General features: G+C 34.0%; 56 protein-coding genes and 1 tRNA gene (1 of these 57 only partly in view). 21 read left to right on the top strand and 36 right to left on the bottom strand.

The annotated features are described in order from the left end of the window. A protein-coding gene (gene gldB / locus CHB81_RS19300; RefSeq protein WP_089353475.1) for a gliding motility lipoprotein GldB crosses the window boundary here: on the top strand, positions 1-18 show its final stretch. The gene continues 939 nt to the left of window position 1, outside the view; the window shows 18 of its 957 coding nt (coding positions 940-957); its start codon lies off the left edge, out of view; the stop codon is at positions 16-18. Beyond that, complete coding sequence (gene gldC / locus CHB81_RS19295) at positions 18-353, top strand: gliding motility protein GldC (RefSeq protein WP_165902275.1); 336 nt, start codon at positions 18-20, stop codon at positions 351-353. Before gldB ends, gldC begins: the two co-directional genes overlap by 1 nt. An 883-nt stretch (positions 354-1,236) precedes the next feature. On the opposite strand, the gene CHB81_RS19285 is transcribed toward gldC, so the two are convergent. From CHB81_RS19285 to CHB81_RS19275, 3 genes are all read right to left on the bottom strand, one after another. Beyond that, entirely contained in the window at positions 1,237-1,827 is a 591-nt protein-coding gene (locus tag CHB81_RS19285; RefSeq protein ID WP_089353473.1) for a hypothetical protein, read from the bottom strand. Between the two features lie 187 nt (positions 1,828-2,014). Then, entirely contained in the window at positions 2,015-2,635 is a 621-nt protein-coding gene (gene yihA / locus CHB81_RS19280; RefSeq protein WP_089353472.1) for a ribosome biogenesis GTP-binding protein YihA/YsxC, read from the bottom strand. A gap of 42 nt (positions 2,636-2,677) precedes the next feature. Next, entirely contained in the window at positions 2,678-3,442 is a 765-nt protein-coding gene (locus CHB81_RS19275) for an alpha/beta fold hydrolase (RefSeq protein ID WP_089353471.1), read from the bottom strand. Positions 3,443-3,820: 378 nt separating this feature from the next. Between CHB81_RS19275 and mraZ the strand changes: the two genes are divergently transcribed. The 15 genes from mraZ to CHB81_RS19200 all read left to right on the top strand — a co-directional run bounded on the left by mraZ (position 3,821) and on the right by CHB81_RS19200 (position 20,629). After that, a complete protein-coding gene (mraZ, locus tag CHB81_RS19270; RefSeq protein ID WP_089353470.1) occupies positions 3,821-4,294 on the top strand; it encodes a division/cell wall cluster transcriptional repressor MraZ in 474 nt (157 codons plus the stop codon). After that, a complete protein-coding gene (gene rsmH / locus CHB81_RS19265) occupies positions 4,269-5,177 on the top strand; it encodes a 16S rRNA (cytosine(1402)-N(4))-methyltransferase RsmH (RefSeq protein ID WP_176427551.1) in 909 nt (302 codons plus the stop codon). Before mraZ ends, rsmH begins: the two co-directional genes overlap by 26 nt. Positions 5,178-5,191: 14 nt before the next feature. Beyond that, complete coding sequence (locus tag CHB81_RS19260) at positions 5,192-5,539, top strand: FtsL-like putative cell division protein (RefSeq protein WP_089353469.1); 348 nt, start codon at positions 5,192-5,194, stop codon at positions 5,537-5,539. Further along, positions 5,530-7,536, top strand: a complete 2,007-nt coding sequence (locus tag CHB81_RS19255) for a penicillin-binding protein (protein ID WP_089353468.1) — start codon at positions 5,530-5,532, stop codon at positions 7,534-7,536. The genes CHB81_RS19260 and CHB81_RS19255 overlap by 10 nt, the downstream gene beginning before the upstream one ends. After that, positions 7,533-8,996, top strand: coding sequence for a UDP-N-acetylmuramoyl-L-alanyl-D-glutamate--2,6-diaminopimelate ligase (locus CHB81_RS19250; protein ID WP_089353467.1), 1,464 nt, complete (start codon positions 7,533-7,535; stop codon positions 8,994-8,996). Before CHB81_RS19255 ends, CHB81_RS19250 begins: the two co-directional genes overlap by 4 nt. 66 nt (positions 8,997-9,062) lie before the next feature. Next, positions 9,063-10,289 carry a phospho-N-acetylmuramoyl-pentapeptide-transferase gene (gene mraY / locus CHB81_RS19245; protein ID WP_089353466.1) on the top strand — a complete coding sequence of 409 codons (1,227 nt, stop codon included), beginning with the start codon at positions 9,063-9,065 and terminating at the stop codon, positions 10,287-10,289. Between the two features lies 1 nt (position 10,290). Next, positions 10,291-11,622: a UDP-N-acetylmuramoyl-L-alanine--D-glutamate ligase gene (gene murD / locus CHB81_RS19240; RefSeq protein ID WP_089353465.1), complete on the top strand. Its 1,332-nt coding sequence runs from the start codon at positions 10,291-10,293 to the stop codon at positions 11,620-11,622. An 81-nt stretch (positions 11,623-11,703) separates the two neighbouring features. Then, the gene (locus CHB81_RS19235) at positions 11,704-13,020 is read left to right on the top strand and encodes an FtsW/RodA/SpoVE family cell cycle protein (protein ID WP_089353464.1); all 1,317 of its coding nucleotides are present in this window, start codon (positions 11,704-11,706) and stop codon (positions 13,018-13,020) included. Between the two features lie 40 nt (positions 13,021-13,060). Beyond that, positions 13,061-14,149, top strand: a complete 1,089-nt coding sequence (gene murG / locus CHB81_RS19230) for an undecaprenyldiphospho-muramoylpentapeptide beta-N-acetylglucosaminyltransferase (RefSeq protein ID WP_089353463.1) — start codon at positions 13,061-13,063, stop codon at positions 14,147-14,149. 69 nt (positions 14,150-14,218) lie between these two features. Then, positions 14,219-15,568: a UDP-N-acetylmuramate--L-alanine ligase gene (murC, locus tag CHB81_RS19225; protein WP_089353462.1), complete on the top strand. Its 1,350-nt coding sequence runs from the start codon at positions 14,219-14,221 to the stop codon at positions 15,566-15,568. Further along, positions 15,555-16,277: a cell division protein FtsQ/DivIB gene (locus CHB81_RS19220; RefSeq protein WP_089353461.1), complete on the top strand. Its 723-nt coding sequence runs from the start codon at positions 15,555-15,557 to the stop codon at positions 16,275-16,277. The genes murC and CHB81_RS19220 overlap by 14 nt, the downstream gene beginning before the upstream one ends. Before the next feature lie 6 nt (positions 16,278-16,283). Further along, positions 16,284-17,705, top strand: a complete 1,422-nt coding sequence (gene ftsA / locus CHB81_RS19215; RefSeq protein ID WP_089353460.1) for a cell division protein FtsA — start codon at positions 16,284-16,286, stop codon at positions 17,703-17,705. Positions 17,706-17,788: 83 nt separating this feature from the next. Then, a complete protein-coding gene (ftsZ, locus tag CHB81_RS19210) occupies positions 17,789-19,798 on the top strand; it encodes a cell division protein FtsZ (protein WP_089353459.1) in 2,010 nt (669 codons plus the stop codon). A 229-nt stretch (positions 19,799-20,027) separates the two neighbouring features. Continuing rightward, positions 20,028-20,477 (top strand): GatB/YqeY domain-containing protein, encoded by a 450-nt coding sequence (locus CHB81_RS19205; RefSeq protein ID WP_074659845.1) that lies wholly within the window; start codon positions 20,028-20,030, stop codon positions 20,475-20,477. A 78-nt stretch (positions 20,478-20,555) separates the two neighbouring features. Continuing rightward, positions 20,556-20,629: transfer RNA gene (locus tag CHB81_RS19200), tRNA-Arg, on the top strand. Between the two features lie 368 nt (positions 20,630-20,997). Here CHB81_RS19200 and CHB81_RS19195 read toward each other — a convergent pair. The 21 genes from CHB81_RS19195 to CHB81_RS19095 form a co-directional block, all read right to left on the bottom strand. Beyond that, positions 20,998-21,492, bottom strand: coding sequence for a VOC family protein (locus tag CHB81_RS19195; RefSeq protein ID WP_089353458.1), 495 nt, complete (start codon positions 21,490-21,492; stop codon positions 20,998-21,000). Positions 21,493-21,565: 73 nt separating this feature from the next. After that, positions 21,566-22,381, bottom strand: coding sequence for a helix-turn-helix domain-containing protein (locus CHB81_RS19190; protein ID WP_089353457.1), 816 nt, complete (start codon positions 22,379-22,381; stop codon positions 21,566-21,568). Positions 22,382-22,545: 164 nt separating this feature from the next. Next, positions 22,546-23,520, bottom strand: a complete 975-nt coding sequence (locus CHB81_RS19185; RefSeq protein WP_176427550.1) for a DKNYY domain-containing protein — start codon at positions 23,518-23,520, stop codon at positions 22,546-22,548. Between the two features lie 230 nt (positions 23,521-23,750). Then, positions 23,751-24,623, bottom strand: a complete 873-nt coding sequence (locus CHB81_RS19180; protein WP_089353455.1) for an AraC family transcriptional regulator — start codon at positions 24,621-24,623, stop codon at positions 23,751-23,753. 47 nt (positions 24,624-24,670) lie between these two features. Further along, the gene (locus tag CHB81_RS19175; protein ID WP_089353454.1) at positions 24,671-26,926 is read right to left on the bottom strand and encodes a TonB-dependent receptor plug domain-containing protein; all 2,256 of its coding nucleotides are present in this window, start codon (positions 26,924-26,926) and stop codon (positions 24,671-24,673) included. Between the two features lie 102 nt (positions 26,927-27,028). Beyond that, positions 27,029-28,297: a hypothetical protein gene (locus CHB81_RS19170; protein ID WP_089353453.1), complete on the bottom strand. Its 1,269-nt coding sequence runs from the start codon at positions 28,295-28,297 to the stop codon at positions 27,029-27,031. Between the two features lie 223 nt (positions 28,298-28,520). Then, a complete protein-coding gene (locus tag CHB81_RS19165) occupies positions 28,521-29,798 on the bottom strand; it encodes a RidA family protein (RefSeq protein ID WP_089353452.1) in 1,278 nt (425 codons plus the stop codon). A gap of 107 nt (positions 29,799-29,905) precedes the next feature. Next, positions 29,906-30,796, bottom strand: coding sequence for an urea transporter (locus tag CHB81_RS19160; RefSeq protein ID WP_089353451.1), 891 nt, complete (start codon positions 30,794-30,796; stop codon positions 29,906-29,908). Between the two features lie 24 nt (positions 30,797-30,820). Next, positions 30,821-31,522: a hypothetical protein gene (locus tag CHB81_RS19155; RefSeq protein ID WP_089353450.1), complete on the bottom strand. Its 702-nt coding sequence runs from the start codon at positions 31,520-31,522 to the stop codon at positions 30,821-30,823. Positions 31,523-31,532: 10 nt separating this feature from the next. Beyond that, complete coding sequence (locus CHB81_RS19150) at positions 31,533-32,318, bottom strand: urease accessory protein UreD (protein ID WP_089353449.1); 786 nt, start codon at positions 32,316-32,318, stop codon at positions 31,533-31,535. After that, positions 32,318-32,956 (bottom strand): urease accessory protein UreG, encoded by a 639-nt coding sequence (gene ureG, locus CHB81_RS19145; protein WP_089353448.1) that lies wholly within the window; start codon positions 32,954-32,956, stop codon positions 32,318-32,320. Before ureG ends, CHB81_RS19150 begins: the two co-directional genes overlap by 1 nt. Before the next feature lie 28 nt (positions 32,957-32,984). Further along, positions 32,985-33,677 (bottom strand): urease accessory protein UreF, encoded by a 693-nt coding sequence (locus CHB81_RS19140; protein ID WP_089353447.1) that lies wholly within the window; start codon positions 33,675-33,677, stop codon positions 32,985-32,987. After that, positions 33,670-34,182 (bottom strand): urease accessory protein UreE, encoded by a 513-nt coding sequence (gene ureE / locus CHB81_RS19135; RefSeq protein ID WP_089353446.1) that lies wholly within the window; start codon positions 34,180-34,182, stop codon positions 33,670-33,672. Before ureE ends, CHB81_RS19140 begins: the two co-directional genes overlap by 8 nt. A 72-nt stretch (positions 34,183-34,254) precedes the next feature. After that, positions 34,255-35,976 (bottom strand): urease subunit alpha, encoded by a 1,722-nt coding sequence (ureC, locus tag CHB81_RS19130; RefSeq protein WP_089353445.1) that lies wholly within the window; start codon positions 35,974-35,976, stop codon positions 34,255-34,257. 1 nt (position 35,977) lies between these two features. Beyond that, complete coding sequence (gene ureB / locus CHB81_RS19125) at positions 35,978-36,346, bottom strand: urease subunit beta (RefSeq protein WP_089353444.1); 369 nt, start codon at positions 36,344-36,346, stop codon at positions 35,978-35,980. Positions 36,347-36,358: 12 nt separating this feature from the next. Continuing rightward, positions 36,359-36,661, bottom strand: a complete 303-nt coding sequence (gene ureA, locus CHB81_RS19120) for an urease subunit gamma (protein ID WP_089353443.1) — start codon at positions 36,659-36,661, stop codon at positions 36,359-36,361. A gap of 299 nt (positions 36,662-36,960) precedes the next feature. Next, complete coding sequence (locus CHB81_RS19115) at positions 36,961-37,335, bottom strand: hypothetical protein (RefSeq protein WP_089353442.1); 375 nt, start codon at positions 37,333-37,335, stop codon at positions 36,961-36,963. Between the two features lie 348 nt (positions 37,336-37,683). Further along, positions 37,684-38,430: a hypothetical protein gene (locus tag CHB81_RS19110; protein ID WP_089353441.1), complete on the bottom strand. Its 747-nt coding sequence runs from the start codon at positions 38,428-38,430 to the stop codon at positions 37,684-37,686. Between the two features lie 119 nt (positions 38,431-38,549). Further along, on the bottom strand, positions 38,550-39,014 hold the full coding sequence (locus tag CHB81_RS19105; RefSeq protein ID WP_089353440.1) for a DUF962 domain-containing protein: 465 nt from the start codon (positions 39,012-39,014) through the stop codon (positions 38,550-38,552). 360 nt (positions 39,015-39,374) lie between these two features. Further along, positions 39,375-40,637, bottom strand: coding sequence for a TMEM143 family protein (locus CHB81_RS19100; RefSeq protein ID WP_089353439.1), 1,263 nt, complete (start codon positions 40,635-40,637; stop codon positions 39,375-39,377). A 367-nt stretch (positions 40,638-41,004) separates the two neighbouring features. Further along, on the bottom strand, positions 41,005-41,466 hold the full coding sequence (locus CHB81_RS19095) for a hypothetical protein (protein ID WP_089353438.1): 462 nt from the start codon (positions 41,464-41,466) through the stop codon (positions 41,005-41,007). A 296-nt stretch (positions 41,467-41,762) separates the two neighbouring features. On the opposite strand from CHB81_RS19095, the gene CHB81_RS19090 reads away from it, so the two are divergent. Next, entirely contained in the window at positions 41,763-42,371 is a 609-nt protein-coding gene (locus CHB81_RS19090; protein ID WP_089353437.1) for a YkgJ family cysteine cluster protein, read from the top strand. Positions 42,372-42,433: 62 nt separating this feature from the next. Here CHB81_RS19090 and CHB81_RS19085 read toward each other — a convergent pair whose 3' ends face one another. Both CHB81_RS19085 and CHB81_RS19080 read right to left on the bottom strand, forming a co-directional pair. Next, positions 42,434-43,132: a LytTR family DNA-binding domain-containing protein gene (locus CHB81_RS19085; protein WP_089353436.1), complete on the bottom strand. Its 699-nt coding sequence runs from the start codon at positions 43,130-43,132 to the stop codon at positions 42,434-42,436. Beyond that, positions 43,108-43,977 carry a sensor histidine kinase gene (locus tag CHB81_RS19080; RefSeq protein WP_254921170.1) on the bottom strand — a complete coding sequence of 290 codons (870 nt, stop codon included), beginning with the start codon at positions 43,975-43,977 and terminating at the stop codon, positions 43,108-43,110. The genes CHB81_RS19085 and CHB81_RS19080 overlap by 25 nt, the downstream gene beginning before the upstream one ends. A 309-nt stretch (positions 43,978-44,286) precedes the next feature. On the opposite strand from CHB81_RS19080, the gene CHB81_RS19075 reads away from it, so the two are divergent. From CHB81_RS19075 to CHB81_RS19065, 3 genes are all read left to right on the top strand, one after another. Then, a complete protein-coding gene (locus CHB81_RS19075) occupies positions 44,287-45,270 on the top strand; it encodes a DUF6268 family outer membrane beta-barrel protein (RefSeq protein WP_089353434.1) in 984 nt (327 codons plus the stop codon). A gap of 40 nt (positions 45,271-45,310) precedes the next feature. Then, positions 45,311-45,523, top strand: coding sequence for a hypothetical protein (locus CHB81_RS19070; protein WP_089353433.1), 213 nt, complete (start codon positions 45,311-45,313; stop codon positions 45,521-45,523). A 145-nt stretch (positions 45,524-45,668) separates the two neighbouring features. Then, complete coding sequence (locus CHB81_RS19065; protein WP_089353432.1) at positions 45,669-47,198, top strand: SulP family inorganic anion transporter; 1,530 nt, start codon at positions 45,669-45,671, stop codon at positions 47,196-47,198. A gap of 82 nt (positions 47,199-47,280) precedes the next feature. Here CHB81_RS19065 and CHB81_RS19060 read toward each other — a convergent pair whose 3' ends face one another. The 10 genes from CHB81_RS19060 to miaB form a co-directional block, all read right to left on the bottom strand. Continuing rightward, positions 47,281-48,483, bottom strand: a complete 1,203-nt coding sequence (locus CHB81_RS19060) for an ectonucleotide pyrophosphatase/phosphodiesterase (RefSeq protein WP_089353431.1) — start codon at positions 48,481-48,483, stop codon at positions 47,281-47,283. 306 nt (positions 48,484-48,789) lie between these two features. Further along, entirely contained in the window at positions 48,790-50,418 is a 1,629-nt protein-coding gene (gene groL, locus CHB81_RS19055) for a chaperonin GroEL (RefSeq protein ID WP_089353430.1), read from the bottom strand. A gap of 133 nt (positions 50,419-50,551) precedes the next feature. Beyond that, entirely contained in the window at positions 50,552-50,908 is a 357-nt protein-coding gene (locus CHB81_RS19050; RefSeq protein ID WP_089353429.1) for a four helix bundle protein, read from the bottom strand. An 83-nt stretch (positions 50,909-50,991) separates the two neighbouring features. Further along, positions 50,992-51,267, bottom strand: a complete 276-nt coding sequence (gene groES, locus CHB81_RS19045; protein WP_012023920.1) for a co-chaperone GroES — start codon at positions 51,265-51,267, stop codon at positions 50,992-50,994. A 141-nt stretch (positions 51,268-51,408) separates the two neighbouring features. Next, positions 51,409-51,750: a preprotein translocase subunit SecG gene (gene secG, locus CHB81_RS19040; RefSeq protein ID WP_089353428.1), complete on the bottom strand. Its 342-nt coding sequence runs from the start codon at positions 51,748-51,750 to the stop codon at positions 51,409-51,411. Between the two features lie 3 nt (positions 51,751-51,753). Further along, positions 51,754-53,340, bottom strand: a complete 1,587-nt coding sequence (locus CHB81_RS26730; protein ID WP_141130426.1) for a tetratricopeptide repeat protein — start codon at positions 53,338-53,340, stop codon at positions 51,754-51,756. Between the two features lie 104 nt (positions 53,341-53,444). Further along, a complete protein-coding gene (locus CHB81_RS19030) occupies positions 53,445-53,963 on the bottom strand; it encodes an LptE family protein (RefSeq protein WP_089353427.1) in 519 nt (172 codons plus the stop codon). Between the two features lie 66 nt (positions 53,964-54,029). Next, a complete protein-coding gene (locus CHB81_RS19025) occupies positions 54,030-55,286 on the bottom strand; it encodes a sigma-54-dependent Fis family transcriptional regulator (RefSeq protein WP_089353426.1) in 1,257 nt (418 codons plus the stop codon). A 59-nt stretch (positions 55,287-55,345) separates the two neighbouring features. Continuing rightward, entirely contained in the window at positions 55,346-55,717 is a 372-nt protein-coding gene (locus tag CHB81_RS19020) for a GxxExxY protein (RefSeq protein WP_089353425.1), read from the bottom strand. Between the two features lie 85 nt (positions 55,718-55,802). Then, on the bottom strand, positions 55,803-57,248 hold the full coding sequence (gene miaB / locus CHB81_RS19015) for a tRNA (N6-isopentenyl adenosine(37)-C2)-methylthiotransferase MiaB (RefSeq protein WP_089353424.1): 1,446 nt from the start codon (positions 57,246-57,248) through the stop codon (positions 55,803-55,805). Positions 57,249-57,671: the final 423 nt, after the last annotated feature.

The raw sequence follows: 57,671 nt of genomic DNA, 5'->3' as shown, positions 1-57,671 counted from the left end.
TATAAACCGAAGAAATAATGTCAGATACAATAAACTCAGAAATTAAATTCAATATAGAATTGGACGAGAACCGCGTTCCGGAAAAATTAACATGGACTGCGCAAGATGGCGGAGTACAAGCTCAGGATGCAAAAGCAATTATGCTGTCGATTTGGGACAGTAAAGTAAAAGAAACCATGCGTATCGATTTGTGGACAAAAGATATGCCGGTTGATGAAATGAAGATTTTCTTTCATCAGACTTTAGTAGCAATGGCAGATACTTTTAAGCGTGCAACAGACGACGAAAAGATGTCAGATACAATGAAAGATTTCTGTGATTATTTTGCAGAAAAACTGGAACTTACAAAATAGTTAAAATTCCATTTTTTTTAAGTCCCAAATTCCAATCTTAAAGTTGGAGTTTGGGATTTTTTATTTGGAGGTTTTCAAAATTTGGGATTTTAATATTAACTTTAGAGAAGTAAAATTAATTTGTCGTTGACGTAGTTGATGGTCTAAGAAAAATTTAATAATATGTTATTTCCATTTTTTGTAAGCCTTGCTGGATTGTTTTTTTTACTGGTAAACAGTATTCGTTTTTATAAGACAAGAAAAAACAAAGATGTTCGATATGTCATTATTATGATCTATTTGATTTTTCTGTTTATAGAGGAATTATTGTGTAATATTATCGGATTCTGTTATCCTGGATCAAATTTTTTTCTGTCCCACTACTATTTCATTTTTCAATTCATTGCTTTAAGTATATTCTTTTATAGTTTGTTTTCGAGTATTGTTTTAAAAAGAGGGATACTTTTTTTTCTAATACTAGTTCTTATTTTATTAGCAATACAATATTATAAAGCGCCGGATCTTTATTGGAGATTTAATTTGTTTGAAATTGGGATAACTTCTACGTTGCTGATTTTATACCCGCTAATTTTTTTAATTCAGAATTTCAAAACAGCCAAGCATAGTTATCAGTATTTCTGTAATGGATTGATAGTTTATTTAGCCAGCAGTTTGAGTATTTTTTTGAGTGGGAATAGTGATTCCGTAATCTTTACTGAGCCATTTGTGCTTGATTTTTGGTTTTTTAATTCGCTGTTCTATATTCTATATCAATTTTTAATTTTTAAAGAATGGAAGGCTTTAAATCGCAAAGCAATAGTTAAAGAATCAGAATTAGAGGAAACTTTTGATAATCATGAAAAATTGTAAAGTGGTAAAAAATAAATTCCAATCTAATTAAAACTTATTTAGAGTTGGGTTTGATGGATTTCTTTTTGATGTCATTTATAATTTTGTTGTAGCAGCCTATAATAACAGTAGTTGTAGGTTTGCTTGTTAAACTATTTTCGTCTTCAATTGAACCTCCAGATGTCTGTGAATAAATTATTTCACCAAGATTTAAGTCATAAACTTCTATTGTAACTTCTGCAAAAGACATTTGCTTTTTATAATAAAAATGATCTGCAAATTCAAAATTACTTAAGTCGTTTTTAGCGTTTTTACTTTTTATGTTTACATAATAATCAAAATCGGCTCCTTTTTTTAAATCTAAAATCGTTGATTTACTAGGGTTAAGAGGGATTTGTCTCGGTAATAATAATGATTTTTCATTCAATGAATATTTTACTCTTTCATTAAGATATTCCGAAAAATCTTTTAAAGCTAAATTGGTTAATTTCTCCTTGGCATATGGGTTAACTTCAATTTCGCCAACTAGCCATTTTCCATTGGAGAAATCTATACCATGCGTATGACTTTTACTTATTACGAAATAATGAGTGGTGTTACAAGAAGCGAAGATTAGTAAGAATAGAAAGTAAAAATTTTTACTCATAATGATAAATAGATTTTGCTGCAAATATACTTTAAAAATGTATTTTTATTAAGAATTTACTTCGGGCAAAATAAAATAATTGAGTTTGCTTTTAAGTGATTGAAATTAAATAAAAAAAAATCCCAAATTCCAATCTGTAAAATTGGAATTTGGGATTTTTTTATTGATTATTTTCTAAAATTGGAATTTAAAACTGATTATTGTTTTTAAAAACCTCTTGATTTACTTCGTCAATATAATTTAAAACGTCATCTTTTCCGGTTTGTTCTGTAGCAGAAGTCACGAAATAGTGAGGCATCTCTTCCCAGTTGTTGGCAAACATTTGTTTTTTGTAAGCTGCAATATGAGAATCGATTTTTACTTTACTGATTTTATCTGCTTTAGTAAAAATAATGCAAAACGGAATTTCGCTTTCTCCCATATACGACATAAATTCAATATCGATATTTTGAGCTTCGTGGCGAATATCAATCAAAACAAAAGCGCAAACCAATTGTTCGCGAGTTTCAAAATAATCTGTAATGAATTGTTGAAAAACCGATTTTGTTTTTTTAGATACTTTGGCATAACCATAACCAGGTAAATCGACAAGGAACCAATTGTTATTAATCTTAAAGTGATTAATTAATTGTGTTTTTCCTGGTCTTCCTGAAGTTTTAGCTAAGTTTTTGTGGTTGGTAAGCATATTAATCAATGATGACTTACCTACGTTTGATCGGCCGATAAAAGCATATTCCGGCAAAAAATCCTGTGGACATTTTGCAACTTCAGAATTACTGATAATGAATTCGGCGGTATTAATTTTCATGTTTTTTGTTTTTAAAACCTCCTAAAAGTCGAAAGTTAGATGCTATAAATTCTTTTTAACGAGCCATTCTTCAAGAATTGTGTTGAATTCCTGAGGGTGTTCCATCATAGCAGCGTGTCCACATTTGTCTATCCAATACAAAGTTGAATTAGGCAATAATTTATCAAATTCTTCGGCAACATTTGGGGGTGTTACAGCGTCATTTTTACCCCAAATAATACAGGTTTCTACTGTCATTTTTGGTAAATCTTTTGCCATATTATGACGAATTGCACTTTTGGCAATCGTTAAAGTTTTGATTAGTTTGATACGGTCATTTACCGTTGCGTAAACTTCGTCAATAAGATCAGGAGTTGCAATTGCAGGATCATAAAATACATCTTCAGCTTTCTTTTTGATGTATTCATAGTCACCTCTTTTTGGATAACTGTCACCCATTGCGCTCTCGTAAAGCCCAGAGCTTCCGGTGATTACAAGTCCGGCTACTTTTTCTGGATACATTTTTGTGTGATAAAGAGCAATGTGTCCTCCAAGTGAATTTCCTAATAGAATAACCTGATCAAAACCTTTAAAAGTAATAAAGTCTTTTACGTATTTCGCAAAGCTTTTTACGTTTGTTTTTAAAATGCTTTGAGTATAGATTGGCAAATCCGGGATAACAACTTTGTATCCTTTCGTTGGAAAATATTCGGCTACAGCATCAAAGTTACTTAGGCCTCCCATTAAGCCATGTAAAATAACGATAGGAGTTCCTTCTCCAGCTTCATAATAGCTGTATCTGCCTTCTTTTTTGTAGTGTTTGTCCATTTAATTTAATGCCAATTTCAATTTGGACAAATATAGGGTTTAATAAATAAAAATGAATTTTTGCCACCGTTTTTTAACTACATAATTTTCAAGGATTCTATAAGTAATTAAAAATCAGCTTTTAGAGGTGTTTTTGCAAGAATGTTCAAATGTTAAGAAATCAGCATAATACTTATTTTTTTAAGAAAAATGATGGCTATTTTTTTTGATTGATCAGCGTTGTCAGGAATTGACTAATAATTAGTTAACGTATTGATTATTTACGTTTTAGGAGGAGTGGTAGTAAAGTGGTTAAACTTATTAACAAAGTGGTACATTGTGGTAAATTGTGGTAATATTTTTTATATTTTTGTCCTATAACATATTAATGAATTTTTCTTGAACACAATTGTCGGAACATATGAGTGTAAAGTCGATGCTAAAGGGAGGTTAATGATGCCTGCACCTTTGAAAAAGCAATTGACTTCTTCTCTTCAAAACGGATTCGTTTTGAAGCGCTCAGTTTTTCAACAGTGTTTAGAGTTATATCCAATGGACGAGTGGGACTTGATGATGCAAAAAATCAACAAGCTTAATCGCTTTGTAAAAAAGAACAATGATTTCATCCGAAGATTTACTGCTGGTGTTAAAGTGGTAGAAATTGATGCATTAGGGAGATTATTGGTGCCAAAGGATTTAGTGGCTTTTTCAGGTATTTCTAAAGATGTCGTTTTTTCATCTGCGGTTAATATTGTGGAAATTTGGGATAAGGATTTATATGAAAAATCAATAAGCGGCGAAGATATGGATTTTGCAGATTTAGCCGAAGAAGTAATGGGAAATATTAATGACGACGACAATGGAATATCATAATCCGGTTTTGCTTCATCCTACAGTTGATGGTTTAAATATTAAACCAGATGGCATATATGTAGATGTTACGTTTGGTGGCGGAGGGCATTCGAAAGAAATTTTGAGAAGATTAGGGCCAAACGGAAAATTATTTGCTTTTGATCAGGATGAAGATGCATTGGCAAATGCGTTACCAGATGAACGGTTTACCTTAATTAATGAGAACTTTAGATTTATAAAAAGGTTTTTGCGTTTTCATGGTGTTAAAGGAGTAGATGGAATTTTGGCTGATTTAGGAGTTTCTTCACATCAGTTTGATGTTCCGGAACGAGGTTTCTCAACAAGATTTGATGCCGAGCTTGATATGCGGATGAGTCAAAAAAATGATTTAAATGCTTATCGTGTGGTTAACGAATATGAAGAACAGGATTTACGTCGTGTTTTTTTTGATTATGGGGAGTTGAAGAATGCGCCGGTTTTGGCGAGAACAATTGTAGAGGCCAGAGAACATAGGCCAATAAAAACTACAGACGAATTGAAAGAAGTTCTGGCGAAATTTTTACCAGAAAGAGTTAAAAATAAAATATTGGCTCAAATCTATCAGGCGATTCGTATTGAGGTAAATCAGGAAATGGATGTTTTGAAAGAGTTTATTGAGCAATCATTAGAAATTCTTAATCCGGGTGGAAGATTCTCAGTAATCTCTTATCATTCTCTTGAAGACAGATTGGTAAAAAGATTTATTAAAAACGGAATGTTTGAAGGAGAGCCAGAGCGTGATTTTTATGGAAACTTTTCGGTTCCATTTAAAACTATAGGAAAACTGATTGTTCCGGATGATGCAGAAATTAAAATCAACAACAGAGCAAGAAGTGCAAAATTAAGAATTGCTGAGAAGATATAATATATAGGTAGAAAATGAAAAGTGGAGTATTTGACATATTAAAAGCAAGATTTCTGATTAACGATGATGCGGTGAAAAACTGGCGCTTCATTGTTTTTATCATTCTGCTGGCGATTTTAATGATTGCAAATACGCAACGATACGAACAGAAAGTTTTTGAGATTGCAAAGCTTAATAATGAAGTAAAAGAATTGAGATCTGAATTTGTAGATCGACGTTCAGAATTGATGAAATTAAAAATGGAATCAACTATATCGGATAAAATGCTTGAAAAACAGATTTTTCCATCAACGGTTCCTCCAGTAAAAATAGAAGTTAAAAAAGAAGAAGAAAAAAGTTTCTTTAAAAGAATATGGCAGTAGACGATAAACATATATCCTACAGAATTTACCTCGTAGCAGTTTTCATCTTTGTGATGGCAATTGCTATTGTCGTTAAGTTGACCAATATTCAATGGGTTGAAGGAGATTATTATAGAAAACTGGCGAAACAACGTACGGTTAGAAATTTTGTAATTCCGGCAAACAAAGGAAATATCTATTCTGCTGACGGAAGCTTATTGGCAACATCAATTCCTAATTATGAAATTAGATTTGATGCTAAAGCGCCAAAAACGGAAACATTTGAAAAATATGTTAAGGCATTATCAGATTCATTAGCAACTGTTCTGGATAGACCGGGAGGTTATTACGAACAGGAATTAAGAAAGGCAAGAGCTAATAAAAATCGTTATTATTTGATTGCTCGTAATTTGAGCTATACGGATTATGTAAAAATAAAAGGATTTCCATTATTTAAATTAGGTGCTTTTAAAGGTGGAATTATAATTGAACAAGAAACTGTTAGAAAACATCCGATAGGGAAAATTGCAGAAAGAACAATTGGTTACGATCGTATTGATCCTGCAACCGGAATCGAAGTTGGAAAAGGAATCGAATGGGCTTTTAAAAGTTATTTGAACGGGAAAGACGGGAAAATTCTAAAGCAAAAAATTGCAAAAGGACAATGGAAACCAATCCGTGATGTTAACGAAGTAGATCCTGTTGATGGGTACGATGTTATTTCGACTATTGATGTTTTTATTCAGGATATTGCACATCATGCTTTATTGAAACAATTAGAAGAATATGAGGCTGATCATGGTTGTGTAGTAGTTATGGAAACAGAAACTGGTCGTGTAAAAGCAATTTCTAACTTGGGAAGGGCAGAAGACGGATCGTATTACGAAACCACAAATTACGCTATTGCGGAATCTCACGAGCCGGGTTCGACTTTTAAATTAGTTGATTTAATGGCAATTTTAGAAGATAAAGTAGCTGATACAAGTACAGTTTATGATAGTCACGGCGGAGAAATAAGATATTATGGACGTGCTGTTCGTGATTCACACAAAGGGGGGTATGGTAAGGTTTCGTTAGCTCGTGGATTCGAACTTTCGTCAAATACGGTAATGGTTCAGGCGGTTTATAACAATTATAAAAGCAATCCATCAAAATTTGTAGATCACATTAATAGCTACGGATTAAATAAGACATTAGGGTTGCATTTTAAAGGAGAAGGAAGGCCGTATATTCCACAACCTGGAGACAAACATTGGTCAGGAACTACACTTCCGTGGATGGCTTTTGGATATAATGTTTCGGTAACACCAATGCAGACACTGGCTTTTTATAATTCAGTTGCTAATAATGGAGTAATGGTAAGGCCACAATTTGTATCGGAAATTAAAGAATGGAATAAAACCATTAAGAAATTTGATGTTGAAGTGATTAATCCGAAAGTTTGTTCGCAAGAAACACTTAATAAAGTAAGAGCTGTGCTGCAGAATGTAGTAAAAAAAGGAACAGGGTCTAAGTTATATTCGAAAGATTTTTCGATGGCAGGAAAAACAGGGACGGCCATGGTAAATTATAGTAAGGCAGGAAGAGAAGGAATGTATTATGCGTCTTCTTTCGTTGGATATTTTCCGGCAGATCATCCAAAATATTCTTGTATTGTGGTGGTTCACAAACCAAATACAGCTAAAAATAATTATTACGGAGCAGATGTTGCAGGGCCGGTTTTCAAGAGAATTGCCCAAAAAATATTTACAGATGCACCTTCGACAAATAAAATTAAACAACTCGATTCTAAAATTCCAAAACAGGAAAATAGTTATAATGAATATACTGTAGAGGTAAATAAAAAATCAAATCAGGTTCCGGATTTAAAAGGAATGCCGGGAATGGATGCAATTGCTTTGCTAGAGAATTTAGGTTTGAAAGTAAAAGTAAATGGAGTAGGAAAAGTAAAAAAACAGTCTTTACAAGCTGGTCAGAATATTAGTAAAAACACAACAATAGTATTAGAATTATCGTGAAAATACTTAAAGACATATTATACAAAGTAGCTATCGAATCAGTAACAGGCTCGACAGAAATCGACATACATAAAATTGATTTTGATTCAAGAAAAATTGAAGCAAATGATGTTTTTGTAGCGATTCGCGGATCACTTTCTGATGGTCACGACTATATCGAAAAAGCGATTCAGCTAGGAGCTATTGCGATTATTTGTGATACTTTGCCGGCGAATATTGAAAAAGGAATTACCTATATACAAGTAAAAGATACCAATACAGCATTGGCTTTTATGGCGGCTAATTATTTTGGAAATCCTTCCGAAAAATTAAAATTAGTTGGAGTTACAGGAACAAACGGAAAAACAACGATTGCTTCATTATTGTTTCAGTTGTTTCAAAAAGCAGGATTTAAAGTTGGTTTATTATCAACTGTAAAAATCATGGTTGATGAAACCGAATATAATGCAACACATACAACACCGGATTCTATAACAATCAATCATTATTTAAATGAAATGGTTGAGGCTGGAGTAACACATTGTTTTATGGAAGTGAGTTCACACGGAATTCATCAAAAGAGAACAGAAGCTTTGCATTTTGTGGGTGGGGTTTTTACGAATCTTTCGCACGATCATTTAGATTATCATCCAACTTTTGCAGAATACAGAGACGTTAAAAAGTCATTTTTTGATTCATTGCCAAAAACAGCTTTTGCTTTATCAAATATTGACGATAAAAACGGACCTGTGATGTTGCAAAATACAGTTGCCAGAAAATTTACTTATGCCTTGAAATCTTATGCTGATTTTAAAGCAACAATTTTAGAGAGTCAATTATCAGGTTTATTGTTAAAAGTAAATGACAATGAAGTTTGGGTAAAACTTATCGGAACTTTTAATGCGTATAACGTTTTGGCAATTTACGGAACGGCTGTAGAATTGGGAATGGATAGTCTGGAAGCGTTGCGCTTACTGTCTGATTTAGAGAGTGTTTCGGGGCGTTTTCAGTATATTGTTTCAGAAGGGAACATTACTGCAATTGTAGATTATGCACACACGCCGGATGCTTTGGATAATGTATTAAAAACGATTAATGATATCCGTACCAAAAACGAACAATTGATTACAGTTGTTGGTTGTGGCGGAAACAGAGATAAAACAAAAAGACCAATTATGGCAAAAATCGCGACAGATCTAAGTGATAAAGCGATTTTAACCTCTGATAATCCAAGAAACGAAGATCCTGAAGTGATTTTAGATGAAATGGAAAAAGGAGTTGAAGCTCATAATTATAAAAAAGTATTAAGGATTACCGATAGAAAACAAGCGATTAAAACAGCTTGTCAATTGGCTCAGCCAAATGATATTATTCTAATTGCAGGAAAAGGCCATGAAACTTATCAGGAGATAAGTGGTGTACGTCATCATTTTGATGATATGGAAACTGTAAAAGAAATCTTAGAGCAACTAAACAAATAATTATCCATTTTCAGATTCTAAATACCACAGAATTAATTAAGAATCTGAAGTTTAAAATAAAAATATATGCTATACTATTTATTTGAATATTTCGACAAAACACTAGATATCCCAGGAACTGGAGTTTTTCAATACATCACTTTTAGATCGGCTTTAGCGTTAATGCTTTCATTGCTTTTGTCAACGATTTACGGAAAAAGAATTATTAACTTTTTGCGCAATCAACAGGTTGGAGAAACGATTCGTGAGCTAGGTCTTCAAGGTCAAAATGAAAAAGCAGGAACGCCAACAATGGGTGGATTGATTATCATTTTTGCAACTCTTTTACCGGTTTTGTTGTTTGCTCGTTTGCATAATATTTATATCGTATTACTTATTGTAACCACGCTTTGGATGGGAACAATTGGTTTTATCGATGATTATATTAAAATATTCAAAAAAGATAAAGAAGGTCTTAAAGGGATTTTTAAAGTTATTGGTCAAGTTGGTTTGGGACTTATCGTTGGAACTGTTTTATATTTTAATCCAGCGGTTACAGTAAGAACTGATACTGGGTATATTGCCAATTCTAAAGTTGCTACTACAGTGGTTTTACCTGCTCAAATGGAGGAAAAATCAACGGCAACAACAATTCCTTTTGTAAAAAACAATGAATTTGATTACGCCGAGTTATTAGCCTGGACTGGCGAAGGATATGAAAAATGGGCTTGGTTAATTTTTATTCCGGTTGTGATTTTTATTATTACAGCAGTTTCAAACGGAGCTAATTTAACAGACGGAATCGATGGTCTAGCGGCGGGAACTTCGGCAGTTTCGGTCTTAGCGCTCGGAATATTTACGTTTGTTTCCGGTAATATCATTTTCTCAAATTATCTAAATATTATGTATATCCCTAATTCGGGAGAAATGACGGTTTTTATATCTGCATTTGTTGGGGCGCTAATCGGGTTTCTTTGGTACAACTCTTATCCCGCATCTGTTTTTATGGGAGATACAGGAAGTTTGACTATTGGAGGAATCATTGCAGTTTTGGCAATTGCAGTTCGAAAAGAATTATTGATTCCGTTATTGTGTGGAATCTTTTTAGTAGAGAATTTCTCAGTGGTTTTGCAAGTGAGTTATTTTAAATTCACTAAAAAACGTTTTGGCGAAGGCCGTAGAATTTTCCTGATGTCGCCACTACATCATCACTATCAAAAGAAAGGATATCATGAGAGTAAAATCGTAACTCGTTTTTGGATTGTTGCCATCATGTTAGCCATATTATCAATCGTTACTTTAAAATTAAGATAACATGAGATTGGTAGTTTTAGGAGGAGGAGAAAGTGGGGTAGGTACCGCTATTCTCGGGAAGAAAAAGGGATACGATGTTTTTGTATCGGATTTTGGAAAGATAAAAGAGAGTTACAAAGAAGTTCTTATTATTAATAAAATTGCCTGGGAAGAAGAACAGCATACCGAAGATCTGATTTTGAATGCCGACGTGGTAATGAAAAGTCCGGGAATTCCAGAGAAATCTCCCATCATAAAAAAACTGGTTGCAGCCGGAGTAAAAGTGATTTCGGAAATTGAATTTGCAAAACCTTTTACTGAAGCGTTAACGGTTGGAATTACCGGAAGTAACGGTAAAACGACAACGACAATGCTTACGTTTCATTTATTGAAATCGGCTGGTTTGAATGTTGGTTTAGGAGGAAACATCGGAAAGAGTTTTGCCTGGCAGGTGGCCGAGAATAAATTCGATGCGTATGTGCTTGAGTTAAGTAGTTTTCAGCTCGACGGAATTATAGATTACAGACCTGATATTGCAATTATAACAAATATTAGTCCGGATCATTTAGACCGGTACGAATATAAGTATCAAAATTACATCGATTCAAAGTTCCGAATAACGATGAATCAAACCGAAAGCGATTATCTCATTTACGATGCAGACGATGAGGCAATTGCAGAATGGTTAAAGAACAACACAACAAAAGCAAAATTAATTCCTTTTTCATTGTCTAAAACATTCGATGAAGGGGCTTCTATAAATAACAACAAAATGGAAATAAAGATCAACCAAGAAGAGTTTACAATGGAAACAGAACACATTGCGTTAGAAGGAAAACATAACATGAAAAACGCAATGGCAGCAAGCTCAGTAGCGAAGTTGATGCAAATTAGAAATGCAACGATTCGCGAAAGTTTATCTAATTTTCAAGGTGTTGAGCACCGTTTAGAGAAAGTACTTAAAATTCAGAATGTACAATATATTAATGATTCAAAAGCAACAAATGTAAATGCTACTTTCTTTGCTTTAGACAGTATGAATGTTCCAACGGTTTGGATTGTTGGAGGAGTTGACAAAGGAAATGATTACAACGAATTGATGTCGTTAGTTCGCGAGAAAGTAAAAGCAATTATCTGCTTAGGAATCGATAATCGTAAAATTATTGAAGCTTTTGGGAATGTTGTTGACATCATGGTTGAAGTAAATAATATGAACGACGCTGTAAAAACAGCACAACGTTTAACTGAAAAAGGAGATGCAGTTTTATTGTCACCAGCTTGTGCAAGTTTCGATTTATTCGAAAACTACGAAGACAGAGGAAAACAATTTAAGCAAGCAGTCCATAACTTGTAGTAAAAAAAATGTTTCAAGTTTCAAGTTTCACGTTAGGAGGAACTTGAAACTTGAAACAAGAAAAACTTGAAACTAAACGGCATGAAGGAATTAGTAAACAAATTAAAAGGGGATAGGGTAATATGGTCATTCGTGGCTTTATTAGCGCTGTTTTCGTTTATGCCTGTTTTTAGTGCGAGTAGTAATCTGGCATACATTGGTCACGGAACCGGGAATACCTTGGGTTATTTAGTTAAACACTTAGCTCACGTTTGCATAGGTTTCCTGATTATTTATTGGGTACACAGAGTTCCGTATCATTATTTTAGAGCGATTTCAAAAATAGCGTTGCCTATTGTTTGGTTTTTATTGCTTTATACATTGCTTAAAGGAACTGTAATTGCAGGAGCAAATGCAAGTCGTTGGATTCAGGTACCGTTTATAGGGATTACGTTTCAAACTTCGACATTAGCAGCCAGTATATTATTCATATTTGTAGCACGTTACTTGTCAAAAACCAAGGATGAGAATGAACCGTTTCAGGCTTCATTAATACAGCTTTGGTTACCGGTTTTTATAACATTGGCGCTTATTTTGCCAGCTAACTTTTCGACCACGGCGTTGATATTTTCGATGGTAATGATGCTGACTTTTATTGGTAAATATCCATTGAAATATATTGGATTTATCATTGGTTCAGGAATTGCGATGTTGGCGTTCTTTCTTTTGGTAGCAAAAGCGTTTCCAGATTCAAGATTTTTCAGCAGGGTATCAACCTGGGAAAGTCGTATTATGAACTTTACAACTGATAAACCGGATGAAGATGATTATCAAATTGAGAAAGCAAAAATTGCAATTGCATCTGGAAAATTAGGAGGATTAGGCCCTGGAAAAAGTGTTCAGAAAAACTTTTTGCCACAATCATCTTCCGATTTTATCTACGCTATTATTGTAGAGGAATATGGATTAGTGGGCGGAGTAGCGATCTTGGTTTTGTATTTATTGTTATTGTTCCGATTTGTGATCGCATCGCATAAAGCAACTACAATATTTGGAAAACTCGTCGTCGTCGGTCTCGGGTTTCCGATGATATTTCAGGCGATGATTAATATGGCGGTTGCTGTAGAATTATTGCCGGTAACAGGACAAACGCTTCCGTTGATTAGTAGTGGGGGTAGTTCGATTTGGATGACCTGTTTCTCTCTCGGAATTATCATTAGCGTGACCAAAAAAGAAGAAGAAATCGCCGAAGAGCAAGAAGAAAAAGAAAGACGTAAAGAAGCACTTCAGAGATTAATTGATAAAGAATTATCAGAAGAAGATTTGCCGGCTGACGAAAAAATATATGAAGAAGAAGGGATGTATTCAATTGAAGATAATTCCAGAAATCCAATGAATGCAGTATTAAATAAAGCTTAGAAATAGGATAATTTTTAAAGCGTTATAATTTAAAAAAAATATGACAAAGTATAAATTCATACTAAGTGGTGGTGGGACCGGAGGACATATTTATCCTGCAATTGCGATTGCAAATGAGTTAAAATTACAATTCCCTGATGCTGAATTTCTTTTTGTGGGTGCCAAAGATAAAATGGAAATGCAAAAAGTGCCTCAGGCAGGTTACGAAATAAAAGGTCTTTGGATAGCAGGTTTACAAAGAAAATTGACTTTGCAAAATTTGATGTTTCCGTTAAAATTGGCAACAAGTTTGTTAGAGTCAAGACGAATCATCAAACAGTTTAAACCAAATGTAGTAATTGGTACAGGAGGTTTTGCAAGTGGGCCATTATTACAAGCGGCAGGTTCGGTAGGAATTCCGACAGTGATTCAGGAACAAAATTCTTTTCCGGGAATTACAAATAAGCTGTTGAGTAAAAAAGCAAATGCAATTTGCGTGGCTTACGAAAATTTAGAAAGGTTTTTTCCGAAAGAAAAAATTGTTTTGACCGGGAATCCGGTTCGTCAGGATTTAATTGATATTGAAAGTAAACGTGATGAAGCAATTGCTTTTTATGGTTTAGATCCAAATAAAAAAACATTGTTAGTTTTAGGCGGAAGTTTAGGTGCCAGAAGAGTAAATCAGTTAATTGAAAAAGAATTACAAAATATGCTTTCGCAGGATGTTCAGATTATCTGGCAATGTGGGAAATTATATTTTGAAGATTATAAAAAATACAATCAGCCAAATGTTAAAGTAGTTGATTTTATTGAAAGAATGGATTTTGTGTATGCTGCCGCAGATGTGATTATTTCACGTGCAGGAGCATCATCGGTTTCAGAATTATGTATTGTTGGGAAACCAGTAATTTTTATTCCGTCGCCAAACGTAGCCGAAGATCATCAAACAAAAAATGCGCAGGCAATTGTAGATGCAAAAGGAGCTATTTTATTGAAAGAATCAGAGTTGGAAAGTGAGTTCAGTATTGTTTTTGAAGCCTTATTGAAAGATGATGGAAAGCAAAAACAATTAAGTGCAAACATAAAGCGATTAGCAATGCCAAAAGCAACACAAGCTATCGTGGCGGAGATTGTTAAATTAATCAAGTAATAAAAGAATAGTCATAAAGATCAAGGTCTATGCATAAAGCATATCGCCTAAAGCTTAAAGCAAAAAGAAATGAATTTAGATCAGATACAAAACGTTTATTTTATTGGTATTGGAGGCATCGGAATGAGTGCCCTGGCTCGCTATTTTAAAAATATAGGGAAACAGGTTTCAGGTTACGATAAAACACCTTCGATGTTAACTAATGAATTGATTGAAAGCGGAATTGATATTCATTTTGAAGATAATATTAGTTTAATTCCTTCAGATTATTTTGCCGAAAATACATTGGTGATTTTTACTCCGGCTGTGCCTAAAACACATTCAGAATGGAATTATTTTATTGAAAGAAATTACGAAATTAAAAAGCGTGCTGAAGTTTTAGGAATTATTACTAAAGGTACTTTTAGTTTCGCTGTTGCCGGGACTCACGGAAAAACTACCACATCAAGTATTTTAGGTCATATTTTATATGAAAGCGGAGCGGATGTAACTGCTTTTGTGGGTGGAATTGTAGAGAATTATAATTCGAATTTAATCGGAAATGGTAAAACGGTAACGGTTGTAGAAGCAGATGAATTTGATCGTTCATTTCTGCATTTGCACCCAAATATCGCCTGTATCACTTCAATGGATGCGGACCATTTGGATATTTACGGAACAAGTGAGGCTATTGAGGCTTCGTTTGTAGAATTTGCTTCGAAAATAGAAAATAAGAATAAGCTGTTTATAACCAAAGAATTGCCGCTTGAAGGCGTTCAATGTGCTATAAATGAAGATGCTGTATATAAGGCGTTCAATGTTCGTATTGAAGATGGAAGTTATGTTTTTGATGTGCAAACGCCATCGGAAATTATGAAAGACCTGCATTTTGGATTACCTGGTAAACACAATTTAATGAATGGATTAATGGCTATTGCCATGGCAAAAACGTTTGGCACCCCGACCGACTCCATCGCAAAAGCCATTGCTTCATTCAACGGAATCAGAAGACGTTTTTCTTATCAGATTAAGTCTGAAAAGTTGGTTTATATTGATGATTATGCACATCATCCAACAGAGATAAATGCTGTACACCAGGCGGTTAGAGAATTGTATCCAAATCGTAAAGTTTTGGCCATTTTTCAGCCACATTTATTCAGTAGAACAAGAGATTTTGCAGATGGATTTGCGGAGAGTTTATCTCAATTTGATGAAGTGTTTTTGATGGATATTTATCCTGCACGCGAATTACCGATGGAAGGAATTACATCTGATTGGCTGTTGGGAAAAATGACGAATTCGAACAAAAAAATTGTTGCAAAAAGTGATTTATTAGCGGAGATCAAAGCCAGTGATGCGCCAATAATTGTAACAATAGGAGCTGGTGATATTGGAGAAATGGTTCCATCAATTAAAAAAATGCTAAATGAAAATATTTAATTGGACAAATATTCGATTAATTCTCATTTTGGGGCTTGTACTTTTTTTGTATTCGTTTGCTCAACATCGAAATGGAGATCGAAAATTAAAGAAATCCATGGTTGTTTTTGTAGGAGAAAATACGCTTTTTGTGAAGCCGGAAACGGTTAATAAATTGTTGATAGAAAATAAAAGAGACGCTTCCAGTATCCGAAAAGATGAGTTAGATTTGAATAAGATAGAAAAAACCCTTGATACGCAAGACATGATTGAGAAGTCAGATGTTTTTGTAAGTATCGATGGCGTTCTAAAAGCGGTAGTAAAACAGAAGACACCAATAGCGAGAGTTTATGATGGTGATCAATCTTTTTATATTGACTATGAGGGAAATAAAATGCCTTTGTCGGACAATTTTACGGCGCGAGTTCCTCTTGTTTCAGGGGCAATAAATAAAAAAAATAACGAAGATTTAGCTGCTTTATTTCGCACAATTTATGACGATGGGTTTTTGAAAAAAAACATCATTGCAATACAAATTATGCCGAATGGCAGCCTAAAAATGTTTAATCGAAATTATAATTACTTCATCGATTTTGGCAGAACGATGAATGTTGATAAGAAATTTAGAAACTATAAAGCTTTTTTTCAAAAAGCAGTTTTAGATAGTTCGTTATATAAATACAATAAGATTGACCTTAGGTTTACGGAACAAGTAGTTTGCACAAAATAATAGAAAATGGAAAAAGATAACATTGCAGTAGGTCTAGATATTGGAACGACAAAGATAGTTGCTATGATAGGCAAGAAAAATGAGTATGGTAAGTTGGAAATTTTGGGTATTGGTAAATCCAAAAGTTTGGGAGTTGCGAGAGGAGTTGTAAACAACATTACGCAAACTATTCAATCAATTCAACAAGCAATACTTGAAGCAGAGAATAATTCAGGTTATAAAATTAAAGATGTTGTTGTTGGTATCGCAGGACAACACATAAGAAGTATACAGCATACAGATTACATCAGCCGTAATAATCCGGAAGAAGTAATTGGCGAAAAAGATATTCAGCTTTTGATTGACCAGGTAAATAAGCTGGCCATGCTACCGGGAGAAGAAATTATTCACGTTTTGCCACAAGAATTTAAAATAGATGGACAATCTGAAATTAAAGAACCAATCGGGATGTACGGCGGAAGACTGGAATCTAGTTTTCACGTAGTAGTTGGGCAAGCTTCTTCGATCAGAAATGTTGGAAGATGTATTCAGAGTTCAGGAATCGAATTGTCAGGATTGACATTAGAACCATTAGCTTCGGCAGATGCGGTTCTTAGTCAGGAAGAAAAAGAAGCAGGTGTAGCTTTAATTGATATTGGTGGTGGAACAACAGATTTAGCCATTTTTAAAGATGGTATTATTCGTCATACAGCAGTAATTCCTTTTGGAGGAAATGTGATTACAGACGACATTAAAGAAGGTTGTTCGATTATCGAAAAACAAGCAGAGCTTTTAAAAGTAAAATTCGGATCGGCTTGGCCGGGAGAAAATAAAGACAACGAGATTGTTTCTATTCCTGGTTTAAGAGGAAGAGAACCAAAAGAGATTTCGCTTAAAAACTTATCTAAAATTATCCACGCACGTGTTGTGGAAATTGTTGAACAGGTTTTTGCAGAGATTAAAGCTTATGGACACGAAGATCCTCGTAAAAAATTAATTGCCGGAATCGTTCTTACAGGTGGTGGCGCTCAACTAAAACATATAAAACAATTAGTAGAGTACATTACAGGTATGGATACCAGAATTGGATATCCAAACGAGCATTTAGCAGGGAACTCGAGCGAAGAAATTTCTAGTCCGTTATTTGCAACAGCAGTTGGATTAGTAATGAATAGTATCGAAAATAGTACGCAAAGTGCTGTTAGAATGGAAATTGTGAATGAGCAGCCAAAAGTGGTTTACAGAAACGTGCCACCTCAAACACAACAACCTGTTCAGCAACGATACGAAGTTGAAGAAAACTACGTTGAAAGAGTAGAAACTATTGAAGACACAAGGGAAGTTAGAAATAATTCGTCTAAAGAAGAATCTACGGAAACAAAAATTAGAAGATCATTTTTTGACCGATATGTCGACAAAATCAAAGATTTTTTAGACAACGCAGAATAAGATAATAAAGAGAAAAGGAATTACTATTGGCCCCAAGTCAAGAGTAAAAAATGTATTAAATAAGAATTTCAAAAACCAAAAAGATGATGAGCAACTCAGAATTTGGAAGTATTTCATTTGATTTACCAAAAAACCAATCAAATGTAATCAAAGTAATAGGTGTAGGCGGAGGTGGTAGTAACGCTATCAATCACATGTTTAAACAAGGTATTAAAGGCGTAGATTTTATCGTTTGTAATACTGATTCACAGGCACTACAGAACAGTTCGGTACCTAACAAAATTCAGTTAGGAATGAATTTAACAGAAGGTCTTGGAGCAGGAGCAAATCCTGATGTAGGACAACAATCTGCTATTGAAAGTATCGCTGATATCGAAAAAATGTTAGACCGTGGTACTAAGATGGTATTTATTACCGCTGGTATGGGTGGTGGAACAGGTACAGGTGCAGCTCCGGTAATTGCACAATTGGCAAAAGAAAGAGAAATCCTGACTGTTGGTATTGTGACAATTCCGTTTCAGTTTGAAGGGAAAGTTCGTCAGGAACAAGCACTTTTAGGAATCGAAAAATTGCGTAAGCAAGTTGATTCACTAATTGTAATTAATAATAATAAGTTAAGAGAAGTGTACGGAAATCTTGGTTTTAAAGCCGGATTCTCTAAAGCGGATGAAGTTTTAGCAACAGCCTCAAGAGGTATTGCCGAAGTAATTACGCACCACTATACTCAAAATATCGATTTACGTGATGCAAAAACTGTTTTATCAAACAGTGGAACAGCTATCATGGGATCTTCTGTTGCTGCGGGTGAGAACAGAGCGAAAGATGCTATCGTTTCGGCATTGGATTCTCCGTTGTTAAACGACAACAAAATTACAGGAGCCAAAAACGTATTGTTGCTTATCGTTTCTGGATCAAACGAAATTACACTGGATGAGATTGGAGAAATCAACGATCATATTCAAGTAGAAGCGGGGCATAATGCTAATATTATCATGGGAGTTGGTGAAGACGAAACCCTTGGTGATGCTATTGCCGTGACTATTATTGCGACAGGTTTTGATGTGGAACAACAAAACGAAATTGTAAATACTGAGCCTAAAAAAATCATCCATACATTAGGAGACGATCAAAGAAGTGTTTATGATTTAACAAATAAGACATTAACTTCTTTTGATGTAAATACAGAAACATCTACTGCAAAATCAGAAGAAAAGATTGTTTTTGATTTAATGGAAGATACCTCGTTTGCTGATACGGTTGCTCCCGTAATTCCAACTCCGGTTGCTCCAGTTGCAGTTGCTCCAACTATTAATCAGGAAGAATTAGTGGTAATGTCTGAGTTTATCAAGAATCTTGATGTGACTTTTGAGATCGTTTCGCCAATTACAGATATCGATTTTACAATATCAACTCCTGCTCCTGAAGTGCAAGCTTTTCAGGAAGTGAAACCTGTTCAGCAAAGAACTTTTGAAAGAGAAGAACAAACGACTTTTTCATTTGATTTACCACTTTACAGATCAGAGCCAGAAGTAAAAAGAGAGCCAGTTACTGAACAACAAGAGACTAAAATCTTGTTTGAATTATCAAATGAGACCCGTAATATAAAAGTAAATGATCCAGTACAATTTGTACCGGTAACAGAACTTTCTGAAAACGGAATCATCAAATATTCTTTAGAAGAATATATGGAAGTTGAAAATGATTTAGTGGCATCAAAACCGGTTGAAAAAGTGATCGAAGATGTAATTCCTGAGGAATTAAATATCACTATGAAGCCAAGAGTTGATTTTGCAAGCGAAGCTGATTATTCAACAACATCACATGTTTCTCCAATGGAATTAACAATTGAGGAAACGTTACGATTAAGAGCTGAAGAGAGAAGAAAGAAACTAAAAGAATTTAATTATAAATTTCATAATAACGTTTCAAGAATTGACGAACTGGAAAAAGAGCCTGCTTATAAAAGATTAGGAATTGATTTGTCTAATTCACAATCAAATAACACCAGTTCCAGAATATCAGTTGGAACAGATAGTAACAACGATTTGCAACTACGTTCAAACAATTCATTTTTGCATGACAATGTAGATTAATTTTGCAATCATAATAAATATGGATAACCCGAGAATTGGATTTAATTTTCGGGTTATTTTTTTTATCTTCGCACAGAATTTAAAATTTGACTTCTTTGATACGCTTTTAAAGTGAATCTTATTATCGCTTCGAATCCATTTGGCCTCGCTTAAGATAATTAGTCAAGAATAAATTTAAAATAAATATATCAATCTATAAGCTAAGGCTTGTTTAAATAAAAATTTTAAAATGAGTTTACAAACATTAATCATGGACGAGATTAAAACCGCCATGAGAGCAAAAGATACAGTAGCATTAGAAGCTTTAAGAGCAATTAAATCTGAAATGTTATTAGCTGCAACGGCTTCAGGTTCTAAAGAAGAATTAACAGAAGATGACGAAGTTAAATTACTTCAAAGATTGGTTAAAACTCGTAAAGAAAGCGCTAGAATCTTTACAGAACAAAACCGTCCTGATCTTGCTGAACCAGAATTGGCTCAGGTTGCAGTAATTGAGAAGTTTTTACCGGCACAATTAAGTGAAGAAGAAGTAGAAGCAGTAGTAGCAAAAATTATTGCTGAAACTGGAGCTTCTGGAATTGCTTCAATGGGGAAAGTTATGGGATTAGCATCTGCACAATTAGGCGGAACTGCTGAAGGAAAAACAATCTCAGCAATTGTAAAGAAATTATTAGTATAAAAATATTAGATTTTAGAGTTCAGATTTTAGATTTCATTCAATAATCTAAAATCTAAACTCAACAATCTGCAATCAAAAGACCGCGTAGTTCAACTGGATAGAATATCAGATTTCGGCTCTGAGGGTTGGGGGTTCGAACCCCTCCGCGGTCACATAAATAAAAAGCCTGAGGATGCAGATTCTCAGGCTTTTTTTGTGGTTCTAAAATTTTTAAGATTTTCTTCTAGTTTTAAAAACACCTATGTTTAAAGGGGATTTTGGTTCGAATACAATCATGGATCTGTTAAGCTCTACGATTCTCTTTCAGGTTCTAAAGTTTAGGTTTAGTTCCCAACTTGAACTTTATGTTAAGCTCGCACATCTAGTTTTTAGCTTACCCATAACCGTCTAATGTATGAGCAGTAACGGATTTATTTGCACTAAATTCTCGGAAAGCAAGATACTTAATTAATGCAATAGCGGTTCAAGTTTGCACTTAAACCGCTATTGCTTATACATATTGTTGTGCGTTCGCTCTTTTTTAATTCGGTGAATGAAGTCCTATTTTATTTCCCTCCGAATCGTGGAAAATGGCAAAAAATCCCCTTTCGTCAGCGTGGGGTGTTTTAGGAATAATTATTTTTCCACCATTCCTTTCTATTTTATCAAGAATTGTTTGTAGATTATCTCCACCATTCAGATAAATAGTAACTCCGCTAGCAGAAGGTTCGTAACCTTCTCCTTTCATAATCACTCCTGTAACCATTTGGTCTTGGTATGGGAATAAGCCCATTTCTATTCCTGGGAAATCTAATTTTTCAATTTCTACCCCTAAAATTTCTTTGTAAAAGTTGATGGCTCGTGAAATGTCCGTTGCAGGAATTTCAAAAATTGAGATGTAACTGTTCATTTTCTTTACGCTTTTTGTGTTTATTTCTTTAGTTTGGCTTTGTTCGGGAGTTAAATAATCTTTGTTTTTACAAGACACAATACCGAATGTTAGGGCAATAATTGCGATAAAAATTTTTTCTTTCATTTTTAGTTTGTTATTGACGGAACAAAACTAATAGCTGAAAGTCTATTAAAATTGTAAAAATGCGACACCTGAATTATTTATAAAAAAGTGCAGAAAGATCCAAACTTTCACCAGCGAGAAACTCTTTGGGATTTATTCCTGTAAACTCTCTAAAGTCTTTAATGAAGTGTGCTTGGTCAAAATATTTACTATTGTAGGCAATATCGGTCAGGTTTTCCGACTTTTGGTTGAGCAACATTTTTAAAGCTGTTTGTAGGCGAATTATCTTTCCCAATTGTTTGGGACTAACTCCAATTTGCTTTCTGAAGTTTCTTTCGAGTTGTCTTCGTTTTGACAAGTCGTCTTTAAGAATTGAGTTTATTGAAGCACTTCCGTTTGTCGATAGAAGGGAATCAACTATGTTCTTTACTATTCTATTAATCGTTTTTTCATCATTAAGCCTTTCTAAAAGAAATTTTTCGATAATGCTTATCCGTTGTTCCGTATTTTCTGCTTTGATGATTTTTTGTTCCAAGTCATTTGCGTTTTCTGCACCAAAAAGTTGGTCTATAGATGTTTCTTTGTTTATTAAATTGTTCATTGATTCAGAAACAAAATTGGCAAACCCATAAGGATAAAATCGGATAGCAAATGTATTTACATAACCTATTGGCTCAATGTAAAAGGGCTCAATTGTTTGTCCGAGTACCATTGCACGAGGTTGAAGTATAAATTTATCTTCGGAAGTGTACCGTTTTATATTGTCTCCAAGAATAAAAGCCATTTCAATACAGCCGTCAGGAACTATTCGTTGTTTTTGTAGTTCAGATTGCTTAGGCACTTCCAAAGTCCAATAGCAATTTACAAGCGATTTTAAATTTGAATGAGGTTCGTATGTTTTATAATCCATTTATCGTTCGTTGCTTTTTCAGAGTGACGCACAACGTTCTCGTGCTACAAGCAGTTTGGGACTAAATTAAGCCCATTCTTCGGATTTGCCAAATCATCCAAATACAAGACCAACTTTCCATTAAGCCAATTTCCCAAATCCGTTGTAGTGGCTGTTGGTGACAGTTATTTTTCGTTCTGCTTTTCTTGCGGTTTACAATGAATTCTTTCTGTTACTTTAAATATTTTTTCAGTTTCAGAAGGTTTTGAATAATCATAACGGTAAAGTTTCTCAACAATGCAATTACATTTGTCATTTGCCAACGCAACGCTGATAATTTTTGATTCGCCTGACCAATTTGAATATTTAATATTCTTAATTGAAAAACCTTTCGATTTTAGTTTTTCTACAATTTCGATTCTTTTATTTTGGTCTTCTTTATATAATACCAAATTGTCATAAATATCATCAAATACTATTGGTTCATATTCACAAATAGGCTTGTCAAAATCAAATTTCTTGTAACTTGTTTTTTTGAAATCATCTTCATTAATAATACCGAACTCGTAATTGAAGTTTTTATCTTTACCTTGAAAAGAACTTGTGATTTTAAAAGTTTCTACGTCTGCTCCGTATAGAATTTGATTGTTATTAATTATATATTTTTTTGTCTTTCCCCAATCATCGTCAATAGGAACAAAATCATTTATATCGTCAATAATTACAGCTTCTCCTCCGTGAATTAAAAAATTATCAGCCTTTGACCAAGGATATTTAATCAATTTTATTTTGTCTGGATTAACACCTTTAATTACACAATCGTTTAAGTTGTTATAAAAACCAAAAAAATAAGCGGAGTCTTTGTCACGGAAAATATAGTTTCCAATAAACTTAAAAGTGTTTGGGTCAATATTTTTTATAAGTTCTCCGTCTATAAACAAATGATTTTTGTCTTTGCCAAACTCAAAGTTGCAATCGCAGTCAAATGTTAATTCTTGAAAAGTTTTTGCATCTGCTTGTTCAATTAAACTTTTTCCTTGTCCACTTCCTTCATTCCAATATTCGTAATATACTTTGCCATTTTCAACTTTGTAACCGCGCCTGCAACTTGTCAAAGCTGAAATTGTTAAAACTATAAAAATTACTTTTTTGATCGTCATTTTAGGTATGTCTGTTATAATTGCCACCATCGTTCTAGCGCTTGGCGAGGTTGGGGAATAAAGATGCGAGATTTTTCGGTTAAATACAAATTTCCCAAATACAAAACCAACTTCAAATGAAGCCTAAAACCCAAATTGCTTTTAGCGTGTGTTAGCAGTTGTTCTTATATTTCAGTCTCAAAAAGTTGCCAACTTTCAATCCCAACTAGATTGTTTGAAATTACATCATTTTATTTAAAAAACTGTAGCCTATATTCTTTAGGGGTGATTCCTGTAATTTTTTTGAAAAGTTGCGTAAAATGTGAAGCGGTGTGAAAATTAAGCTGATAAGCAATTTCAGCAATATCTTTACTGGACTGAAGAAGTGCCTTGCTATAATTGATATCCATTTCGTTAATCCATTGTTTTGGTGATTTTTGAGTTATATTTTTCACACATTTATTAAGATAATTTTCTGTAACAGATAGTTTATCTGCATAAAATGTTACTCTTTTTTCATCTCTGTGATATTTGAACAAGATATCCCGGAACTGAAGAGACAAATCCATAGGACGAGTAGCTGATTTATGATGACTATCAGAATCGGTACTTAATATTTTAACCAAAATAAGATGAAGCATAGTAATGATTATCTCATTTAAATTCAATTCATTAAGCCACAACTCCTGCTCCATAATAGTAAGCAGTTGTTTAATCGTTCCGTAAGTAAGGTTATCCAAATTTAAGAAAGGAGGCATAAAAAAAATGCTGGTTTTATGTTTGGGTAATTCCTGTTCAGATACAATATTGTTCTCATAGGCTAAGAAAAAACCTTCGGCATCATCAGATAATTCTATTGTCGCTGTAATTGTTCCTTGTTTGATAAAAATAACACCTCCTTTTTCTACATTATATTCTTTATTCTCCAGATACTGTTTAATATGTCCGTTGGTAATAAACAGAACAAAATTAAAGGTGGTACGGTACGGAACTACAGGCATAAGAATACCTTTTAGATAATCTTCAAGCCTGTAAAGCTGTATATCTGCATTATTAGAAAGTATTTTTTCTGTAATGTTAGGAAGAAAAAGTTTTTTATACTGAAAATTAGAAAGTGTTTCCATATTAATTATCCTATTAAAGATCGTGCAAATTTAATAATGAATATCATTTAAAATTTATAAAATATTCCCATTTTTATCCCAAAAGGATTTCCAGGAGTATAGGTAATATCAGTAATTGGTGCCGCTTCATTTTTCAATTGAGTTTCTGTAGCAAATTGAGCTTCATTCCATTTTACATCGAATAAGTTATTGATTTGAAAATTAGCCCCCCATTTTGCACGGTTGTAGGAAAGTATCAAATCATTTACAAGGTAAGGTTTTGTTTTGAGACTATTATCCTCAACAGCAGGTCTTTCACCTAGATAGCGATACTGTAATCCTATCGAAAAGCCTTTCATGAAATCCCAATTTAAAGATCCGGTACTCGTAATTATTGGTGCTAACGGAATATAATCTTCTCCTTTTGGTTCCTCCATTAATCGGGCATGAGAATAATTAACATCAGCATTTAAATACAGATTTGGTAATGGCTGGTAGCGAATACCTAAATCAAATCCATAACGTTTTGATTTACCCGAAGGTTCGACTACAGCATCATCACCTACATAAACAAATTCCTGTTGTAGAAATAAATACCATACCGTTGGTGTAATAATCAATGATTTTAATGGATGAAGTCTTGTTCCAAAATCAGCTCCTAGAGAATATGGTAACGTGTTACGTCCGTTTTGAGGAATTACAACCCTCATATCATTAGAATGAAATCCCATACCAGTTTTTAATAACCATACAACTTTGTCACTGGAAGCATAAGATAAATTAAGCTTAGGACTCAGTCTGGTTGCTTCTGATGATTGTCCCGATGGCAATTGCTCCTGATCCAGTAAATCATGCATATTGAAAATAAAATGATCCAGTCTTAAAGCCGGAGCAATAGTCCATTTCCCGGTTTTCCATATCAATTCTGAGTAAGCGTGTAAATTGGTTTCTACGCCGGTAACATCCATCTTTTTATCCAATAATAAATCTCTGTGATAAACATGATTCAGCTGCAAAGTTTGAATATCGTCATTTCGGAATCCAATTCCGGATATCAATTCAAAAGAACTATTAGAAAAGATGAAATTTTTGACATGTTTAAATTCACCGCCATAAATATTTCTGCCATCTTTTTGTTGAATTTCATCTCCGTGAATAGGATCATTTAAGAAAAATGTAAAATCAGAATACAGATTAAAATTATACTTAGAGTACCAAGCCATCGCTTCAATATGCTCTGATGGAGAAATGATATGTTTAAAATTCATCTGGACATTGCTGCGAGAGGTGCTTCCTCCTTCGGTAGGATCAATGCTTCCCCAACGATCAATAATTCCTTGATTAATGGCGCGTTCCGGATTTTGTCCTGAAGCATTCCAGGAAGAATTAAACGTAGAAAATTGGATATTGAAATAATCATTATCTGTTATCCACTGGTTGTATTTTCCAAAGATATTAACCCTGTTGAAATTTTGTTTTACATCAAAAGGGCCATCGGTATAATTGTATTCTGTTGCTAAATAGAAATTTTTCTTATTGTCAGGATCGTTTATGATATTAAACATTCCCAGAATTCTTTTTGTATTAAAAGAACCTCCTTCAAGTTTAATCATACTGTTTTTTAAAGCTCCATAAGTTTTAAAATCTACATAACCCGCAGTATTAAAATCTCCTCTGTCAGCATAATAGGCTCCTTTTCCAAAATCGATATTATTGATGGTTTCAGGAATCACAAAATGCAGATCGGAGTATCCCTGACCATGAGCATGAGATACTATATTTACAGGCATTCCGTCTACATTCACACTAACGTCCGTTCCGTGATCTGCATCAAAACCTCTTAGAAAAATTTGTTCTGCTTTTCCACCGCCGGCGTGTTGAGCAATAAACAAACCAGGAACTTTGCGCAATAAATCCTGAGCTGAGTTTACCGGAAATTTATTAAGATCAACCTTTGTGATATCTGAAAGAAATGACTTGTGATTAATTATTATTTCGGAAATCTCAATAGGTTTACGCTGAAGAAAAATGACTTTGTTTTCATACTCAGTATTGCTATTAACAGCCACTTTCTGCTGATCATATCCCTGATGACTAATTACAAGTGTATCCGGAAAGGATTGAAAGTGCAATTTGAATGAACCATCTGGTTCTGAATGAGTATGTGTGTTTCCGTGATTGTATTCTATCAAGACATTACCTATTGGGAATTTGCTGTCTGTATCTTTAAGGAAAGTTTGCATTTCACTTTCTTTCTTCTGTGCTACAGACGCTACACTTATCATTAAGAGAAGGAAAACTATTGTATTTTGAATTCTTGTCATTTTGTTTTGTAATATAATCCACAAAATCTGCTTGCAAAAGCTTCAAGCAGATTTTGTAGATTTTTATGTTTAATGCGACTCAAAAGTCTATTATAGTAAAAGCTAGAATCCAACCATCATGCCTACAGCAATCTTATTGACTGTAGAAGTTTGTGTATTGGTATTGATGATCTGTTTCGCGCCGGCATCATATTCTAAACCTATTAAGAAGTTTTTGGTGATATCATACATAGCATTGATAGAAGCAGAAGGCAAAGCAATTCGCGTATTCGAATTCGTATTATTGTTAACAAAATCTGATGTTGAATTATCATTTATAACTTTGCTGTTTACAAGCGAAACAGGACTTGCATTATACGTCATGGTAGTATAACCGACAACTAAATTAGAATGCAGTCTTTTCTTTTCTCCAAAGTAATATTCTACGCCTGCAGAACCTCCATAAATAGGAACCGTTTTAAAATTGCCATTCTGGTCATAAATGGCATCATACATATTTCCTGCACCTCCATTACCAAACAAGGCACCGGATAAAGTATAAGAGCCTCCTATACCAGAACCAGCTACAGCCTGAGCCATAAAATAACTCTTTTCATTAAGCATGGTTTTGTAATTGACATTAACACCCCATCCCATTGTCATAGCATTATCATTTGTGTCTTTTTCATAACGAAGCGTACGTCCCATAAAGGCTAAACGTAAGTAACCGGTCTGGTCATGCAGTTTTTTGGTAAATGCTACAATTGGATCTACAGAAAACTGACCGGGAGTAACTCCGCCAGCGATTTTAAGATATTCAGAAGAACTTTCGATACCACCTTCAAATTTCCACGATTTGTCGGCACCAAAATCATTGTAATATTTAACCTGTAGATGACGCGCCCATGTACCGCTATTAGGTCCTTCCCAGTCCAGCGTATTGTACCAGCTTGGAACACCGTTACCAAAGAAAGTCCAGTCCTGACCTATGTGCCAGTGATTGTAATCTACGTAAGCAACCCTCAATTGTAAGTTACCGCCTGCACCGGGAGCACCCCACCATTGTGCTTCGACATAAGTAACTAAAGGACCTTTTGAGAATCCATTATAGGTAGTCTTCCATGCCAGCTGTGTTTGGTACATATTGAAACCTGCATTTTTTTGATCGATTGGATTGTAAGGGTCGGCTGAATTTAAGTTGAGTGACTGAGAATTCATGTCATTACCCCCCAAATTTAAATAGCCATTTAATTTTAAGCGAGGAGAAAACTCCATTTCATAAAGCGATTTTCCATCATCTGTTTTTTGTTGAGACGGAAAATTAATTTGTGCTTGTGCTGTATAACAACCAATAACAACCAAGAATAAAAATGCGAACTTACTATTTTTCATAATTGCTTTATTTTAAGTATAAGGTAATTTTGATTTCTGAATTCATTAAGAAACAACCGTACGTGCCCGATGCTAAATACTTTTTTAGTTTATTTAGGAATAAAAAAAAGCTAAAGAAATAAAGCAGAAGGGTAAGGGGAGAATAGGATTATTCCCCCTTTAATAAATTATTTTGAGTTGAATGTTATCAAAATGAGAGGATATACTCATCTAATGATAACTGTTATATTTTTAGAGGTGTTCCTTCTGCATTTGAAACCACTACATCAATTTGGATTAAGGCATCTTTTTGTAATGCTGATACGCCAACCGTTCTTCTTGCAGGAATACCCTTTGGAAAGAATTTTGTATAAACCTCATCTACAAGGTCGCTATCTGTGATGTTTTTAAGGAAAATATTAACCTTAACCACATCTTCCATACCATGTGAAATACTTTCCAAAATTGCTTTGATGTTTTTTAAGCATTGTTCTGTCTGCTCTTTTACACCTCCGGCTACCATTTTACCCGTTTTTGGATCGATTGGTAATTGAGCTGAAAGGTGATTGTAATGTGAGAATGCTACGGTTTGTGTAGACAAAGAATTCTTTGGCGCATTTTCGGTATTGTTTGCTTTTATGACAATTCCATGTCTGTCTTCGATAGCTTGAGGAGGTGTTCCATCTCCGTGTGATACTACTGCTTCAATTTGTACTAAAGCATGCATAGATAAATCAGAAACGGCAACGATTGTTCTTGCAGGAACATAAGCTACAGCTCTGGCAATAGCCGAGTCTGGAAAAAATGTTGTATAAACCTCATCTACAGCTTCAATATCTGATAGGTTTTTAAGAAAGATATTAATCTTAACAATATCATCAAAAGGAACATCAATACTGTTTAAAATTGCTTTGATATTTTTTAAACATTGTCGAGTTTGCTCTTTTACACCTCCTGTTACCAATCTGCCTGTTTTTGGATCGATTGGTAATTGAGCCGAAAGATTATTATAATGAGAGAATGATACTGTTTGTGCAGACAAACTACATATAGGTGCATTTGTGGTGTTATTGATAAGTTTTATCAGATTACCTGCCTGTGGTGCATTAGGAATTGTACCCTCGCCATTTGAAACAAGCGCTTCAATTTGTACTAAAGCATTCATAGGTAAAGCTGCAACTGCAACTGTAGTTCGTGTTGGAACATAAGTAGGGAAGAATATTTTGTAAACTTGGTCTACAGTATCAATATCCTTGATGTTTTTAACGAATACAGTGATTCTAACGACATCATTCATAACATGATCAATGCTGTCTAAAATTGCCTTGATATTTTTAAAACACTGTTCAGTCTGTTCTTTTATACCGCCAGCTACTATTTTACCAGATTTTGGGTCGATTGGTAATTGAGCTGAAAGATTATTATAATGTGAAAACACTACAGTTTGTGAATATGGTCCGATACTTTTTGGAGCATTTTCTGTATTTCTAGCTAGTAATGAGTTTATTTTATTTGATGCCATTTTGTTTATTTTATTTTAATAATTTGAGTAATTTTTAGCTGATGCATTCTGCTGTCAAAGCAAGAAATGCATAATTATTTTGAATTCAATGATGTTCTAAATGGATTTTAGTTTTGTTTTTTAGTAATAAAAAATCTCTGAATAAGTAATGTAATACATGTTCCTACCACAAACGGAAAAGTTAATACGCCGCCTACTTCAGTCAGGATGTTATGATCAATCAGGAAGTCATCAATAGCAACCGTAATCAAGACTGCAATTAATACCCATAACCCGTCTGTTTTTTTGAAACCTGAAAAAGCAATAGCCGAAAGTACTGCGTTAAAACCGAATAGTCCCATATGAATACCTTCGATTGATTCGCCATCCATGTATGAAAAATAAGCCCCCAATAAAGATCCCAAAAGACCATATAAAGCAGCTGCGGGGGAGCTGATAAAAATTGCGATAAAGAAAATGACTCCGGATAATAATCCTCCTTGAAAAATGACTTCACCAAAGCCATTTATGGGTGTTATAAATTCACTGTATGCAACATTTTCCGGTTTTGCGCTAATCATTTCCGAAGGTGGGATATCTGTAAAATGATGTAATACAAAAACGGATAACCAAATTATAACAATGAATGGAAATGTAAACGCCGGAATTTTTTTGCTAATAAAAAAATGCTGGATAATACTTGCCAGTGCACCTCCTAAAACAATAAGAGTCCAGATTAATATTGTAGTCTGAAAGAAAAAAGACAAAGCTACTCCCACCAAAGCCGCACTAAAACCATATAATCCGGCATTAATTTCGGATTTGTCATAACCTAATTTAATCGCTGTAAATGTTCCAGCACTTGTAGACAGTAAAATAGCAACACCTCCCTGCCAGCTTCCTATAAAAATACCAATAAGAAATAAGAGTCCTGTCCATCTGTTTTCCTGAAGCATAATTTGCCCCATTCCCTTTAATACATTGTCGATAAAGGGAAATTTTGTGAAAATTTTATCCATTTTGAATTGTTTTTTGTTTTGAATTTACCATCCTAAAAAGACCATTCCAATACCGCATATAGTGACTACAGCGCCACTTACAACACTCATATAGCGTTCTAGTTTGTCGGTCTTGAAAAAGGTTGAATATCCGTATCGCCCAAGCAATACCATGCCCAGCATTGTTGCAACAGTTGTAAGTGCAAATGGTATTACTAATGCAAGAATTTCGGTCACAGAACGATTTAATCCCGAATAAAAAAGAAGCGGTGTAAGTGGTTCACTTGGTCCCATGACAAATATCATAAACAACACAAAGGGTGTTACTTTTATCCGGCTTTGAGGCATAACGACTTCTCCGTGATTATGTTCATACACATAAACATCATCTCCTAATACATCAAAATGCTTGTGAGGTTTGTTTTTTATGGTTTGAATAACTCCATATATGAGATAGATTACACCAAAAAGGAGCAATGCCCAACCTGAAATGTTACCTCTGATTTCCTGAAACCAAGAGAATTTATTAAGCTGCCATCCCATAAAAACCCCAATAGTTCCCAAAACCAAAGAGCTCAGAACGTGGCCAAAACCACAGGCAATTGTGAGCAGAATTGTTTTGCTTTTACTCCATTGTTTAGATTTCGACAAAACAATAAATGGTAAATAATGGTCTGGTCCTGATGCGGTGTGTATAAAACTTATAGATACAGCACTCAGTATTAATGCCCAAATAGTAGTATTCATAGCTTCTTTTTTATTCTAATTCCCAAAGGATTTCCTGAACCTTAAGGAAAAAATTATACATTACTTCACCACCATGTCCCAGTGTTCGAATAACGAATCCGTTATCTTCCATTGCCGAAATGCCGATTTCCATCTCACTTTGAGATTCAATAATAGAATAGATAGTTTCGACTAAGAGATTTTTATTCGTATTTTCTTTTGTACTATAAAAGATAAGAGTTCCCTGATGCGTAAATTCTTCCAGATTTCCTATGCCGTTTATCGGAATCAGATCGGGTTGAATAAGCACATTGTCCTTTACAACCAATTTATTTTTATGATAAATCTCTGTAAGATTCTGAAAACGTCTCAGTTTAAAAAGCTCTCCATAATGCTTTCTTCCACAGGTGATTATTTCACTAATTATCAACTGACTGTTTGTACCAATACGGATTTCGGCTTTACTTTTGAAATCAGAATTTTCATGAGGAACCACCGGATGTGGGACATAGGCAAAAGAAGTATCATCCTCCATCGAGATAGTAAGCTGCTGCACAGCGTCATTTTTCATATTAAATAATCTTTGATATGATTGTGACTGCAGCTGCAACGCGGCTCCTTTTTCTAAATCAATATCTAATTGGTAACGATCACCGCATAGAATTCCCGGCGAGGTACTCATCACAATTTGATAAAGCTTATTGTCGGTTTTGCGTTGTCCTACAGATACTACACGAAAAGGAGGAGACACATAGAGGTCTTTTACATAGGAACTTCCTTGTTTATAACCTGCTATAATATGTAAGCGACTGTTCATTATCTTAGTAGATTCGGTTCTTCACAATCTTCCAGTAAAGCATATTTTTTGATCCAGCCTATAATTTCCTGTACGCCCACATCTGTCTTAAGATTTGAAAATATAAAAGGAGCTCCTTTTCTCATTCTTCTCGCATCATTTTCCATCACTTCAAGACTTGCACCTACATAAGGAGCCAAATCGATTTTATTGATCACCAGTAAATCTGATCTTGTGATACCTGGTCCTCCTTTTCTTGGAATTTTTTCACCTTCGGCAACATCAATTATAAAAATGGTTACATCGGCAAGATCCGGGCTAAAAGTTGCCGATAGATTATCTCCGCCGCTTTCGATAAAAATCAATTCAATATCTGAGAAGCGGTTTGCCAATTCATCTACTGCTTCAAGATTCATACTTGCATCCTCGCGAATAGCGGTGTGAGGGCATCCTCCTGTTTCTACCCCAATAATGCGTTCATGAGGCAAAAGACTGTTTTTAGCCATAAACTCTGCATCTTCTTTGGTATAGATATCATTTGTAATCACACCAAGATCATACGTTCCGTATAAGTGTCTGCTTAATCGTTCTAATAAAGCAGTTTTTCCAGAACCTACTGGTCCGGCAACGCCTACTTTTATATATTTTCTATTTTTCATTTTTTTGTAAATTGATTACTAATTTTAATTACGACATGTATAATCTTGAATACAGTCTTTCATGCTGCATACAGCGAATGTCAAAAGAGGTATTGCATAGTCCTACATACTCTCGCTCTAATGTTATGGTTTCCTGAGCCGTTTTTTCCATTATCGGATACAGACGGAATAAAATATCCTGCCCATCCAATTGTCCCAGTGGTACTAACTTTACAGCATTGGTAATCATTCCGGCGGTAGAAGTGTAGTAAAATCCAAAAAGGGCTTCTTGCAGAGGAATTTTTAACAGAGAGCAATACATTCCAAAAACAATAGAGTAATGAGAATTTGCATCACCATTTCGAACCGCTTTTTCATAAGCTTCCATTAACTGAAAATTCTCACGTCTTTTGAAGATTTTAATCAAACGCAATCCCAATTTCTGACTTGCCTGACGAATTTCTCTTGGACACTTTAAAGCGTTACATTCCTGATCCAGATCTAAAATCGCTTTCAAATCATTAGTCTCAGCAGCTTCGTAGGCCAATTTTACAAAAGCACCATCGTTGTACTTGAGATTATACTTAAGCATATTTTCTACAAACTCCTGTGCAGTTGCTGCGTTGTGTACAATTTTATTTTGTATAAACGTTTCAAGTCCGTTAGAATGAGAATATCCTCCAATAGGTAATGTAGGATCGGAAATATGCAAAAGACTGGCTAAAAATTTTATATTATTCATCTTTTGGAGCTGCCATTTTTAGGATTTTAGTAAAAATTGTTGAACCCAAACTTCCATGTCCGTGAGGTTCTACATTCGATTTTAACAGATTAAGTAATTTCACAGATTGTTTTTCGGGTTTAAAACCACTCACTTCCAACCATCTGAACATTGGCATTTCAAAAGGCAGCAATACTTTGTCTTCTTGTATAAAAAGCGGAATATGTTTGTTTCCAATTTCATAACACACTGTTCCCATTTCGAGCATTGAAGACGGAGAAATAACAATAGTTTCTGTTTCCAGAATATTGACCACAATTATTTTCTTTTCATTTTCAAAAAGAATATCTCCCTCTCGAAGGCGTTGCCCTTCTCTAAGGAATTTAATGGCAATATCTTCTCCCTGACGTGTCTTTTTACGTTGAATTCTCTTTGTTGATTCAAACCATTCTAAGTCGAGATAATCTATTGATCGTCCGTTAATTGTACTATTCGAAATAGTACCTAAAGTTTCACTGATGGTCATCGTTTTTTATTTTTTATATTGGACCTAACAGCTTTTCAAAATCTGTTAGGTCTTTTTAAATGTCTACTACTATTAAAATAAATAATACAATTGAGTCAACGGAAGCGTTTCTGCCGGCTCACAAGTAACGTGTACACCATCTACCATTACATGATAGTTTTCGGCATTTACTTCAATTACCGGTGTTTTATCATTATGGATAAGGTCTTTTTTAGATATGTTTCTGCAATTTTTTACAGGAAGAATCATTTTTTCCAGCTTATAATCAGCAATAGATCCATTATCAATCGAAGCCTGAGAAACAAAAGTTGCACAAGTGGTGAATTTAGCACGACCATAAGCTCCAAACATATTTCTGTAAATCACTGGTTGTGGAGTAGGGATAGACGCATTTGGATCACCCATTTTTGCAGCAATTACAAAACCTCCTTTTACAATCATCTCTGGTTTAACACCAAATAAAGCTGGTTTCCAGATTACTAAGTCGGCTATTTTACCTGGCTCAATAGAACCAACATAGTTCGAAATACCGTGAGCAATAGCAGGATTAATAGTGTACTTGGCTACATAACGTTTGGTACGGAAGTTATCATTTTGTGTATTTTTATCTTCTTCTAACTGACCACGCTGATCTCTCATTTTGCTTGCCGTTTGCCATGTTCTGGTAATTACTTCTCCAGGTCTTCCCATAGCTTGAGAATCGGAACTCATAATACTGAATACTCCCATATCATGCAAAATATCTTCGGCAGCAATAGTTTCAGGACGAATACGAGAATCCGCAAATGCTACATCTTCAGGGATATTTTTACTCAAATGGTGACATACCATAAGCATATCAAGATGCTCATCTATCGTATTAACGGTATAAGGACGTGTAGGATTTGTAGAAGCAGGCAATACATTTGGATACATAGCGGCTTTGATGATATCCGGAGCATGTCCGCCACCAGCACCTTCAGTATGGAAAGTATGAATTACTCTTCCATTGATCGCTTTCATGGTGTCTTCCAGAAATCCACCTTCGTTTAAAGTATCAGTATGAATAGCCACCTGAACATCATATTTATCCGCTACTTTAAGTGCAGCATCAATTGTTCCGGTTGTAGCTCCCCAGTCTTCGTGAATTTTTAAACCTAAGGCTCCTGCTTCAACTTGTTCTTCAAGTGGTGCTTCTGCCGAGCAATTTCCTTTACCAAAGAAGCCTAAGTTCATAGGAAATTCTTCTGCAGATTCCAACATTCTCTGAATATTGAATTTACCTGGCGTACAAGTCGTTGCGTTTGTTCCGTCATTTGGTCCTGTTCCTCCGCCAATCATGGTTGTAATACCACTGTAAAGAGACGTTTCAATTTGTTGTGGACAGATATAGTGAATGTGTGTATCAATTCCTCCGGCAGTTACGATATAACCTTTACCACCATGAACCTCTGTAGATGCACCGATAATCATGTTAGGAGATACTCCATCCATTGTGTCTGGATTTCCTGCCTTGCCTATAGCGATGATTTTACCATCTTTGATTCCAATATCTGCCTTTACAATTCCCCAGTGATCAATAATAGTTGCTCCGGTGATACAAAGGTCTAATACGCCCTGATCTCTTGTGCGTTCAACATTTTGTCCCATCCCGTCACGAACCGTTTTTCCACCTCCAAAAACAGCTTCATCGCCATAATGGGTAAAATCTTTTTCGATTTCAATGATGATGTCAGTATCTCCCAATCTAATTCTGTCTCCAGTAGTTGGACCTAATATATTAGCATATTGCTTTCTGTCTACATTTAAGCTCATGTTATGAATTTTTAAAATTTAATTGATTCGCTTTAGCTAAACTTTCTTTTTTCGTAGTATCAGAATCTACCAATCCGTCAACAAGATTATTAAAGCCCATTGCTTTTTTGTTTCCGCCAATTGCTACAAGTATCACTTCTTTTTCCTCTCCCGGTTCAAAACGGACAGCTGTACTGGCAACAATATTCAGTCTTTTTCCAAAAGCCTTTTCACGATTAAAACTCATCGCTTTATTCACTTCAAAAAAGTGAAAATGAGAACCCACCTGAATAGGGCGGTCTCCTGTATTGGTCACTTTTATTTTTACAGTCTCTCTGCCTTCATTGCAGATGATTGTGCCTTCTTTTACAAAAATTTCTCCTGGTGTCATAATAAATTGGGATTAACGAATTGGATCATGTACGGTTACTAACTTGGTTCCATCAGGAAAAGTAGCTTCAATCTGAACATCGTGAATCATGTCTGCTACTCCCGGCATTACATCATCTTTTGTTAGAATCTGAGCTCCGTCACGCATTAACTCGGCAACTCTTTTGCCATCTCTTGCGCCTTCCAGTAAAAAATGACTAATTAAAGCCACTGCTTCAGGATAATTTAATTTTAGACCTCTGGCCTTTCTTTTTAGAGCAAGTTCTCCTGCTGTGTGCAACATGAGTTTCTCAATTTCTCTTGGTGTTAAGTGCATAATTATTTTTATTTAAATTAAATTATTGTATTATTTATCTTGTTAAAAATTAAAAAAAGATACAATGAATGTCTGAAAAGTGAATATTTAATCTGTAAAAGATTCATTTATAGTTTGATACCTATTAAAAGAATTAATAGAGTAATACCAATAATAATTTTTTGGTTTTGACAGCATTCTTTAAAGTTTAAACCAAAAAATGCCGACGGTGGAAAGAAACTTAACAACTTGCTTTCAGCAAAAGCAAAAGTTCAATTTTACCCGTAATTACAAACTTATAAATGAAGTCTAAAAAGAAATTAACAACTGGGAATTCGGAGGGAATGAAATAAAATATATCGGGGTAAAGTGATATACGAATAATTATGACTGGTTATACTAACCGGCTGTGTAGAATAAAAATGAAGATTTAAAGTATAAGCACTCCATTCTTCAAATAATATATTAATGTCTAATAGTGGTTGATTTAAATCATCATCTATCGCAAGTCCTTCTTGAATATCGAATACATTAAAAACAGAATTCGAAATTTGGTTATCTGTTTTTTGTGAATATGTACCGCTATTATTTTTTAATAACAGATGATTTTCACTTTTAAGCATAAAGAAAGCACCACAAAAAATTGTGAAAAAGAAAATGGCATAACGCCCAATTGATCCCTTTTTTGCTTTCATTATCATAAATGTAAAGGTATACTGATAGATGTTTTTGTCACTATCAAAAAGATCACTTTAAATAGTCAAAATCGGGACAAAATATAAAAATGCAGTTTTTTAACCCGCTGGACATTATTATTTGAGTTTTAAAACATCAGTAAGGTCTTGTTAATTTGCTAATTATAATAGCCTGTGTTTTTTATTCAGGAGCTTTTTCCAGCCATTCCACTATATCTTTAATGGTGAACCACACCATTAAAGGATGCCGTTTCTGTCTGGGCTATGGCATCAGTTTTCAGGAGAAGATAGCTTTCTGGTAAAGGCTGCCAGTTTTCAAAAGCGAAGCTAATGTCATGTTCTAAGAGATTATTCCTCAAAGATTTTTTCAGTATCAGTGTGATTATTTTCCTGATATAATTTTTTGCCAATTTCACCGCTGTCGCCTAGAGCACGGCCTTTAATTAGCCAGGCAATTCCGAAAGCAAATAAGGCAAGAGCTTCGAGAATTAAAGTAGAATATCGAAATAATTTTAAAGTTTCAGAAATAGGGACAAGAATTACAAAAGCAATGATTGAATATCCACAAAACCGATAAATATTGTTTTCGTTTAAAATGCTTTTCTGATCCCGGTTTCCGTTTTCCTGACCAATAGTAAATACATTAATGGCGAGTAAAGCCATAATCAGAAAAAGTAGCGCTGCAAAAGTATAATGAAGCCAGCCCAGCCATTTTTCAGGATATGGAACCAAAGTATAAATTTTGGAAGCAAAATCATCCGGATTCATAGGAAACAGTGCTACTCCAATGGCCATAATTCCGGCGATATTAGTCAGTAGATTATCGTTTTTAAAAATAGAAGCATTACCGTATCCTTTGTACCGAATTAAAAATAACCCGACAGCAGCCAAAGTTCCTGTAAAAAATTCCCTGAGATTGGTGTAGTAATAATTGCTTATAGAAGGCTGAAGTGGTGTTTTGAAAAAAGCGATAAAAGATAAACCTACCAAAAATATCGGAAGACTAATACCCAAATACCCAATAGCGCGCCTGATTCTTCGATAGGTAAAAATATCAAAGCTTTCAATTTTAACTTCTTTGTTATTTATCTTCATAGCCAATCGATTTGTTGTTCCTTGTTTCAAAATGACAAGTTTGTGTGAAAAAAGCTAAACAAAAAAAACTGTGTTAGCCTACGTCATCTGCGTGCCATTATCACAGCATTTTTTTAAAACTACTTTCTGGAGAACAAATTTTCTACAACCCAAGCCGGACCAATCATTAAAAATTGAAGATCTTTTAAGAAAGAAGGTTTTTTGCCTTCAATATTATGTCCGTAGAATTGTCCGATCCAGGCGATAACAAAAACACCAATCGAAAACATCCATAAAGGAAAAACCTGTCCGATATAATAATTTACAATTAAACAAATAGCAGAGAAAATGGCAATTTTAATCGCCATTGCAATTGATAATCGGATGTAAAAAACAAGAACAAAAAGGAGTACAACAACTGCCCAGTTTTCAATAATTGGAGTATTTAGTTTTAGAGTATTGGCAATAAAACCACTCGGAATACTCATTAACAGGCCCACTATTGAAAAGTAAATTGCAGGTACACAAACATAATGTATCGCCTTATTTTTTGGGTTCTGATGACTTACTGCATATTCTTCAAACCATTGCTCTAATGTTCTCATTGTTTTGGATTTAGGTATACGTAAATCTAATAATTTTTTTAGAAGGAGCAAAGGCTTAAAGGAGCAAAGGTTCAAAGGTTGAAAATTGTATAGGTTTTCTTGAAAATATTTATGATTTTCAAAAACATTTCTACTATTGTATTTGTTGAGCGTAATTAGTTTTAACACATAGAAACATAGATTCTGTACGCTCAAAAAAGACGTTTCATTTCTTTAAAAGGCACAGAGTCCAGCTATGTGAAAGAAACATGTTTCTTTTTATACTCTTTTTACAGATCCAAAATCTATGTTTTAAATGAAATTTTAGGAATTAAACACAACGGTTATTGTATATAAAAACAAGCCAGGGATTTTAGTTTTCTAGTCCCTTTGTAACTTTAAGTCTTTGTAACTTTGAACCTGATTATAATCAAAAACACCATCCCATAATTCATCAATTGTGATTAATGCCTGATCAAATGGCAGAACTTCCCATTTTCCATTAGTTTCAATACCCAGACCAATGTTTTTTAGTTTCTCTAAAGCATCTTTTACGTCAAAATCAAGATCGGTTTTTAGATTTGTTTCGAACCAGGATTCAATTTGGGAATCCAATTCTTCTGCCGTAAGAGGTTTGCTGCTTTTATACAAAAAAGTATAAGCCAGAATTGTTTCTTTAAGCACTTCTTCTTCAGAAGAATTTAAAAGTGAATAAAAAGCACCGCTATTGTTTCCCAGATTCTTAAAGTAAAGACTGTCTGAGAGTATTTTAGAATATTTAATTTTCTTATTGACAAAGTTGTTGTATTGACGAAACAAATAAAGTGACAAAATTCCAAGTGCAATTAAACCTTGATTAAGTGACGTTTTACTGTCTAATAAATCAATAGTTTCACCTGTTTCGTAGGCATTATACATATTGATTAAAGCAGGAATTACTTTGGCACTTAAAAGCGAAATTCCACCAAAAATTCCGGGAACCCATAACAATAGTTTGTCTGTGGTTGACATTCTTGGAATTGCATTTGGAAAAATAGTTTCGATATCGTTTTTAGGAACTCGTTTAAAAATTTTTAAAACTACAGATCCTGGTTCAATTGGCATTTTACCCAATTTGACTTTCTTTTGCTTGAGAAAATGGGTGTCATTATAATGCAGATAAATCATGACGCGATCATAATATTCGATCTCGATTTCTTTTTTCCAAAAGAAATATTTTTTGACTTTTTCTTTCGATTTGTGATGTCCGCGAACATACAATTCATAATCTTGAAAAGCATTAAAATCGATCGAAAGTTTTAAGCCAATTAAATCAGAATTCTGAAATGCTTTGTCTAAAGTCTCCTGATCGATTCGTATATAATTTCCTTGTTCCAGAACTGTAAGCAAAGTTGCTTTGAAAAGGGAGAAATCACTTTTACCCATAAAACTTTTTCGCTCTTTTAAACTCAAATCCGGATCAAACAAGGCATAATTTTGTTTTAGATTTCGGTTTAAATTAAAGGCTTCATAATGAAAATAATGTTCGATAATGTCAAACAATTTTTTAAATTCATCAACTTTTTTGGGGTCTTCGGAGAAGGTATTTATTTGTTGTTCGAGTAAGAATTCCTTGTTGAAGGGAATATAATGTTCTCGTGTCATATTTTTTCTTTGTAGGTTCTGAAGGACTAAGGTTCAAAGATACAAAGGTTTTTTTTAAAAGGTTCAAAGGTTTTGAGGAACAGAGGGACAAAGTTTTTTTATTTTTGGAATTTAGAAAAAAAGTGAGATTTTTAATCGATGGCATCGACTAAAAATCTCACTTAATTGTTCCAAAAAAATGACAGCATTTTAATAATTCTCCTTTAGGGGAAAACTATGTTTTAAAAGTAAAATTATTCAGGGCAATTTTACCACTAAATAAAGTTTTGGCAATGCGTATTTATACGTGTTTTTTATGAGGAGGTAAATATTAACAATCTTTATAAGTTTTTTAGGGAGCAACTTGAAGAATATTGTCTGAAGTATTTCAGTTTGTGTTTTTTAGTTCGATTACTTTTTCAATAAATTGTATCAGATTTTTTCTTTCTAAGGAGAATAAAGCAGTTTCATCTTCAGTATTTAGATATAAATCGGCAATACTTATAGCATCCATGTTATTGTTTGAGTAATGATGTTCAGCATATTTGATAAGATTGTCTAAAAAAAGATCACGCAATCTTCCTTTTTCCAGCGTTTCTGCGTTGCCTTCTTTTATTTTGTCCATTTCTGATTCCGGCAAATCTATAGTGAGATAAGTATAGTCTACAGGAACATTTGTAATCATCTCTTTAGTAACTTTTCCAGTTCCAAGGCAATATGCACATGGCGCAGGCACCCATTTTAATTGTCTATTTAAGCGTTTTATATCATCCCAATCAACAAAAGTTTTTCCAAGGCATCTGGGGCATTCTAAATCTAATTTTCTAAATAGTTTCTTGAAAATGGTCATTTTTCTACAATTATTTTTAAACGATTAGTGGCATTGCGAATATAATTATTTATGTAGGAAAAATTGTTTTGCTGAAGGTTTTTTTGAAGAAAAGATTTACGGTTGCTGAAAATTATAAGCTTTTAAAAAATGACAAATTTTGCTTTGCGGCTTTTTGAAAGAATTTTTGAGAAACATAGTGTGCATTTATGTAGTTGTGTGGTTTATACTTTAAGGAGTGGATGCACAAACTATTCACAATAAAACCATGACCTTAGCATGAGCCATTTCTATTAGTCTACCTTACGAAAAAAACAATGGCAATAGAACTGAAAGTTAGGCTGATTGAGGAATTGTTTGACCGTCTTGAAATTGAAATAACCACTTTCAAATCTGAAACTCATTTGTATTGCAACGCAGGTTGTGGTAAATGTTGTTCTAAACCAAATATAGATGCTTCTCCTTTAGAATTTTTGCCTTGGGCGTTTCATTTATTTTTGAATGGCAAAGCTGAAGAAACCTTAGAAGAATTAAACAATTCGTCTACTAAAAACTGCCTTTTATATCGACCACTTTCCGTATTAGAACATCATAAAGGAAGTTGCAGTAATTACCGCTATCGCGGATTAATATGCCGTCTTTTTGGTTATGCTGCAAATACAGATAAATTTGGAAAACTAAGATTAGCTACCTGCAAAATTATTAAAGAAGAACAACTAGAGAACTTTAATGCTGGTGAAGAAATGATTAATAATGGAAAGTATGTACCCATTTTCACCGATTATTATATGCAGCTTGCACAAATTGATTATAAAATGGGAATGACTTTATTACCCATAAATGAAGCATTAAAAAGAGCTATCGAAGAGGTTTTGCATTATTACGCCTACAGACCATTTCCGGGTGAACTTGACAATATTGCATAAGAAGACTTTATAAGGTATAATAACGAGAATTATCTAATAATCAAATTGACACATTCTCAAATTTAAAACAACAAAATCTGATATTTCCTTCCTATAGGAATAATTTTTCCGTTAGATAAGGTTAGTGTTTTAAAAGTTTTTGAGGAGATTTCGCGCGTGTTTACGATATAAGAACGATGAACCTGAAGAAAGTCAATGCTGTTGATTTCGTCTGCAATATTAGAGAGTGAGCCGTAGATAATTAAAGGAGATTTTAATTTTTTGCTGTGCAATTTCATGTAGTTGCCCAGACTTTCGATATAAAGAATATCACTTAAAAGCGTCTCGATCATTTGACCGTTGGCACGGTATGAAAGTGTTCTTTCGCTGGCAGTGTTTTCTTTTTTAAGACTTTTCCCTGAGTAAAAGGTTTTGGCTTTTTCGATTGCTTTAGAAAATTTTTCGAATGAAATAGGTTTCAATAAATAATCAATAGCATCGTTTTGATAGGCAGAAAGTGCAAAGTCAGAATAAGCTGTGGTAACGATGGTTATTGGACGATTGGGTTGTAGCTCCATTAATTCAATACCGGAAATTACGGGCATGTTAATATCCAGAAAAATAATATCGTATTTGTTTTCGTTGAGCATTTTTACCGCTTCCATACCACTAAAAGCACTTCCGGAGTATTCCAGATCGTCGTATTTTGCGATATGAGAAGCTAGCGCCTTGTGTGCAGGCGTTTCGTCATCAATAATCAGGCAACGATAGGTAAGTCCCATATGTTCAGTTTTACGCTAAAGGTGTTTTTTTCTCTTTTGCAGCTCAGTTCATGTTTCAAACCGTAGACTTCAAGCCGTCTTTTTAGATTTTCGATTCCAATTCCTGTTCCTGAAAGTCTGGAACCTGATTCTAAATAATTATTTCTCAGAGTAAATGATAAATGTCGTGATTTTACTTTTAAATCCAGGGAAATAAATGGTTCGGCAGTTTCTCCAGAAAACTTAATGGCATTTTCGACCAAAGGTAAAAAAAACAAAGGCGGAATATCAATGTTGTTAAAATCGCCCATATAATTTTGAATTACATTTAATCTGTCGTTTCTAAAAGTATAATATTCAATATATTTTTTAATAAAACCTATTTCTTCAGCAACCAGAACATAATCTTTTTTGGTAGCTTCAATTTGGTAGCGCAACATGTCAGAAAGATTTAAAATCCTGTCCGGAACTTTATCAGGTTCTGTCAGAGATTCTCCGTATAAATTATTCATTGCATTCAGTAAAAAATGCGGATTAAGCTGTTGTTTCAAAAACAAAAGTTCAGACTTGAAATTCATAATGTCTTTATCTGTATCCATGATTTTTTTAGTGATTACAACATGAATAAAGTAAAAAAACATTCCGTTGATAATAAGCGATAATATTTGAAGTGTTTTGAAATTTCCTAACCCCATAAGAGGGAAAAACCAATTCATGAAAAAGTAAAAACAAGTCCAGTAAATCGCAAAAAGTGTAAAGAATATTTTAACCTTTTTTTTGAATAAGAAAGGTTTGATGATAAAAAGATTGAAAATGGTAATCCATACAATACAAGGAAAATAGCCAACGGTTATTTTACTGATCATGTACGACCAACTATGGCCGTCTAATCGTATTTCGTCATAAACACAGGCCAAAATCACCAAAAATATAAAAGTGTGTACGATGAGGTTTCGGAGAAAAAAGTTCTGATATATTTTGAGAATCGTCATAACGGCAAAATTAGCGAAATAGTATAGTTTTTACTTTTTTAGGAGCCATAATTATACAAACGCCATTGGTATAAATAATACGCCATTGGTATAATTAAGCTATTATAGTCAGGACTTCGCAATTACATTTGCCTCGAGTTTTAATCCTCTTTCTTTAATCAAACGTTGAAATTTCATTGGCTTATGAAAAAAACAAAAATCATTTGTGTTTTAATTGTATTTGCATCTATGCGAACAGTTGCTCAGGAAAAAGATGCTCCAATAAAAACGGTTGCAAAAGTGGTAATGGATAAATTTCCGACCACGAGAATTTTGGACGTACAATACGAACAGTTAGGGCCAACTAATTTTGATTCAAAGCTTTTTGGAGAAGGTTTTGAAAGAGGAAGAATTGAAAGTCATAACCGATTTAAAGCAGCAATCAATGTGCCTTTTTTTAGTTCACAATCTAAAAGGTTTGTTTTAACAAGTTCACTGCGTTATAAATATGAAACCTATGAATTTGGAGATATTTATAACTATAATTCAGCAACAACTTATACCAGAGAAAAAGAGGAAATTCATTTTTTTGCAGCTGCTTTAAGCGCAACTTATGTTTCGACGCTTTTTCATAAACCTGTTATTTACAATGCTACTGCCACTGTAGACGGAAATGAGGATGGTTTTCAGCGTGTAAAAGGTTTTGTTACCGCCAATATTGTCCTGAAAAGAACGGCCAATACAACTCTTACCGTTGGAGCCTTGGTTATGTTAGATCCGTCGTCGATTATTCCGGTTACACCACTTTTGACCTATAATCACAAATTTGAAAATTCAAAATGGGACATCGATTTTATTTTGCCACAGCGTTTACAGTTCAGGAGAGAATTGCTGGAAAATGGAAGAATTTCCTTAGGAACGGAATTGAACACCGAAAGTTTTTACTTAAATTTAAACAATTCAAAATTGAAAGGAATTTATGAATTGAATCAGTTGGAATTAAAGTCGGGAATTACCTATGAATACCGCTTTACGCCAAGAATTATTGGAGTAATTAAAGGCGGTGTTAATAATGTTATGAGTGTACGTATAACAGAAAAAGGGGAGCGAACGTCTGAGTATGTATACGATCAGAAGGAAGATGCACAGGGATATTTTAGATTTGGAATTTCCTATAATCCGTTTTAAAAGTAGATTTTAAATTAAAGAAGTATTAAAATTAGCAATTATGATTGTTGAAGTTTTTAAAACAAATGTTCAAAAAGAAGCAGACAAAAATTATGTTATTGCTGTTATTCAAAATCAATTTCCCAATTATAAAATCAATTTTGATTTAGAAGACTGCGACAAGATATTAAGAGTTGAAGGCATTGATTTAGAACCCAAAAGTATAATTGATTTCGTAAATTGTCTGGGGTATATATGCATAAAACTAGAGTAAAATTAATGTACCAATTTGATAATTAGAAAATGAGATAATTATTATGCGCGATCTATAAAATTTTCTAATCATCTCATTTTCTAATTGACACATTATCTCAATTGCTGTATTTTCTAATTGACAAATTTTCTACATTTGTCCTCTTATGAAAAAAGCTTTCCAACTCTTCGACTTTACTCAAAAAGTCAATTATAAAACTGAAATTTTAGCCGGTTTAACAGTTGCGATGACAATGATTCCTGAATCTTTATCATTTGCTATTTTAGCCGGATTTCCACCTCTTGTGGGTTTATATGCCGCTTTTATTGCGGGTTTAGTGACTGCTATTTTTGGAGGAAGACCCGGAATGATCTCAGGTGGAGCAGGAGCAACAGTTATTGTTTTGATTGCTTTAATGAAGTCACATGGAATCGAATACGTTTTTGCTGCAGTGGTACTTGGCGGTGTAGTACAAATTTGTATCGGACTTTTTAAATTCGGAAAATTTATTCGATTAGTTCCTCAACCCGTTATGTTTGGTTTTGTAAACGGTTTAGCGGTTGTGATTTTTATGTCGCAATTAGAACAGTTTAAAACCGTAGTTAATGGTCAGGTTTCTTGGTTGCAAGGGACGCCTTTATATATTATGTTAGGCCTGGTTGCGCTTACAGTTGGTATCGTTTTACTTTTTCCTAAAATCACAAAAGCAATTCCGGCTTCTTTAGTAGCAATTTTAGTGGTGTTTGCGATTGTACTTTTATTTAATATTGAAACCAAAACGGTCGAAGATATTGCTTCAGTTCAAGGCGGATTTCCGCCGTTTCACATTCCTAAGATTCCGTTTTCTTTTGAAACCTTCAAAGTAATTTTTCCCTACTCGGTAATTGTTGCGGCAGTTGGTTTAACTGAAGGTTTGCTTACGCTAAATTTAGTTGATGAAATTACCGGAACCCGAGGTAACAGCAATAGAGAATGTATTGCTCAGGGAAGCTCAAATATTTTAAACGGTTTCTTTTTCGGAATGGGTGGATGTCCAATGATTGCTCAAACTCTGGTCAATCTTTCTGCCGGATCAAGAGCACGACTTTCAGGGATAATTGCTTCTTTGACTATTTTGTTAATCATACTTTTTGGAGCGCCGGTAATTGGAAAATTACCAATGGCAGCATTGGTTGGTGTAATGATGATGGTCGCAATTACTACTTTTGAATGGGCAAGTTTCAGAATCATAAATAAAATGCCTAAACATGATATTTTTGTTGGAATTCTGGTTGCAGTAATTACAATTCTATTGCACAATTTGGCTTTGGCAGTTTTAATTGGGGTGATTATTTCAGCTTTGGTTTTTGCCTGGGAAAGTGCCAAAAGAATCCGTGCCCGACATTTTACTGATGAAGCAGGAGTGAAGCATTATGAAATTTATGGGCCATTGTTTTTTGGTTCTATAGCAGCTTTTATAGAAAAATTTGATCCGGTAAACGATCCAAATCATGTAATTATTGACTTTAAAGAAAGCCGTATAGCCGATATGTCTGCGATTGAAGCACTAAATAATTTAACTAAGAAATACAGTCAACTTGATAAGGTAATCGAGTTGGAGCATTTAAGCCCGGATTGTCGGGAATTGCTTAAAAATGCTGAAGCTGTTATCAAAGTAAATGTGATTGAAGATCCTACTTACAAAGTGGTTTCTTAATTAGATAATGTGTCAATTAGAAAATTAGATAATGATTATGCTTGTCTATAAAATTATCTAATTGCCACATTACCCCCATTATCTAATTAACAAGCATGTTTTTTACTTCACTAAACTTACCGTCTACTCCTTCAATTTGTAAACCTAAAATATGAGCAATTAAAGGGTAGACGGAAACATTTTGAAACGAGCTAACCTCTTTATCTACTTTAAAAGCGGGACCTTTTGCATAGAAAATAGCCTGCATATCTTTTCGTTTATTGTCATAACCATGAGTTCCGCCTTTTATGTTTTGATCTTTTTTGGTTACTAAACTATATCCTTTTTTAGCTTCAATAACAAAATCATGAACGCGTGGATTTGTACCATAATGCAGTCTTTTAGGAAGTTCACTTGATCTCCAAAATTTAATATGTGGAACTTTTTTTAAAGCTTTTGCGATAGAATCCTGAAAGCCCGGTTTTGCCTGAAGACTCATAATGGGGTTGATTACATCTTTATAACCCAACCATTCCGGTTTTAGATAATCCAGAATAGCTACTTTTTTATCATTGCTAATATCGGCCATTCCGTGATCTGAAACAATAATCAGATTAATTTGTTTTCCGATGGATAATTGATCCAGTTTAGATGATAATTGTCTCATAACCGAATCCATTTTGTGAACCATTTTTTCGTTTTCAGGAGAAAGCGGACCAAAATTATGACCAGTATGATCTGGTTCGTCAAAATATAAAGTAACCAAATGTGGGCGTTGTTTTTCAGGAAGTTGCAACCATTTTATAATGGTATCAATTCTATTTCCGTACGGAATTTTATTGTCGTAATTTTTGTAAATACCAGGTCTTTTTTTATCCGTATCAGATCCCGGCCAGAAGAAAGAAGCGCTTTTTACACCTTGTTGTTCAGCTACATTCCAAATGGGATTTCCACCATAAAAACGGGAGTCATTTTTTGCATTTGTCGATAAAGAGAAAGATTCGTTTAAAGCTGAATCATAGAAAACATTATTGATAATGCCATGATGATCCGGATAAAGACCCGTCACAATCGAATAATGATTAGGAAATGTTTTACTTGGATAGGACGGTCGCATAGATTTTGCATGAACACCTTCTTTAGCTATCTTATCAAGGTTTTGAAGATGAAAATGTTTAGCATAATCCCAACGAAATCCATCCATAGAAACTAATACGACATAATTGTCTTTGGAAGATTGTGAATAGGATAAAGTGGTAAGAAGTAAAAATGTAAAAGATAATAGGTGAGTTGTAAATTTTCTCATTTTGCAATTTTAATAGAACTGCAAAGATATCGATAACTGATTTTTTAAAGAAAAAGAGAATGTTAAACTAAGTGAAATTTTGCCACTAATTTTCAAAAATGCTATATATGAGATAAAAAGGTTGCCACGAATTTCACGAATTAACACTAATTTTTTATGCGTAATTATAAGAAAATTAATTCGTGATAATTCGTGAAATTCGTGGCGAAAAAAAAATCTTTTAATTCATTTAATCTGTGGCAAAAACAAAAAAACCGCCAAACAGAAATTTCTGTTTGGCGGTTATAGTTTAAGAAGTTAGAACGATTACATCATTCCTGGCATACCGCCACCCATTGGCATACCGCCAGCGCTTTCTTCTTTAATATCAATTAATGCACATTCTGTAGTTAAGATCATTCCTGCAACAGACGCAGCATTTTCTAATGCTACACGAGTTACTTTTTTAGGATCGATAATTCCAGCTTTAAGCATATCTACGTATTCGTCAGTTTTAGCGTTGTAGCCAAAATCACCAGAACCTTCAGCAACTTTTGCCACAACTACAGAACCTTCAAGACCTGCATTTTCGACAATAGTTCTTAATGGAGATTCAACAGCGCGAGAAACGATTTGAATTCCTGTTGCTTCGTCAGCGTTATCAGCTTTAATTCCAGCTAATGCAGCTTTTGCTCTTAACAAAGCAACACCACCACCTGCAACAATTCCTTCTTCAACAGCAGCACGAGTAGCATGTAACGCATCATCAACTCTGTCTTTTTTCTCTTTCATTTCAACTTCAGATGCAGCACCAACATAAAGAACAGCAACACCACCAGCTAATTTAGCCAAACGTTCTTGCAATTTTTCTTTATCATAATCAGATGTAGTAGTCTCCATCTGACCTTTAATTTGGTTTACTCTGTTTTTGATGATATCAGCTTCACCAGCACCACTTACAATTGTAGTGTTGTCTTTATCGATAGAAACTCTTTTTGCAGTTCCTAACATTTCGATAGTTGTATTTTCAAGAGTATATCCTCTTTCTTCAGAAATTACAGTTCCACCAGTTAAGATTGCGATATCTTCTAACATTGCTTTTCTTCTGTCTCCAAAACCTGGAGCTTTTACAGCAGCAATTTTAAGAGCACCTCTTAATTTATTTACTACAAGAGTTGAAAGAGCTTCTCCATCAACATCTTCAGCAATAATTAATAATGGCTTTCCTGATTGAGCAACTGGCTCTAAAACAGGTAGTAACTCTTTTAAAGAAGATACTTTTTTGTCGTATAATAGGATATATGGAGAGTCTAATTCAACTTCCATTTTCTCAGGGTTTGTTACGAAGTAAGGAGAAAGATATCCTCTGTCAAACTGCATACCTTCAACAACATCCACGAAAGTGTCCGTTCCTTTAGCTTCTTCAACAGTGATAACACCTTCTTTTCCTACTTTAGCGAAAGCAGTAGCAATTAATTCACCAATAACTTCGTCATTATTAGCAGAGATAGAAGCAATTTGTTTGATTTTATCAGAATCACTTCCAACTACTTTAGCTTGTTTAGCTAAGTCAGCAACGATAGCTTCAACAGCTTTATCGATACCACGTTTCAAATCCATTGGATTTGCACCTGCAGCAACGTTTTTCAAACCTTCTTTTACGATTGCCTGAGCTAAAACTGTAGCAGTTGTAGTTCCGTCACCCGCTAAATCATTGGTTTTAGAAGCAACTTCTTTAACCATTTGAGCGCCCATATTTTCTAATGGGTCTTTTAATTCGATTTCTTTTGCAACAGAAACACCATCTTTAGTAACAGTTGGTCCACCAAATGATTTTCCGATAATTACGTTACGACCTTTTGGTCCAAGAGTTACTTTTACAGCATTTGCTAATGCATCAACACCACGTTTTAATCCGTCACGTGCTTCAATATCAAATTTTATATCTTTTGCCATTCTATTTTTGCTTTAGGCAGTAGGCGTTAGGCTTTAAGCCTTCTACTGCTGAATTAATAATTTTTTTATTGCTTTAAGCTTTAGGCAGTACGCTTTAAGCTTTTGTATAAGCTTATTGCATATTGCTTACAGCTTATTGCTGAATTAATATTTGTTTTAATTTGTAAATTTTGCTTTTTATGCTGTTGATTTTTTCTATCAGATTTGCAGAAATTTCATTATTTAGATATTTCAAATCTTTAGCTAAAATCAAAAGATATTCTGTTTCACTTGCAGAACCTAAAGCTATATTGAGAAATTGATTAAATTCTTTGTCACTATTTCTTCCACATCCTTCACTGATATTCGTTGGAATTGATGAAGATGCTCTTCTAATTTGACTTGTTAATCCATATAATTCTTCTTTCGGAAATGTAGAAGTCATTTTATAGATTTCTAAAGTAAAAGAATGACTAAGCTGCCAAATATCGTATTTCTTAAAATCTCTCATTTGTTTTTTTGCTTTAGGCCTTAGGCAATATGCTTTAAGCTTTTAAAAAAGCCTACAGCCTACAGCTTATTGCCTACAGCAATTTAGATAATTGCAAGGATATCGTCCTCACGCATAATCAAATAATCAGTTCCTTCAAGTTTTAATTCTGTTCCTGCATATTTACCATATAGAACAGTATCGCCAACTTTTACGGTCATAGTATGATCTTTAGATCCATTTCCAACAGCTACAACAGTTCCTTTTTGTGGTTTCTCTTTGGCAGTATCCGGAATAAAAATCCCTGAGGCAGTTTTAGTTTCAGCTGCAACAGGCTCAATAAGTACGCGATCTGAAAGCGGTTTAATGTTTAAGGCCATGATTTTATATTATTATAAAGTTATACGTTTTTTATGCTCTATTGGACTTCAGAAATTGTGCCATGCTCTTAAAACTGACATTATTTCTTAAAAAAAATGCCAGCTTTGACAGGCTGGCATTTAATATTTATATCTATGTGATTATTTTGCTGCAGGAGTCGCCGGAGCAGGTGTTTGTTGAACTGGAGCAGCTGGTGTGTTAGCAGCAGGAGCTTCAGTTTTTTCAATGATTTTAGAATCAGAATCACTCAATGATCCTGTAAAGCTTAAGCTTGAAAGCAAAATTAAAGCAATCAAAATAGTAGCTAGTGTCCAGGTACTTTTATCTAAAAAGTCTGTTGTTTTTTGTACTCCACCTAACATTTGAGTTCCGCTGATAGTAGAGGATAATCCGCCTCCTTTAGGGTTTTGAACCATGATTACTACGATCAATAGAAAACAAACTATTGTGATTAAAACTAAAAAAATTGAAAATGTGCTCATTGCTTAATTATTATTGTTATTTTGTTGTAAAATCTTTATATCCGAAATACGGTCTGCAAAGAAACTAATTTTTTCTGGATATTTCAAAATTAATATTTCATATGCTTGTATTGCTTTTGTATATTTCTTTTGTTCCAAATATACTCTGGCTAAAGTCTCTGTCATTAAGTAGGAATTATCCTCTTGATTGATGTCAAATTGTACCGTTGGGTTTATCGCAACTTGTTTTATAGGAGAAATTTTTGGATTAGTCTCAATAAACTTATCGATTATTTCAGCTTTTTTCTTTTTCTCTTCGTCAATTATTTCGACTACAGCTTTTGGTTCTGCTTTCGGCGTTATTTTTTGTTCAACAGTTTTTTCAACTTGTTTTACCTCTTCAGGAGTTTTTGGTGCTTCTTCTGTTCTGTCAATAGGTTCAGTTTTTGCTAATTGCAGCCATTCCTGAAAAGAGTGCTTTTCATTAACAGAAAAATCTAATGGTTTTCCTATTTCCAGATTTTCTTCCGCAATTTTTACAGTTTCGGGAACCTCGGCGTCTTTAATTTCTTCAATTTCCTTTGATTCTTCAAAAACTACTGATGAAGTTTCTTTAATAGAGTTTAAGATTGATTTCTCAATCGGATCAACTTGTACTTCCGGAATTTCATCATCATCATCAACTGTTTCATCAAAAAAAGTTGAAGTTACGATTTTAACAGGTTGCTCAATGATAGGATCAACCTTTGGTTCGTCAACTTTTATTGGTTCGTCAAAAGTTATGTTTGTTTCTTCTTTAATCGAAGTTGAAATTGGCTGCTCAATAATAGGGTCAGTTTTTGGTTCCTCAATTATTGCAGGTTCTTCAATAGTTACTTCTTCGAAAGTATCTAAAATTGATTGTTCACTTATTGACTCAATTTTAATTTCCTCTGTTTTAAAAGGCTCTTCAGAAGTTACTGTTGTTACTTCTTCAAAAGAATCTAAAAATGATTGTTCGTTAATTAGTTCAATCTTAATCTCCTCTATTCTTATAGGTTCTTCAAAAGTTGTGATCGTCACTTCTTTAAAAGAATCTAAAATTGATTGCTCACTAATAGGCTCGTCAAAAGTTATGTTTGTTTCCTCTTTTGTAGAAGTTAAAACAGGTTGTTCAACAATAGAATCGATTTTTGTTTCCTCGATTATTGCAGGTTTTTCAAAAGTAACAGTTGTAGCTTCTTTAATAGAATCTAAAATTGATTTCTCAATTGGATCAATCCGAACCTCTGTGACTTTCTTAATTTGTTCTGTCGAGACGATTTCGCTGTCAAAAACAGTAATATTCAAAAGGTCTTTCAGCTTTCTATCATAATATTCATTCTGAATAGAAGTAAAAGTTTCAGATGTTATAAAATCAAACAAAACCGAACGATCAGTTGTATAAGCTGCCGTAACTTTTAGAGCATAATTATACTTAAAGCTGTTTTGATCATAAAGTCCTTTTAATCGCAATGCGCGCGCACTTTGAAAATACGGAAATTCATTCAAAACACTTCCTAATGCATCCGCTTGCTTTTCTGTAATAGCATCGGGTTTGTTCATTAAGTAGATATAATCAGTTACGTTCATTATTTATTGTTTAATCGTATTGTTGTTTAATTTTTTATCGGTTGATTTGTTAGATTGCTTGTGAAATCGATTTAACGATTAACCAATTTAACAAATCAACATTTTTACCACTTAGCAAGTGACTCATTAAAGATATCCTGAGTAATTCTCTCAAAAATTACTTTAAGAGCTTCATTCAAAATAGCTCCGGTTGGAAGACCTGATCCCGGAAAGTCATAGTAAAACTCAAATGACTTTTCAAAATCGTCAGTCTCTTTCTTTTTATTGGTAAATCTAACTTGTACACGAATTGTTAAACGGTTTTGTGCTGCCCCCACATCTCCACCTGATGTCACGGCAGTTGCTGTCATTGGCGTTGTTCTGTAATCGATAATTTCACCTTCATAAACTAAATCTCCACCATTGCTTACTAAGTTTAAATTGGTTTGACCCATAATTAAATCTTGTAGCGCGAGTGTAAATTGTCTGTCGATTCCCGGTTCAACTAAATCAGCATTATTCTGAAAGAAATTAACCTGAAAAGTTTTAGCGTCAATTTTTCCTGTTCCTGTAAAATTATAAACATTGCAACCGCTGAAAGTTGTTGCAATTAATAGAATTAAAAGATATTTTAAGTTTTTCATTTTTTATTTTAAGAGTTCAAAGATATTGATTTTCATCTAAAACTTTTTTGTGTCTTTGTGGCAAAACTACAAATCAAATTGTTTAATTTTTCTATATAAAGTTCGTTCAGAAATACCTAGCTCATCTGCAGCAGCTTTTCGTTTCCCTTTGTTTTTCTCTAATGATTTTTTGATCATTTCGATTTCTTTTTGCTCCAGACGTAAAATTTCTTCTTCCTCAATTGTTTCTGCAAACAAGTAATTATCGTCCTGCATCTGATAATTTTCCTCGCGGGTTGCAGGCGTCATGACAGCAGTTCTTGGCTCTTCTTCAAAATCAATTTCGCTTTCATTTTCTTGAGAGCCATATATTTTCTGAATCAGATTAGGATTGATGTCTTGTACTTTTGTACCATTTTTCATCAACTCTAAAGTGAGTTTCTTCAAGTCATTCAAATCACTTTTCATATCAAAAAGGACTTTGTATAAGATGTCTCTTTCGGTACTAAAATCACTTTCTTTTTTCTTATCACTAATTACAGAAGGCAAATTACTCCCTTCATTAGTAGGAAGATAAGATTGTAAAGTGGCTAATGTAATATCACGATTAGTTTCTAAAACCGAAATTTGTTCCGCTACATTTCGCAACTGACGTATGTTACCATTCCATCTGAATTTTTGTAAAAGCTGAACTGCATCATCGTCTAACTTTAACGGAGGCATTTTGTATTTATGTGCAAAATCGGCAACAAATTTTCTAAATAACAAATGTATGTCTTCGTTTCTTTCGCGTAAAGGCGGTAAAGTAATTTCGACAGTTGTCAAACGATAATACAAATCCTCACGGAATTTTCCTTTTTCAATTGCATTGAATAAGTTCACGTTTGTAGCCGCTACGATTCGAACATTTGTTTTCTGAACCTGAGATGAACCTACTTTTATAAACTCACCATTTTCAAGTACACGAAGTAAACGAACCTGAGTTGTTAAAGGTAATTCACCAACTTCATCGAGGAAAATAGTTCCGCCGTCAGCTACTTCAAAATAACCTTCACGCGTACTTGTTGCGCCTGTAAAAGCACCTTTTTCGTGACCAAAAAGTTCACTGTCAATAGTTCCTTCCGGAATTGCTCCACAGTTTACCGCAATATATTTACCATGCTTTCTGTGCGAAAGCGAATGGATTATTCTTGGAATATTTTCTTTACCAACACCACTTTCCCCAGTTACCATTACCGAAATATCAGTAGGAGCAACCTGAATGGCTTTTTCAATGGCGCGATTTAATTTCGGATCGTTTCCAATAATCTCAAATCGCTGTTTTATTGCTTGAACTGTTTCCATTTATGTTTTTATCTTTTGCCACGAATTTCACTAATTTTCACAAATTCTTTGAAATCGGGTTAATGAATAACTCTTTTATGTTGTAATGACTTTTTATTAAAGTTAACAATAATTCCTAAATCACTATCAGCCAGTTTTAAATAATTTATTGTTTGAGCAGTATGTTCATCAATTATTTCCTTTGATGCTTTTACTTCTAAAATAATTTCGTCATAAACGACAAAATCAGCATAGAATTTATGTGCTAAAACAATGTCTTTGTATTTAATGTCATATTTCTTTTCGCGTTCAAACGGAATATTATGTTTTTTAAATTCATATTCCAATGCATCTTTGTAAATAATTTCAAGAAGTCCACCGCCTAGTATTTTATGAACTTCCATACAAATGCCAATAACTTTATAGTATTCCTCTTTTCTATATAATTCCATATTTCGTTTTTATACAAACATATTGAATAATAAATAAAAGAAAGAAAATTCGTGCAAATTAGTGAAATTCGTGGCAAAAAAAATATTAATTCATGCTACTCAACCCAACTGCTTCACCTTTTAAAGTTCCGCTGGTGCAACTTGTGATTTTTACATTTACGAAATCTCCAATCTTATAGTTCTCTTTAGGGAAAACCACTGTAATACTTTGAGAGTTTCTTCCGGAGAATTCTTCGGTTGATTTTTTAGAAACTTTTTCTACCAAAACTTCAACGATTTGTCCAACGAATTCCTCGCTTCTAAACCAAGCATGTTTTTGTTGTAAATCGACAATTTCCTGCAATCTTCTGGCTTTAGTTTCTTCCGGAACATCATCGTCCATTTTTCTTCCTGCCAAAGTTCCCGGGCGTTCAGAATACGAATACATATAACCAAAATTATATTTTACATATTCCATTAAACTCATTGTATCCTGATGATCTTCTTCTGTTTCTGTTGGGAAACCGGCAATCATATCTTGCGAAATCGAAGCATTTGGAATAATCGCCTTGATTTTATCAATCAAAGCCATATATTCTTCACGAGTATGCAAACGATTCATTTCTTTTAGAATTCGGTTACTTCCAGACTGAACCGGTAAGTGAATGTGTTTACAAATATTTGGATATTTCGCAATTACGTGCAAAATACTTTCGTGCATATCCTGCGGATTAGAAGTCGAAAATCTAATACGCATTTTAGGAAAACCAACGGCAACCATTTCAAGCAATTGATCAAAATCAACCGCAGTTGCTTTTTGCATTTCAGAAGCGTTTACAAAGTCTTTTTTCAAACCGCCGCCGTACCAAAGGTAACTGTCAACGTTTTGACCCAAAAGAGTAATTTCCTTAAAGCCTTTATCCCATAAATCCTGAATTTCTTTCATAATGCTCTGAGGTTCACGACTACGCTCGCGTCCACGTGTAAAAGGTACAACGCAAAACGTACACATATTATCGCAGCCACGAGTGATCGAAACTAAAGCTGTAATTCCGTTACTCATCAAACGAACCGGCGAAATATCTCCGTACGTTTCTTCTTTCGATAAAATTACATTGATAGCGTCGCGGCCTTCCTCAACTTCCGCCAATAAATTCGGCAAATCCTTATAAGCATCAGGACCAACAACAAGATCGACTATTTTTTCTTCCTCTAGAAATTGACTTTTCAAACGCTCAGCCATACAGCCCAAAACGCCAACTTTCATTTTTGGGTTAATACGTTTCACTGCATTATATTTCTCCAGACGTTTACGGATAGTTTGCTCCGCCTTATCTCGAATCGAGCAGGTATTTACAAGAACCAAGTCGGCATCTTCAAGAGTTTGTGTAGTGTTATATCCGTTTATTGATAAGATAGAAGCTACGACTTCACTGTCCGAAAAATTCATCGCACAACCGTAACTTTCTATAAAAAGTTTCTTAGTATTCTCAGGTTTATTCTCCAAAACAAGACTTTCGCCCTGTTTGCTTTCCTCAATAATCTTTTCCATTGTATAATTTCAAAGTGCAAAGATAACGTAAATGCGGTCAATGTGACAAGATGGCAGAAAAGAAATTTTAGATTTTAGAGTTAAGATTTTAGATCGGTGATTAACGATTGCTGGTTTTAGATTTTAATAATAACTACGCAAATAATGATCAAGTAAAAAAAATCTGTAGATAAAGAGGATTAATCTAAAATCTAAAATCAACAATCTAAGATAGATGAAACTATTTCCAGCTTTCCGTTTCATCCAGATAGCTATCGGGATATAAAAAACACAAATTTTCTGATGTTTTAAAAAGAGCTTTTCCTGAAGTTTCGGGAGTCGTTTTTTTAAAACAAGAAACTTTTGCATTTTTTTACTCCAGGCTTTATACTATAATCTGAGCTATGGCTTTAAGAAAAAAAGAACATTTCTCGCCCATAAACC

Source organism: Flavobacterium sp. ov086 (assembly GCF_900187965.1).
In the GTDB taxonomy this organism is placed as follows: domain Bacteria; phylum Bacteroidota; class Bacteroidia; order Flavobacteriales; family Flavobacteriaceae; genus Flavobacterium.
This window is presented reverse-complemented; position numbering and strand designations above follow the sequence as displayed.

What these genes read in the sequence shown, in the direction of transcription:
- gldC (WP_165902275.1), top strand. Translation starts at nt 18, where the DNA reads ATGTCAGATACAATAAACTCAGAAATTAAATTCAATATAGAATTGGAC.
- CHB81_RS19285 (WP_089353473.1), bottom strand. Translation starts at nt 1,827, where the DNA reads ATGAGTAAAAATTTTTACTTTCTATTCTTACTAATCTTCGCTTCTTGT.
- yihA (WP_089353472.1), bottom strand. Translation starts at nt 2,635, where the DNA reads ATGAAAATTAATACCGCCGAATTCATTATCAGTAATTCTGAAGTTGCA.
- CHB81_RS19275 (WP_089353471.1), bottom strand. Translation starts at nt 3,442, where the DNA reads ATGGACAAACACTACAAAAAAGAAGGCAGATACAGCTATTATGAAGCT.
- rsmH (WP_176427551.1), top strand. Translation starts at nt 4,269, where the DNA reads ATGACGACGACAATGGAATATCATAATCCGGTTTTGCTTCATCCTACA.
- CHB81_RS19260 (WP_089353469.1), top strand. Translation starts at nt 5,192, where the DNA reads ATGAAAAGTGGAGTATTTGACATATTAAAAGCAAGATTTCTGATTAAC.
- CHB81_RS19255 (WP_089353468.1), top strand. Translation starts at nt 5,530, where the DNA reads ATGGCAGTAGACGATAAACATATATCCTACAGAATTTACCTCGTAGCA.
- mraY (WP_089353466.1), top strand. Translation starts at nt 9,063, where the DNA reads ATGCTATACTATTTATTTGAATATTTCGACAAAACACTAGATATCCCA.
- murD (WP_089353465.1), top strand. Translation starts at nt 10,291, where the DNA reads ATGAGATTGGTAGTTTTAGGAGGAGGAGAAAGTGGGGTAGGTACCGCT.
- CHB81_RS19235 (WP_089353464.1), top strand. Translation starts at nt 11,704, where the DNA reads ATGAAGGAATTAGTAAACAAATTAAAAGGGGATAGGGTAATATGGTCA.
- murG (WP_089353463.1), top strand. Translation starts at nt 13,061, where the DNA reads ATGACAAAGTATAAATTCATACTAAGTGGTGGTGGGACCGGAGGACAT.
- murC (WP_089353462.1), top strand. Translation starts at nt 14,219, where the DNA reads ATGAATTTAGATCAGATACAAAACGTTTATTTTATTGGTATTGGAGGC.
- CHB81_RS19220 (WP_089353461.1), top strand. Translation starts at nt 15,555, where the DNA reads ATGAAAATATTTAATTGGACAAATATTCGATTAATTCTCATTTTGGGG.
- ftsA (WP_089353460.1), top strand. Translation starts at nt 16,284, where the DNA reads ATGGAAAAAGATAACATTGCAGTAGGTCTAGATATTGGAACGACAAAG.
- ftsZ (WP_089353459.1), top strand. Translation starts at nt 17,789, where the DNA reads ATGATGAGCAACTCAGAATTTGGAAGTATTTCATTTGATTTACCAAAA.
- CHB81_RS19205 (WP_074659845.1), top strand. Translation starts at nt 20,028, where the DNA reads ATGAGTTTACAAACATTAATCATGGACGAGATTAAAACCGCCATGAGA.
- CHB81_RS19195 (WP_089353458.1), bottom strand. Translation starts at nt 21,492, where the DNA reads ATGAAAGAAAAAATTTTTATCGCAATTATTGCCCTAACATTCGGTATT.
- CHB81_RS19190 (WP_089353457.1), bottom strand. Translation starts at nt 22,381, where the DNA reads ATGGATTATAAAACATACGAACCTCATTCAAATTTAAAATCGCTTGTA.
- CHB81_RS19185 (WP_176427550.1), bottom strand. Translation starts at nt 23,520, where the DNA reads ATGACGATCAAAAAAGTAATTTTTATAGTTTTAACAATTTCAGCTTTG.
- CHB81_RS19180 (WP_089353455.1), bottom strand. Translation starts at nt 24,623, where the DNA reads ATGGAAACACTTTCTAATTTTCAGTATAAAAAACTTTTTCTTCCTAAC.
- CHB81_RS19175 (WP_089353454.1), bottom strand. Translation starts at nt 26,926, where the DNA reads ATGACAAGAATTCAAAATACAATAGTTTTCCTTCTCTTAATGATAAGT.
- CHB81_RS19170 (WP_089353453.1), bottom strand. Translation starts at nt 28,297, where the DNA reads ATGAAAAATAGTAAGTTCGCATTTTTATTCTTGGTTGTTATTGGTTGT.
- CHB81_RS19165 (WP_089353452.1), bottom strand. Translation starts at nt 29,798, where the DNA reads ATGGCATCAAATAAAATAAACTCATTACTAGCTAGAAATACAGAAAAT.
- CHB81_RS19160 (WP_089353451.1), bottom strand. Translation starts at nt 30,796, where the DNA reads ATGGATAAAATTTTCACAAAATTTCCCTTTATCGACAATGTATTAAAG.
- CHB81_RS19155 (WP_089353450.1), bottom strand. Translation starts at nt 31,522, where the DNA reads ATGAATACTACTATTTGGGCATTAATACTGAGTGCTGTATCTATAAGT.
- CHB81_RS19150 (WP_089353449.1), bottom strand. Translation starts at nt 32,318, where the DNA reads ATGAACAGTCGCTTACATATTATAGCAGGTTATAAACAAGGAAGTTCC.
- ureG (WP_089353448.1), bottom strand. Translation starts at nt 32,956, where the DNA reads ATGAAAAATAGAAAATATATAAAAGTAGGCGTTGCCGGACCAGTAGGT.
- CHB81_RS19140 (WP_089353447.1), bottom strand. Translation starts at nt 33,677, where the DNA reads ATGAATAATATAAAATTTTTAGCCAGTCTTTTGCATATTTCCGATCCT.
- ureE (WP_089353446.1), bottom strand. Translation starts at nt 34,182, where the DNA reads ATGACCATCAGTGAAACTTTAGGTACTATTTCGAATAGTACAATTAAC.
- ureC (WP_089353445.1), bottom strand. Translation starts at nt 35,976, where the DNA reads ATGAGCTTAAATGTAGACAGAAAGCAATATGCTAATATATTAGGTCCA.
- ureB (WP_089353444.1), bottom strand. Translation starts at nt 36,346, where the DNA reads ATGACACCAGGAGAAATTTTTGTAAAAGAAGGCACAATCATCTGCAAT.
- ureA (WP_089353443.1), bottom strand. Translation starts at nt 36,661, where the DNA reads ATGCACTTAACACCAAGAGAAATTGAGAAACTCATGTTGCACACAGCA.
- CHB81_RS19115 (WP_089353442.1), bottom strand. Translation starts at nt 37,335, where the DNA reads ATGAAAGCAAAAAAGGGATCAATTGGGCGTTATGCCATTTTCTTTTTC.
- CHB81_RS19110 (WP_089353441.1), bottom strand. Translation starts at nt 38,430, where the DNA reads ATGAAGATAAATAACAAAGAAGTTAAAATTGAAAGCTTTGATATTTTT.
- CHB81_RS19105 (WP_089353440.1), bottom strand. Translation starts at nt 39,014, where the DNA reads ATGAGAACATTAGAGCAATGGTTTGAAGAATATGCAGTAAGTCATCAG.
- CHB81_RS19100 (WP_089353439.1), bottom strand. Translation starts at nt 40,637, where the DNA reads ATGACACGAGAACATTATATTCCCTTCAACAAGGAATTCTTACTCGAA.
- CHB81_RS19095 (WP_089353438.1), bottom strand. Translation starts at nt 41,466, where the DNA reads ATGACCATTTTCAAGAAACTATTTAGAAAATTAGATTTAGAATGCCCC.
- CHB81_RS19090 (WP_089353437.1), top strand. Translation starts at nt 41,763, where the DNA reads ATGGCAATAGAACTGAAAGTTAGGCTGATTGAGGAATTGTTTGACCGT.
- CHB81_RS19085 (WP_089353436.1), bottom strand. Translation starts at nt 43,132, where the DNA reads ATGGGACTTACCTATCGTTGCCTGATTATTGATGACGAAACGCCTGCA.
- CHB81_RS19080 (WP_254921170.1), bottom strand. Translation starts at nt 43,977, where the DNA reads ATGATCAGTAAAATAACCGTTGGCTATTTTCCTTGTATTGTATGGATT.
- CHB81_RS19075 (WP_089353434.1), top strand. Translation starts at nt 44,287, where the DNA reads ATGAAAAAAACAAAAATCATTTGTGTTTTAATTGTATTTGCATCTATG.
- CHB81_RS19070 (WP_089353433.1), top strand. Translation starts at nt 45,311, where the DNA reads ATGATTGTTGAAGTTTTTAAAACAAATGTTCAAAAAGAAGCAGACAAA.
- CHB81_RS19065 (WP_089353432.1), top strand. Translation starts at nt 45,669, where the DNA reads ATGAAAAAAGCTTTCCAACTCTTCGACTTTACTCAAAAAGTCAATTAT.
- CHB81_RS19060 (WP_089353431.1), bottom strand. Translation starts at nt 48,483, where the DNA reads ATGAGAAAATTTACAACTCACCTATTATCTTTTACATTTTTACTTCTT.
- groL (WP_089353430.1), bottom strand. Translation starts at nt 50,418, where the DNA reads ATGGCAAAAGATATAAAATTTGATATTGAAGCACGTGACGGATTAAAA.
- CHB81_RS19050 (WP_089353429.1), bottom strand. Translation starts at nt 50,908, where the DNA reads ATGAGAGATTTTAAGAAATACGATATTTGGCAGCTTAGTCATTCTTTT.
- groES (WP_012023920.1), bottom strand. Translation starts at nt 51,267, where the DNA reads ATGGCCTTAAACATTAAACCGCTTTCAGATCGCGTACTTATTGAGCCT.
- secG (WP_089353428.1), bottom strand. Translation starts at nt 51,750, where the DNA reads ATGAGCACATTTTCAATTTTTTTAGTTTTAATCACAATAGTTTGTTTT.
- CHB81_RS26730 (WP_141130426.1), bottom strand. Translation starts at nt 53,340, where the DNA reads ATGAACGTAACTGATTATATCTACTTAATGAACAAACCCGATGCTATT.
- CHB81_RS19030 (WP_089353427.1), bottom strand. Translation starts at nt 53,963, where the DNA reads ATGAAAAACTTAAAATATCTTTTAATTCTATTAATTGCAACAACTTTC.
- CHB81_RS19025 (WP_089353426.1), bottom strand. Translation starts at nt 55,286, where the DNA reads ATGGAAACAGTTCAAGCAATAAAACAGCGATTTGAGATTATTGGAAAC.
- CHB81_RS19020 (WP_089353425.1), bottom strand. Translation starts at nt 55,717, where the DNA reads ATGGAATTATATAGAAAAGAGGAATACTATAAAGTTATTGGCATTTGT.
- miaB (WP_089353424.1), bottom strand. Translation starts at nt 57,248, where the DNA reads ATGGAAAAGATTATTGAGGAAAGCAAACAGGGCGAAAGTCTTGTTTTG.